Origin of the sequence: Xenorhabdus vietnamensis, assembly GCF_002127535.1 — a bacterium.
Taxonomy (GTDB): domain Bacteria; phylum Pseudomonadota; class Gammaproteobacteria; order Enterobacterales; family Enterobacteriaceae; genus Xenorhabdus; species Xenorhabdus vietnamensis.
Window position 1 is genome coordinate 7933 of record NZ_MUBJ01000006.1, and the last position, 57671, is coordinate 65603.

Annotated in this window: 57 protein-coding genes and 3 pseudogenes (1 of these 60 running past the window's edge); 14 read left to right on the forward strand and 46 right to left on the reverse strand. The window is 48.3% G+C overall.

The genetic code is table 11. From position 1 onward, the window contains the following. The 8 genes from tssI to Xvie_RS07190 all read left to right on the forward strand — a co-directional run. Positions 1–649, forward strand: a 649-nt coding sequence (gene tssI / locus Xvie_RS07170; RefSeq protein WP_244175521.1) for a type VI secretion system tip protein TssI/VgrG, incomplete at its 5' end; no start/stop codon positions are given. Between the two features lie 43 nt (positions 650–692). After that, on the forward strand, positions 693–881 hold the full coding sequence (locus Xvie_RS22695) for a hypothetical protein (protein WP_244175523.1): 189 nt from the start codon (positions 693–695) through the stop codon (positions 879–881). Beyond that, positions 836–1147, forward strand: a complete 312-nt coding sequence (locus Xvie_RS07175) for a DcrB-related protein (protein ID WP_244175525.1) — start codon at positions 836–838, stop codon at positions 1145–1147. The genes Xvie_RS22695 and Xvie_RS07175 overlap by 46 nt, the downstream gene beginning before the upstream one ends. A 14-nt stretch (positions 1148–1161) precedes the next feature. Further along, on the forward strand, positions 1162–5796 hold the full coding sequence (locus Xvie_RS07180; RefSeq protein WP_244175526.1) for an RHS repeat-associated core domain-containing protein: 4635 nt from the start codon (positions 1162–1164) through the stop codon (positions 5794–5796). Beyond that, the gene (locus Xvie_RS07185) at positions 5789–6268 is read left to right on the forward strand and encodes a hypothetical protein (protein WP_086108659.1); all 480 of its coding nucleotides are present in this window, start codon (positions 5789–5791) and stop codon (positions 6266–6268) included. Before Xvie_RS07180 ends, Xvie_RS07185 begins: the two co-directional genes overlap by 8 nt. A gap of 49 nt (positions 6269–6317) precedes the next feature. After that, positions 6318–6461 (forward strand): hypothetical protein, encoded by a 144-nt coding sequence (locus tag Xvie_RS21520; protein WP_167376244.1) that lies wholly within the window; start codon positions 6318–6320, stop codon positions 6459–6461. Further along, positions 6454–6630: a hypothetical protein gene (locus Xvie_RS21525; RefSeq protein WP_167376245.1), complete on the forward strand. Its 177-nt coding sequence runs from the start codon at positions 6454–6456 to the stop codon at positions 6628–6630. Before Xvie_RS21520 ends, Xvie_RS21525 begins: the two co-directional genes overlap by 8 nt. Before the next feature lie 3 nt (positions 6631–6633). Further along, positions 6634–7161 carry an SMI1/KNR4 family protein gene (locus Xvie_RS07190; protein WP_086108660.1) on the forward strand — a complete coding sequence of 176 codons (528 nt, stop codon included), beginning with the start codon at positions 6634–6636 and terminating at the stop codon, positions 7159–7161. Positions 7162–7453: 292 nt separating this feature from the next. Here the strand turns inward: Xvie_RS07190 and Xvie_RS07195 are convergent, their stop codons facing one another. From Xvie_RS07195 to Xvie_RS07220, 6 genes are all read right to left on the reverse strand, one after another. After that, positions 7454–7876: a hypothetical protein gene (locus Xvie_RS07195; protein WP_086108661.1), complete on the reverse strand. Its 423-nt coding sequence runs from the start codon at positions 7874–7876 to the stop codon at positions 7454–7456. Positions 7877–8504: 628 nt separating this feature from the next. Then, positions 8505–10019, reverse strand: coding sequence for a conjugal transfer protein TraG N-terminal domain-containing protein (locus tag Xvie_RS07200; protein ID WP_086108662.1), 1515 nt, complete (start codon positions 10017–10019; stop codon positions 8505–8507). After that, positions 10016–10354: a hypothetical protein gene (locus Xvie_RS07205; RefSeq protein ID WP_244175528.1), complete on the reverse strand. Its 339-nt coding sequence runs from the start codon at positions 10352–10354 to the stop codon at positions 10016–10018. The genes Xvie_RS07200 and Xvie_RS07205 overlap by 4 nt, the downstream gene beginning before the upstream one ends. Before the next feature lie 5 nt (positions 10355–10359). Next, positions 10360–11796: an integrating conjugative element protein gene (locus tag Xvie_RS07210; protein ID WP_086108663.1), complete on the reverse strand. Its 1437-nt coding sequence runs from the start codon at positions 11794–11796 to the stop codon at positions 10360–10362. A gap of 14 nt (positions 11797–11810) precedes the next feature. Continuing rightward, entirely contained in the window at positions 11811–12779 is a 969-nt protein-coding gene (locus Xvie_RS07215; protein ID WP_086108664.1) for a TIGR03756 family integrating conjugative element protein, read from the reverse strand. After that, on the reverse strand, positions 12776–13171 hold the full coding sequence (locus Xvie_RS07220; RefSeq protein ID WP_086108665.1) for a TIGR03757 family integrating conjugative element protein: 396 nt from the start codon (positions 13169–13171) through the stop codon (positions 12776–12778). Before Xvie_RS07220 ends, Xvie_RS07215 begins: the two co-directional genes overlap by 4 nt. Before the next feature lie 312 nt (positions 13172–13483). Between Xvie_RS07220 and Xvie_RS07225 the strand changes: the two genes are divergently transcribed. Continuing rightward, positions 13484–14275 carry a hypothetical protein gene (locus Xvie_RS07225; RefSeq protein ID WP_086108666.1) on the forward strand — a complete coding sequence of 264 codons (792 nt, stop codon included), beginning with the start codon at positions 13484–13486 and terminating at the stop codon, positions 14273–14275. Between the two features lie 23 nt (positions 14276–14298). On the opposite strand, the pseudogene Xvie_RS07230 reads toward Xvie_RS07225, so the two are convergent. From Xvie_RS07230 to Xvie_RS07290, 13 genes and pseudogenes are all read right to left on the reverse strand, one after another. After that, a pseudogene (locus Xvie_RS07230) lies at positions 14299–14640 on the reverse strand (TraU family protein); the annotation flags it as partial. Next, the gene (locus Xvie_RS07235; RefSeq protein WP_086108668.1) at positions 14637–15035 is read right to left on the reverse strand and encodes a TIGR03757 family integrating conjugative element protein; all 399 of its coding nucleotides are present in this window, start codon (positions 15033–15035) and stop codon (positions 14637–14639) included. The gene Xvie_RS07235 and the pseudogene Xvie_RS07230, both read right to left, overlap by 4 nt. A 130-nt stretch (positions 15036–15165) precedes the next feature. Continuing rightward, positions 15166–18414 carry an Ig-like domain-containing protein gene (locus Xvie_RS07240; RefSeq protein WP_086108669.1) on the reverse strand — a complete coding sequence of 1083 codons (3249 nt, stop codon included), beginning with the start codon at positions 18412–18414 and terminating at the stop codon, positions 15166–15168. Between the two features lie 103 nt (positions 18415–18517). Further along, a complete protein-coding gene (locus tag Xvie_RS07245; protein WP_086108670.1) occupies positions 18518–21262 on the reverse strand; it encodes a conjugative transfer ATPase in 2745 nt (914 codons plus the stop codon). After that, complete coding sequence (locus Xvie_RS07250) at positions 21262–21663, reverse strand: TIGR03751 family conjugal transfer lipoprotein (protein WP_086108671.1); 402 nt, start codon at positions 21661–21663, stop codon at positions 21262–21264. Before Xvie_RS07250 ends, Xvie_RS07245 begins: the two co-directional genes overlap by 1 nt. Beyond that, complete coding sequence (locus tag Xvie_RS07255; RefSeq protein WP_086108672.1) at positions 21651–22007, reverse strand: hypothetical protein; 357 nt, start codon at positions 22005–22007, stop codon at positions 21651–21653. Before Xvie_RS07255 ends, Xvie_RS07250 begins: the two co-directional genes overlap by 13 nt. Further along, the gene (locus tag Xvie_RS07260) at positions 22007–23419 is read right to left on the reverse strand and encodes a TIGR03752 family integrating conjugative element protein (protein WP_086108673.1); all 1413 of its coding nucleotides are present in this window, start codon (positions 23417–23419) and stop codon (positions 22007–22009) included. The genes Xvie_RS07255 and Xvie_RS07260 overlap by 1 nt, the downstream gene beginning before the upstream one ends. After that, the gene (locus Xvie_RS07265; RefSeq protein WP_086108674.1) at positions 23409–24242 is read right to left on the reverse strand and encodes a TIGR03749 family integrating conjugative element protein; all 834 of its coding nucleotides are present in this window, start codon (positions 24240–24242) and stop codon (positions 23409–23411) included. Before Xvie_RS07265 ends, Xvie_RS07260 begins: the two co-directional genes overlap by 11 nt. Beyond that, on the reverse strand, positions 24239–24895 hold the full coding sequence (locus tag Xvie_RS07270; protein WP_086108675.1) for a PFL_4703 family integrating conjugative element protein: 657 nt from the start codon (positions 24893–24895) through the stop codon (positions 24239–24241). Before Xvie_RS07270 ends, Xvie_RS07265 begins: the two co-directional genes overlap by 4 nt. Further along, positions 24892–25248 carry a TIGR03750 family conjugal transfer protein gene (locus Xvie_RS07275; protein ID WP_086108676.1) on the reverse strand — a complete coding sequence of 119 codons (357 nt, stop codon included), beginning with the start codon at positions 25246–25248 and terminating at the stop codon, positions 24892–24894. Before Xvie_RS07275 ends, Xvie_RS07270 begins: the two co-directional genes overlap by 4 nt. Before the next feature lie 10 nt (positions 25249–25258). Then, positions 25259–25591, reverse strand: a complete 333-nt coding sequence (locus tag Xvie_RS07280; protein WP_244175543.1) for a TIGR03745 family integrating conjugative element membrane protein — start codon at positions 25589–25591, stop codon at positions 25259–25261. A 79-nt stretch (positions 25592–25670) separates the two neighbouring features. Then, entirely contained in the window at positions 25671–25907 is a 237-nt protein-coding gene (locus Xvie_RS07285) for a TIGR03758 family integrating conjugative element protein (RefSeq protein ID WP_086108678.1), read from the reverse strand. Further along, the gene (locus tag Xvie_RS07290) at positions 25904–26233 is read right to left on the reverse strand and encodes an integrative conjugative element protein, RAQPRD family (RefSeq protein ID WP_086108679.1); all 330 of its coding nucleotides are present in this window, start codon (positions 26231–26233) and stop codon (positions 25904–25906) included. Before Xvie_RS07290 ends, Xvie_RS07285 begins: the two co-directional genes overlap by 4 nt. A 232-nt stretch (positions 26234–26465) precedes the next feature. Here Xvie_RS07290 and Xvie_RS07295 point away from each other — a divergent pair, with 232 nt between their 5' ends. Both Xvie_RS07295 and Xvie_RS07300 read left to right on the forward strand, forming a co-directional pair. Further along, positions 26466–26846 carry a hypothetical protein gene (locus Xvie_RS07295; protein WP_244175530.1) on the forward strand — a complete coding sequence of 127 codons (381 nt, stop codon included), beginning with the start codon at positions 26466–26468 and terminating at the stop codon, positions 26844–26846. 49 nt (positions 26847–26895) lie between these two features. Next, entirely contained in the window at positions 26896–27915 is a 1020-nt protein-coding gene (locus Xvie_RS07300) for a ParA family protein (RefSeq protein WP_086108680.1), read from the forward strand. A 467-nt stretch (positions 27916–28382) separates the two neighbouring features. Here the strand turns inward: Xvie_RS07300 and Xvie_RS07305 are convergent, their stop codons facing one another. From Xvie_RS07305 to Xvie_RS07330, 6 genes are all read right to left on the reverse strand, one after another. Then, entirely contained in the window at positions 28383–29141 is a 759-nt protein-coding gene (locus tag Xvie_RS07305) for a TIGR03747 family integrating conjugative element membrane protein (RefSeq protein WP_086108681.1), read from the reverse strand. 15 nt (positions 29142–29156) lie between these two features. After that, a complete protein-coding gene (gene traD / locus Xvie_RS07310) occupies positions 29157–31214 on the reverse strand; it encodes a type IV conjugative transfer system coupling protein TraD (RefSeq protein WP_086108682.1) in 2058 nt (685 codons plus the stop codon). Then, positions 31211–31750 carry an integrating conjugative element protein gene (locus Xvie_RS07315; protein WP_086108683.1) on the reverse strand — a complete coding sequence of 180 codons (540 nt, stop codon included), beginning with the start codon at positions 31748–31750 and terminating at the stop codon, positions 31211–31213. The genes traD and Xvie_RS07315 overlap by 4 nt, the downstream gene beginning before the upstream one ends. Next, positions 31726–32427, reverse strand: a complete 702-nt coding sequence (locus Xvie_RS07320; protein WP_086108684.1) for a TIGR03759 family integrating conjugative element protein — start codon at positions 32425–32427, stop codon at positions 31726–31728. Before Xvie_RS07320 ends, Xvie_RS07315 begins: the two co-directional genes overlap by 25 nt. Beyond that, positions 32427–32966, reverse strand: a complete 540-nt coding sequence (pilL2, locus tag Xvie_RS07325; protein ID WP_086108685.1) for a PFGI-1 class ICE element type IV pilus protein PilL2 — start codon at positions 32964–32966, stop codon at positions 32427–32429. Before pilL2 ends, Xvie_RS07320 begins: the two co-directional genes overlap by 1 nt. 150 nt (positions 32967–33116) lie before the next feature. Then, complete coding sequence (locus Xvie_RS07330; RefSeq protein WP_086108686.1) at positions 33117–33404, reverse strand: helix-turn-helix domain-containing protein; 288 nt, start codon at positions 33402–33404, stop codon at positions 33117–33119. Positions 33405–34016: 612 nt separating this feature from the next. Here Xvie_RS07330 and Xvie_RS07335 point away from each other — a divergent pair. Continuing rightward, positions 34017–34853, forward strand: coding sequence for an Abi family protein (locus tag Xvie_RS07335; RefSeq protein WP_339373943.1), 837 nt, complete (start codon positions 34017–34019; stop codon positions 34851–34853). 230 nt (positions 34854–35083) lie between these two features. Here the strand turns inward: Xvie_RS07335 and Xvie_RS07340 are convergent, their stop codons facing one another. The 20 genes and pseudogenes from Xvie_RS07340 to Xvie_RS07435 all read right to left on the reverse strand — a co-directional run bounded on the left by Xvie_RS07340 (position 35084) and on the right by Xvie_RS07435 (position 51852). Next, on the reverse strand, positions 35084–36250 hold the full coding sequence (locus Xvie_RS07340; RefSeq protein WP_086108687.1) for a PrpF domain-containing protein: 1167 nt from the start codon (positions 36248–36250) through the stop codon (positions 35084–35086). Positions 36251–36268: 18 nt separating this feature from the next. Further along, positions 36269–37021 carry a sterol desaturase family protein gene (locus tag Xvie_RS07345; RefSeq protein ID WP_086108688.1) on the reverse strand — a complete coding sequence of 251 codons (753 nt, stop codon included), beginning with the start codon at positions 37019–37021 and terminating at the stop codon, positions 36269–36271. A 250-nt stretch (positions 37022–37271) separates the two neighbouring features. Beyond that, positions 37272–37784: a single-stranded DNA-binding protein gene (gene ssb / locus Xvie_RS07350; protein WP_086108689.1), complete on the reverse strand. Its 513-nt coding sequence runs from the start codon at positions 37782–37784 to the stop codon at positions 37272–37274. A gap of 16 nt (positions 37785–37800) precedes the next feature. Beyond that, positions 37801–38010 carry a hypothetical protein gene (locus tag Xvie_RS07355; RefSeq protein WP_086108690.1) on the reverse strand — a complete coding sequence of 70 codons (210 nt, stop codon included), beginning with the start codon at positions 38008–38010 and terminating at the stop codon, positions 37801–37803. 75 nt (positions 38011–38085) lie between these two features. Further along, on the reverse strand, positions 38086–38550 hold the full coding sequence (locus Xvie_RS07360) for an STY4534 family ICE replication protein (RefSeq protein WP_086108691.1): 465 nt from the start codon (positions 38548–38550) through the stop codon (positions 38086–38088). Next, the gene (locus Xvie_RS20905; RefSeq protein ID WP_139838828.1) at positions 38526–38831 is read right to left on the reverse strand and encodes a hypothetical protein; all 306 of its coding nucleotides are present in this window, start codon (positions 38829–38831) and stop codon (positions 38526–38528) included. Before Xvie_RS20905 ends, Xvie_RS07360 begins: the two co-directional genes overlap by 25 nt. A 31-nt stretch (positions 38832–38862) precedes the next feature. Then, positions 38863–40860, reverse strand: coding sequence for a DNA topoisomerase III (locus tag Xvie_RS07365; protein ID WP_086108692.1), 1998 nt, complete (start codon positions 40858–40860; stop codon positions 38863–38865). 13 nt (positions 40861–40873) lie between these two features. Then, positions 40874–41587, reverse strand: coding sequence for a PFL_4669 family integrating conjugative element protein (locus Xvie_RS07370; protein ID WP_086108693.1), 714 nt, complete (start codon positions 41585–41587; stop codon positions 40874–40876). 393 nt (positions 41588–41980) lie between these two features. Continuing rightward, entirely contained in the window at positions 41981–42199 is a 219-nt protein-coding gene (locus Xvie_RS07380; protein ID WP_086108694.1) for a DUF7661 family protein, read from the reverse strand. A gap of 83 nt (positions 42200–42282) precedes the next feature. Beyond that, positions 42283–43003, reverse strand: a pseudogene (gene arsH / locus Xvie_RS07385) (arsenical resistance protein ArsH). Between the two features lie 12 nt (positions 43004–43015). Continuing rightward, positions 43016–43444 (reverse strand): glutaredoxin-dependent arsenate reductase, encoded by a 429-nt coding sequence (gene arsC, locus Xvie_RS07390; protein ID WP_086108695.1) that lies wholly within the window; start codon positions 43442–43444, stop codon positions 43016–43018. A 56-nt stretch (positions 43445–43500) separates the two neighbouring features. Next, positions 43501–44784 carry an arsenic transporter gene (locus tag Xvie_RS07395; protein ID WP_086108696.1) on the reverse strand — a complete coding sequence of 428 codons (1284 nt, stop codon included), beginning with the start codon at positions 44782–44784 and terminating at the stop codon, positions 43501–43503. Positions 44785–44845: 61 nt separating this feature from the next. Beyond that, positions 44846–45199: a metalloregulator ArsR/SmtB family transcription factor gene (locus tag Xvie_RS07400; RefSeq protein WP_086108697.1), complete on the reverse strand. Its 354-nt coding sequence runs from the start codon at positions 45197–45199 to the stop codon at positions 44846–44848. Between the two features lie 196 nt (positions 45200–45395). After that, entirely contained in the window at positions 45396–46619 is a 1224-nt protein-coding gene (locus Xvie_RS07405) for an STY4528 family pathogenicity island replication protein (RefSeq protein ID WP_086108698.1), read from the reverse strand. Between the two features lie 107 nt (positions 46620–46726). Beyond that, positions 46727–46981, reverse strand: coding sequence for a ParE family toxin-like protein (locus tag Xvie_RS07410; RefSeq protein ID WP_086108699.1), 255 nt, complete (start codon positions 46979–46981; stop codon positions 46727–46729). 19 nt (positions 46982–47000) lie between these two features. Then, positions 47001–47576 carry a DUF2857 domain-containing protein gene (locus Xvie_RS07415; protein ID WP_086108700.1) on the reverse strand — a complete coding sequence of 192 codons (576 nt, stop codon included), beginning with the start codon at positions 47574–47576 and terminating at the stop codon, positions 47001–47003. Positions 47577–47656: 80 nt separating this feature from the next. Beyond that, on the reverse strand, positions 47657–49222 hold the full coding sequence (locus Xvie_RS07420) for a ParB family protein (protein WP_086108701.1): 1566 nt from the start codon (positions 49220–49222) through the stop codon (positions 47657–47659). Between the two features lie 2 nt (positions 49223–49224). Continuing rightward, positions 49225–50589: an SPI-7-type island replicative DNA helicase gene (dnaB-PI, locus tag Xvie_RS07425; RefSeq protein WP_086108702.1), complete on the reverse strand. Its 1365-nt coding sequence runs from the start codon at positions 50587–50589 to the stop codon at positions 49225–49227. After that, positions 50573–50968 (reverse strand): hypothetical protein, encoded by a 396-nt coding sequence (locus tag Xvie_RS07430; RefSeq protein WP_086108703.1) that lies wholly within the window; start codon positions 50966–50968, stop codon positions 50573–50575. The genes dnaB-PI and Xvie_RS07430 overlap by 17 nt, the downstream gene beginning before the upstream one ends. Then, complete coding sequence (locus tag Xvie_RS07435) at positions 50965–51852, reverse strand: ParA family protein (protein ID WP_086108704.1); 888 nt, start codon at positions 51850–51852, stop codon at positions 50965–50967. Before Xvie_RS07435 ends, Xvie_RS07430 begins: the two co-directional genes overlap by 4 nt. A gap of 1407 nt (positions 51853–53259) precedes the next feature. Here Xvie_RS07435 and Xvie_RS07450 point away from each other — a divergent pair. Together Xvie_RS07450 and Xvie_RS07455 are read left to right on the forward strand one after the other, a co-directional pair. Beyond that, positions 53260–53424 (forward strand): annotated as a pseudogene (locus Xvie_RS07450) (branched-chain amino acid transport system II carrier protein); the annotation flags it as partial. Between the two features lie 38 nt (positions 53425–53462). Beyond that, a complete protein-coding gene (locus Xvie_RS07455; protein ID WP_086108707.1) occupies positions 53463–54776 on the forward strand; it encodes a sodium-dependent transporter in 1314 nt (437 codons plus the stop codon). Positions 54777–55101: 325 nt separating this feature from the next. Here Xvie_RS07455 and Xvie_RS07460 read toward each other — a convergent pair whose 3' ends face one another. After that, positions 55102–57671, reverse strand: partial view of an autotransporter outer membrane beta-barrel domain-containing protein gene (locus Xvie_RS07460; protein ID WP_086108708.1) — the 3' portion only. It continues 550 nt past the right edge of the window; 2570 of the gene's 3120 nt are visible here — the last part of the coding sequence; the start codon falls outside the window, past its right edge; its stop codon occupies positions 55102–55104.

Below are 57671 nucleotides of genomic sequence, written 5' to 3' on the forward strand. Positions count from 1 at the left end.
TGACCAGAGTTCGTGCTGGATACGGGTCACCCAACCGTGGGCGGGGCAAGGCTGGGGGATGCTGGCGATCCCGCGTATCGGGCAGGAAGTGGTGGTGGACTTCCTGCACGGCGACCCGGATCAGCCGATCGTCACCGGCAGAACCTATCACGCCAGCAACATCCCGCCGGGCGGGCTGCCGGGCAGTAAAACCCAAATGGCTTTCCGCTCCAAAACCCACAAAGGCGAGGGCTACAACGAACTACTGTTTGAGGATGCGAAGGGCAGTGAACGGCTTGCCTTGCATGCGCAGAAGGATATGCACACCACGGTGAAAAATGACCAGAGTCTGGTCGTGGAAGCAGGGAACCGGACGCTGACAATTCAGACAGGAGATGAATTCAAAACCGTGCAGCAAGGCAACCTGACAGAAAAAATCTGCCAGAAACGCAGTACACAAGCCAATGTGGTGCAGGTGAAAGCAAACGCAGGTAAAGCCGGGGCGGGGACCCAATTGTACGAAGCCCAGGATGATATCACGCTGAAAGTCGGCAGCGGCACCATTCAAATGACGAAAGCCAACATTAAAATTTCGTTTGGGGGTGCCAGTATTGAGCTGAATGACAGCGGGGTCACCGTATTAGGTGGCCAGGTTAACATCAACAAATAACGCATAGTCATTTTTAAATTGCGGCAAGCAAGAAGGAACTTCCATGAACAATCAACTTGATCTCGCGCCTTTCCACTTCAATCAAGGCTCTATTATGCTGCCAGCTAGCTGGCAGGATACCAGTATTCTGGTGTTGAACAGCACCGATGAAAAAATGGCACCAGTTTCACCATCTCCCGTGACAATTTGCCATGGGGGCTGGCATTCAGTCAGTTTGCCGAGCGGGAAATGACGTCCATTGCCAGGCAACTGAAAGATTATGAAGCGATAAACCATAAATCCGGGGAACTGAACGGCTTTGAAACCGAAACCTTTGAATTTCGCTGGCGTGCCCCAAGTAGTCCGGTACATCAATTAATGCTGCTGCTTAACACCCCCAATCAAGTGCTGATTTTCACCGGCACCTGTCAGGGAGAGATGACGGCGGCACAGCGGGAACAGATGCAGACCATGATGGCAACGTTCCGGTTGCGCGATGAGCCGAAGGATAATGTCTGACAGGGAGATGTGATATGAGTGTTTCACAGAATGTGATTATGGGCGCAGCAGCGGCAGGGCGACCCTCTCCGTCGCCTGCCACAAATAATCATACATCGCCTTCAAAGGGAGGCAAGCTTGCGCCAGTACCGCCACGGACAGAAAAATCCACGTCTGACCGGGCACTGGAATTTTTACAAAGTGATACCTTCTCCAATGCCACGCTGGCGACCAGTGCCACCTATGCGGTGGCAACGGGCGCTGCGGCCCCTTTTGCGGTGGGATTAGCCGCTGGCGCAGCAGGCGGGGCCGCGGGTATGTATGTCGGGGATAAAGTCGGCCACGCTATCGCCAAAGGCATGGGGATGAGCACCGTGGCAACCGAAGGTGAAAATCCGGCCAGAGAAGGCGATGCCATTGCCCATCAGAATAAAAATGCCGGGCTATGGGGGGCGCTGGGCGGGATTTTACTGGGTGCTGTCGCAGCGGTGGCAGTGGGTGCCCTGGTGGTTGCAACAGGAGGGGCGGCACTGGTTGTGGTTGCTGCGGCCGCTGCGGCCGGCGGGTTTGTCGGTGGCGCCTGTGCCGGGATTGGCGCCGCCATAGGGCAATATGGCAGTAATAAAGGTACCATTGCGAAAGGATCACCCAATGTGTTCTTTGAGGGTAAACCGGTCGCGCGGCAAGGCGATCAGGTGGTGTGCAGTGACCATCCTCCCGGAGTGGTCGCTGAAGGCGCCAAGACCGTGTTTGCCAACGGCAAGCCGATTGCCCGGTTGGGGCACCGCACCACCTGTGACGCCAATATCAACAGTGCCGCGGGTTCTATTTCCATTACCCAGGAAACGGGAGAAGCGCTCCCTATTTTGCAGGAAAGCAATAAAGCCTTACAGTGGGCGGTGGTGATTGCTGGGTTATTACCCTTGCCACGCAATAAAAAAGGGGTCACCCAATCAGATAAGCCGAAAAAATCGACCCAGAAACAAAGTAAAAAACCGAACGAAAACGATAACTGTGGTGACCCGGTGGATATGGCCACAGGCGATTTCCTGCAACAGTGGCCGATGCTTTCCCTGCCGGGCACATTGCCCCTGTCATTAGTGCGTACCTATCGTTCAACTGAAAATTTTGCCGGGCTGTTCGGTCCTAAGTGGTCAGATGACTGGTCCCAACAGTTAAGGCGAGCGGGGGAAGTCACGCATTTCACCGATGCAGATGGTGTTATCTATACATTTCATACGCCGGATGAAAATGTGTTCTCGGTTAACCTGCATGCCGGGCATTATCTGCTGTTTGGCACGTTAACGGGCGGATTACACCTGTTTGATCGTCAGACGCAATTAACGCAGAGTTTTGAACAGCGGGTAGGTGATAAACAGTTATTGTCTGCGATCCGTGACCGTCACAATAACCAAATCACCTTCCATTATGATGATCCCTTTGGAGAGCAACAATACCGGCTGTCACAGGTTATCCATTCCGATGGTTATCACTTATTACTAGATTACGACCAGAACCGGTTGGCTTCTATCGAGTATCTGACTGAAGAACTGCGCCAGACGCTGGTCACCTGTCAGTACAACGCACAAGATTATCTGTCAGAATGCCATTCGTTTCAGTTCAGTCACCTCTGGCACGAATACAATCCCAGTGGTCATATGACCCGCTGGCATGACACGGATTCAACGGATGTGTCGATGGGATATGACAACCGGGGGCGGGTGGTCTCGGTCAGTACCCCACAAGGCTATTGGCAGGATCGTTTTTTATATGATGAGATAAATAAAGTTACCACCTATCTGGATGCAGAGGGCGGGTGTACCCGCTATTGGTACAATGAAGACGGCCAGATTACCCTCAAAGTTGACCCGTTGGGGCGGGAAACGGTGCTGGAATGGGATTTGAGTCATAAACTCTCAGAAACCGATCCCCTGGGCAGAAAAACGCTGTTCGAATACACGCCCTACGGTGAACTGACCCAACTGACACTGCCTTCCGGTGAAATATTTGTCTATGACTATGATGAATACGGTCAACTGTTGCAGGCCAAACTGTCGGATGGCAAAACGTGGCTTTTTCACTACAGTGACCAGGGCGCACTGGATGCCGTAACCGACCCACAGGGGCGATTGGATGAGTACCGTTACAACCAACATGGCGAAATCCTCAGACGGGTACTGCCGGATGGCACCCAGTGGCGTTATGAATATGAACAACACCGGCTTCATGGTGTTCTGGCTCCCAATGGTTACACCACCCGCTATGAACAGGATGGGCTGGGGCGGCTGAGGAGTGTGACGGATGCGCTGGGTCAGCAAACCCGTTATCAGCACTGCGCGTTTCATGCCAGCCCGGAAAGCAGCGTCACGGAAATTGAATTGCCGGACGGGGTGAAACAACATATCGGCTATGATAATGAGCGCCGGGTCACTGCGATCACTGATGGTGAGGGAAATACCACCCGTTATACCTATGGTGCCTTTGACCTTCTGACCCGGCTAACCCGCCCGGATAGGACAGTCCTGCATTTTGGTTATGATCGCTTAATTCGCCTGAACAGCGTAACGATGGCAACCGGTGAAACTTATCGCTATGAGCGGGATTTAGCCGGGCAAATTATCCGTGAAACCGATTTCACGGGACGGACAGTCGAATATACCTACGACCGGGCAGGCCGCCGAACCCTGACACTGTATCCCAACGGTCAGTTGATCCGTTTTTGTTACACTGCCAAAGACCAGATTCAGCGGCAGGAATACTGGCAAACAGGAAAATTATTCTGTGAATTACAGGCTGTCACCGAATATACCTACGATGCTCAGGGCAGGATGATCCGTGTCACCTCAGCAGATGCGGTGGTGGAGTTTGACTATGACGATGCAGGGCGTGTGATTGCTGAACGATTGAATGGTCGGGAAATCAGTCATAAATGGGATGACCTTAACGACCAACCGATAGCAGAAATTCTGGACGAGGATACGCTGCATTTTGGTTATGATCGGATGGGTGCCCTCAATCACTTCCAGTTCAATCAACACAGTCCTCTCTCTTTGCAGCATAACCCGCTGGGACAGGAAACGGTGCGGGAAACTGCCCTAGGTTTTATCCTCGCCAGCCGCTACACCGCGACAGGTTTACTGGCACATCAGTCAGCAGGACGGGCAACCACCCTGTTCCGGGAAACCCTGCAACAGAACGATCCCCACTTTCCGCCGCAAGCAACGGCTGTCAACCGTAGCTGGCAATATGACCGGGCATACAACCTCCGGGTGATTGATGATGGTCGCTGGGGACAAACCCGCTACCGTTACAATGCTAACGGCCAGATAACACAGACACTGTATCAAGGTGCTCGTCCCTATGAAGAGCAGTTTAGTTATGATGCCAATGGAAATCTAAGCCAACACATTCCCGTGGATGCCCAAGGTGCAATCACCCAAATCACGCAGCGTCAGCAGGCGGGGCGAGTGGTGCAGCACGGCAATATCCGCTACCGTTATGACACCAATGGGCGGCTTATCGAAAAAACCGAGCAGCGTGACGGCTTCCGCCCACAGATTTGGCGCTACCGCTGGGATGTGCTAAATCAACTGACTCAATGTGAAACGCCGGACGGCTCGCGCTGGTACTATCGATACGATGCGTTTGGGCGGCGTATCCGCAAGCTGAAAGTACATGATGGTAAATTAACCACAGCCAACCTCCAGCGCTGGCTGGATGGCAAACCGGATTTATCACCCAACCCCTCTAGCATCATGGGGTATGACTACCTATGGAGTGGTGACCGGCTAATAGAGGAAATGCCGTTATATGCCGATGGTACCCCTGTTGAAGAACAGCGTATCCGCTGGTTGTATGAACCAGGGACGTTAACCCCATCTGCTCGCTATGAACGAGGCAAACTGCACTATATCGTTAGCGACCATCAGGGCACCGTGCGGGAAATGCTCAATGAAGACGGTGGCTTAGTGTGGGCCCATCGGTTGACGACTTGGGGTAAAGCCGAACAGTCACAGGTATTAGCCTCGAATGATGACGACTATCACGTTCATTGTCATTTACGCTTTGTCGGGCAGTTTGAAGATGATGAAAGTGGATTATACTATAACCGTTTTCGATATTATGATCGGAAGACTGGGCAGTATTTAGCACCGGACCCGATAGGATTGATGGGGGGGATGAATCCTTACAGTTACGTCGAAAATCCGACGGGTTGGGTTGACCCGTTGGGGCTGTCAGGATGCCCTCTCATTGATCGAATCGTTAATGAGGCGAATAAAGTTGCATCACCGGGAGGGAATATAACGTCCAAGCAAGCACAAATATTGAGAGGTAACTCACCTGTTGTTCAAAGACGTAGTGCTGCTCAAAATAAATTTGCAAGGAAAGAATTTGAGAAAACGCAAAACTATTTAATGCAGCAGTGGGAGGCTAATACAGGTAGGACGTGGCCAGCTGGAGCTACTCCTCACCATATCATTCCGTTAGAAAGTGGCGGAGCAAATAAATGGTGGAATTTAATGCCAACTCATGGAAAATTACCTAATCATTCACTACCCGGTATACCTGGTCCACATGCAGCAGGAGGAGTCCTCCGCACTACGATTCAACAAGGAAGGAAAGCTCTTCCGCCAGGAAGTATAACTGACATGAGACTACCATATGATTAATATTAACGATGAGTTAGAAAAAATAGAGAAGGCCAAATTTTTTTCTAATATGGGATTATTTGATCTTCATGATCAAAATGTAATTTTAATTGAGAATGTCGAAAAAGTGTTTATTAACCCCTCAGATATTGAATTTAAAGGGACTTATAAAAATACTGAATGGCTTCCAACTTCACTAACTCAGGATGATCCATTTTATAAAAAGCAAGACAATCCTAAAGACCTTATAGAAATCAGGATGAAAATAAATAAAGCAGTTATGAATTCAACCAAGGAGCTAGATAAAAGCAAATTTATATCTAGGCCACATGATTTTCATCAAGCAGCAAGGAATGCTATATGCTATGCGTTCAGGCAATATATGTCTGAAAAATATTTCAATCTTGGTAATAAATGGGAAAAAATAGTGGATATATATTATGCGGGACATTGGCCAGTTGGAATTTCTAAAGAAAAAATAATAGTTATTTAATATAAAAGAAGGAAGATCATGGGGATCTTCCTTCTTTATTGTTCTTACCGTGGCGAATACCCGTGATAGGCCAGTGCGGACTGGAGCCACCTTACCACATCCTCAGCTTAATCTCACTGAGCTGGTCTTGCTGGTACTGGCGCTTCATATTGCGGGGGCGTCGCTGTCAGGGATCAGCACTAAGCATGAGTGAAATAGAAAGAAACATAAAGAAAGCCTTAGAACGGGGAGAAATTGTTGAGATGAGTTCTATTCCTAGTTATAAAGGATCTTCCAGAATTCTAGTAGGTATCACAATAAAAGCTGAAGGTTCTGGCGGCTTCTATGAATATGTAACTATTCTTAACCCCCCAGGAATGTAAGTAATGAGCATGAAAAATTCAAATAGTATATTGCCCCTGCCTGAGCATCCAAATGAGTACGGTCAGGATGAAAACTGGCCATTGATAGATGGTCAGCGCTCTTTTCCTAAAGATTATATTGATTTTATAACGCAATATGGCACTGGCAGACTTGCTGATTTCATCACTATATTTAATCCGTTTAGCAAAGATGATAATTTGAATTTTTTCAGGCAGAAAGAATGGATTATAGAAGATTTTCAATCTTTTGTTGATTCTGATCCAGATTATTATCCGTTTATTCTTTATCCTGATACTAATGGGCTACTTCCTATAGGTGTTACTGATAATGGTGATTATATTTTTTGGGTCGCATCATCAGATAATAGTGATTTATGGAATATAGCAGTTATTGCGGCAAGGGCACCAGAAGTGGAGTATAGGAAAGAAAATTTCTCTGATTTTTTAGAAGGTGTTTTGTCAAAAACAATAAAGTGTGTTTCATTCCCTGATAGTTTTCCTTCTAAGAAGATAGAATTTAGTAGTTTTTAAAAATTGACCAGAAGATCCCTGCGATCTTCTGGTTTATTCTTTTTATCGTAACGAAGCTATATTATTGATACTCTTTCTCAACATGATAGTACCGTAAACTGTCTCAGGCATAGCGGGAGGCCAGATTAACCGTCTCTTGTCAAATTTAATAGTTATTCTACTACCCTTGTGAATCCCCTCTAAAAAACATTATTTTATTTCAATGATCTACTACCGTGAAAACAAGCTGCTCTCACGTATAGGAAATAAAGTATATTCCTAAAAATCCATCCAGAAGCATTACACTATTTTATTATTCTTTAATTTCCAAAGGGGTTTTACATTTAATTCCGGTTAGTTCTGATAAATCAACATCTTTTCTTGTCGTGTGAAAAATTTCTTTACGCCTTTGACTAAATAGATGCTGGCAATGCACACACATATCATTAAAATTGCTCGGGTTTTTAATGGCTTTTAATGTCCTGACGGCATATTTACCACACCGACACCTGACGACATAAATCGCATTACTTTTTCCGTCACTCCGTTGAGACAAAGGGCGGACACCTAACACGGTAAAAAATCCATATTCATAGCCTTGAATCTGTATCAGGATGTTGATTAAATTTGTCTCCCTTTTGCTTAAACGTAAATCATACGTCGTTTGGTAAGGAATAAAATAGTTAGGGTGTTTTTTATTTATCCTGTTCTTACCCTTTTCTTTGGTATCGTTCATCACTTCTTTTAATCCATTTTATAGCACATTAAATAGATTCTAATTTAACTATTTTCATTATTAATTCAATAACGAAAAAACTAACCTTAACATTTAAGTTAAATCGGCCAAATCGCTTCTTCTCATTGTTATACATTAAAAATGATGAAAATACATATTCCGCAAAATATGGACATGACCTACAATTTTATAGGATTATGTAAATAAGACATCTAATCAGATAAAAATTTGACCAACTGTTTTTACGCACTATTTATTGCCATGGTAATAAGTAGCGAAGCCTCAACGGTTGCGACCCTTGAGGCTTCTATAATAATTAAATATCGTCTATTACCCTAAAAAGGATATCGATATAAACATGAAAGTATAGCGCTTTATATATAAGGTATATTGACTGAAATGGCATTACATAATTTACTTTTTTGTGATACAGGTCATAAGTGCTGTGTTAGTTATGTGAATATAAGACCTGAATTCAGCAGAGCATGAATTAAAACATTAACGCGACAATATGACTTATTTTAATTATCGAAACAATTATCAATAGATTAAAAAAAGGAAAATATTACATTCAAACTAAACTTAGGGGATAATGTTCTATCCCTTAAGTTTTAAGCACTTCATTTGACTATTTTCCTTTGGACAACACCTTCTGCATCACCATCTGCCCGAACATGCCCGCAGATTGCCTGACCTGCCCCACGCCCTGACTCATCATGCCGGCCATATCCCCCATCCGCACACCGGCCCAGGCCAGTGCACCCAGCCAGACCATCGGCAGCACAATAAACAGCGTACCCATCACCAGCCCCATGATTAAATCGTCTGAGGTATTCTGAATGCCGGCCAGATTAAACAGGCTGTGGGTTTCTGAGCCGTACAGGGCTTCCAGTAAATAGCTGTCCAGCCAGCGGGCAGTTTCCCACCAGAACGTCAGGAAATTCAGCGCGAAAATCACAAAAGTCAGCGTGAATACGGTCTTAAACTCATACGCTGCAAACAGCAGGATCAACGGGATTAAGATATACAGCGCCATCAGGATCACCGCCTGCATCATCGGCAGAGCCTGACGCACCGCGTCGAACATCGGCATGCCGAGTAATCCGCCCAATAGAGCACCAGCCGAAGCACCAATCCGATTAGATCCATCTAACAAGCCGGGATCGGCATTGCCGCCATACCCGGCATAGACATAACCGTCCTGAGAAACCGTCAGATTCACCGGACTGACCAGACGGCGGATCACCGCTTCCTGATATTCCTGCGTATCTTTGCCCAGTATTTTCAAGGTTGCAGACAGGCGCAGCCACAAGCCCGGATCGGCTTGTGCCAGTACCCGGTCTTTCAGTCCGGTTTTGGTGGCTGACCACCAGGCTTTGCAGGTCGGATATCCGCCCTGCCCGGTATAAGGCCGCCCACTGTCCCGGCTCGCCTGCCACGGAAAGTCGGCTCTGGGCGTACGCGATTGCAGGGTTTGGTAATCACCGGCTAAAAACGTGCGGCTGCCCAGCCAGTCGATATCATTCAGGTTAGCCGGATCGGTGGTTTGCCCCTGATCACGTTGTTTCCACTGATAGAGCGCCAGCGCATAACAATCGTGGGTGAAATCCTGTAACTCCGCCGCCAGTGCCGGGTTGCTGATACGGGTATGCTGTACTTCAAAACGCAGTTGCCGTAAATCCGGCCGACAGGGAATAGAGGCCACTGCTGCCTGCGTTACCCCCTTGGACAACCGGTGTACCACCGCCCACCAGAGGGGTACGGCTGCCGTCTGATTATTCAGGCTGGATATCACCGGCGCATAACCACTGCTATCCGGTGCTTTCGGTGTCCAGGTGCCACAACTTTTGGCACGGGACGGGTCGTACTGAAGGGTCGTCAGGCTGACATTGACCAGCGGCACACAACACACCACCATGACGAAAAAAGCGCAGTACAGGGTGTTTTCAATCCGGGCGAGCGACTGTAACCCACCATTGCCCTCTTCTTCGCCACCTTCACGCACTTTCAACCAAATGGCTATTACCTTTATCACTAAAGGCAGCGTAAACAGCCCGGTTGCAATCAGTATTTGCCACAGGCCATTGTTGACGACCCAACCGAGTAAGGTCAGAAAATATTCCAGATAACTGTTGGTGGTCATATTGTGCCCTCAACATGGCCTGACAGGGCATATTCACACAGCAGAATAAACAGCAGGCTGACCACTATCATCCTTATCAGCGTTGCGTGGTGTTCCGTCTGATGTTTTACCCTTTGCCAGATTTTCCGGCAGCCCCAAAGCAGCCATCCGTAAAGGCTTAATCGCCACAACAGCCAAAGTGATTGATGACTTTCCATCCAGCGATTGAAGGCAGAAAGGTTTTCGGGATAGCACATCCCCGCCCAGCCTGTTGCTAACGTCACCATCATCACCAGAGCGATAACCAGTAATAACCCGACACCTTTTCTGACTATTGAACGTTTCTCTGCCATCATACGCCTTACCTGCGCTCACGCTTTGGGGCTTCCAGCTGATAAAAGCGTGCATCGGTGCTGTCCGGGATCTGTTTTTGTGGATGCATTCTGATGCGCTGGGTGTCCCGCTCGATAATGGTCAGGATGGCATTGTGAGCCAGTTCGCGTTTCAGCTGCATCTCATTTTTTAACGCATTGATTTCCCGGTCCAGTGCCTCAATCCGCCGTTCGCCTTCTGCCAGTGCTTCCGATTGTGCCGCCGCATTGGGTTCTGACATGCCGGTGATAAGCATCCGCCGCATCAGCAACGCCGTCTCTGTGGTTTCTGCCATCGCCAATTCGCCCGCCAAACGCGCTGTCAGTGCGGCCCTATCCGGATCACGCTGCAACGCCTGAATAACACCCTGAGTCACAACCAGACTGCCGGTTTTCAGTTTCGCCAGATTTGCAGCCGTCGGTTTTTCCGTGCCGCTGACCAGTTTCACCAATTGTTCTGTATTGGTTTTGGTATGCGCTTCCAGCATCGGGGCAAACCCCGTACCTGCGACTGTTGTGCCCGGCTGGTGTTTTTCACCACCACTGACGCATTCTGCTGCGTGGATACAGGTACGGATTGCCCGGTCGCCCAGCACGCTGACCACCGCTTCGGCCGCTTCACGTGCATTGCTGAATTTGCGGCAGGCACTGCCCTCACAATTTTGGGTGCTGACAGACGACTGGCTCAGTACCGGCAGCTGATTCATCATATTAAACCCGGCGCTGGCTAAATCACGGGTCGGACGAATGGCATTCTGTCCCTTGCCCCCCTGCCGTTGGCCGCCAATCCACGGATGCCCACTGGCACCGGTCATTTTGCTGCCGGCGTTATTGACGCGCACCGCATCACCATCCCCGCCGTTGACCAGGCTTTTGTACTCCTGCAAGGCCGCCGACTGAGTCCATTTGGTGTTCTGCGCAAAATCCATCATTTTATTGGCCATCGCCCGGCAATTGAACTGGGCTTTGTCGAACGCCACATTGGCCTGCAAAACGCCGTTAGTCAGCATGTCATACAGCCCCGGATTGGCCCGCTGGATAATCATCGCCGGCAAGCTGGCTACTGCACCGGTCGCGCCCTGAATCACATCACTCATCAGGTTCTTGAACCCGGCCGTGATACCGTTCAACTGATTGCTGACAGTGGCTTTCAGGTCAAAATTGCCGCACATCAAATCCGAGCGCCAGCCCAGCTCCAATCCGCCAAGGGTGGCTGAACCACTGCGACTGGCAGGTTCAGAAATTACCGAACCGCCCCCCAGAGTATAGAACAGCGTATCGGAAACCGCACCGCTGGCTTCTGCCCCATAGCCCAGTGCGCTGCGGTTCACCTGCGGCAATGTCAGGGACAGCCCGGCTGAGTTGGCCTGTGCAGAAGCGATGGTCAACCCGCTGACTATCAGCAATAAGGCGGTTCTTTTCGTCATTATTTATCCCTTTTTCAGATATCCGTACTGCTGAGAAAACGCTGGCCACGCCGCTGGCAACAACTGTAAGGCTGCCACAGGGCATACGCCTGATTGCCATTGATTGCAGCAGTGTGTTCCCCGTCAGGAAACACAGCGCAGGACGGGCTTAACTTCGGTGATAACCGCTGCCATTGGTGATTTTTGGCACCAGTATTTTCGATGACCGGTTCCGGTGGCCAGTAACCGGCGGTGCGTATGCCTTTCAGTGTTTGATAAACATGGGGTTGCCCGACACGGGTGATGATATCCGCCACCCGCTGTGCCACCACGGCAGACGCCTTATCATCATCGGTCTGATTGACAAACCCTGAGCGCGGATAAATATTGCCCCACATATTGCCAGCCATCTGGCTGCCCAGTTCCCGCTGACCGGGGATCAGGGCTTCCGGATAGAACGATTCCGGCAAACCGGAGCGCCACGCCACAGTATCCAGTGTACTGAGAAAATAAGGCATCAGGAGTGTGGCCGCGCTGCGGCACGAATAACCGGGAATTTGTCCGCCTATCAGGTTAGTCGCGGGATGCCCGATGGCATCAGCATATTTGAAACGCAGGCTAGTACGCCGTTGCCCGGCAATTTGGACATTATGATGACCCCCGCCGGCACTCAGGTGAGATAACGCCCCGGTGACCGTATTTTCCAGTCCGCCGGATAACTGACTGACCTGCGCCATTTCTGACCACGGGTTACCACCGGGCGCATGATAGGTGGACACCACCGCTTCGGGGAGGTAATGGGTCACCTTAACCGACGTTTTCACGGTACAACCGTGCCAGCCACAGAGCAGCCAGTAACAGATGCCACTGACCCGCCACTGAATACAGGCGGGCGAGAGACTGCTGGCGACAATCTGGGCGGTATTGATTGAGGCCTGTGTAACCGGGGAAAATGCCGCTATTAGGGTGATGAGCGCAGGAAAAGTCACACGTTGAATACTCATGGTTGATTTTGTTCCCTAAGCGCGTTGGCTTTTGCCACATCCGCTGTGCCATACACCACATCCCGATCATCAAATACTACTGCCGGATACTTTTGCACGCCTAATTGCCATGCCTGCACCATGGCATAATAAGCCTTGATCAGTTGCTGTTCCTGCTGACGCCATTGGGATGATTGTAGTATTGCCTGTGCTTGCTTTGTGGCCTGTTGCAGATCGGCAGAGAGTTGTGTGAAGATTTGCTGCTGTTGTTCAGCAGTATCCAGCCAGACGACATGACTGTCCGGCGTCAGATTCCCCGATGGGTGCTGACGGTCGGTATACACCACTGTGCCCGCACCTGCACTCCCTGCCACACTCCATCCCAGCAAAAACACTAAATACGGCTTTTTCATCCTCTCCGCCTCTGCTGCAAACCCTCAGACCAGAGTGAAGAAAGCCACAGTAAAAGTCAGCCCGTAACTGATTTTCTGAAAATGAAAATAAACACACCGGCTGACAAAATTTGTGATGAACTCAATGAAAAATATGCCGATAAAACAATCAGCACCCCATCATAATGAGCAAAAAGTACACGCATAAATAACGGGCTTTGCCTGTCCCTTTCCTGCCCAGCTATCGGGTGGAGTAAGTCAACGGAAACCGAGCGGCAGCACCGACTGATACACTCTGACCACCATTATCGATTTTGAAAAAGAAGACAATATATGATAAATCCAATGCAAAATGAAATAACCGTTCCAGAAGGCTGGTTTCTTCTTATTAATGGCGAGATCCCCTTTTATTGCGATTGTGGGTGCACTGTCGCCGATTTTGCGGCAGCGGGAAAACTGATCGGCTATAACAAAAAAAACGGAATTTATTTCAAGTTCGCCTATGAATCCACTGACATAAAAGGGTATGAACCGCAGCCGGGAATATATGTTCTGACTATCAGAAAATACAATTACACACACAATTCCGGTCATTTTAGCCAATGTATTTATGCGGAAGTGAAACAGACGCAATGTCCGAAAGAATTTAAAAATATCATGACTGATATGTTAAAAATGTCGGAAGAACAGTCCACTTTTGAAGAAATAAAACGGCCAAAACCACAAGGAAAGTGCACACCTCAGTTACAGCAGTGCATTAATGATTTTTTTACTCACGTCAAGAAAGACCGCACAGAGGAAATTATGGCCTTAGTCACCTCTTCAATGTATGAAGACGGAGAAGAAAATATTCTTTATTTGCGTAAATTGTACTACGGAGACTATGAAAATCCCTTTCAGAGAAATAATTTTATTAAAAGTGAAATACATAAAAAAGTGGTATCGGAGATCTACAACTACTTTGAAACACTCGATAAGACAAGAAAACTTGAAAATGGCCGGGATCTTTTTCCCTTTCTTTTTAGTTCCCCAAAATATGATATCAGCACCATTGTGCCTAAAAATGTGAGTTTATGCGAAGTGCTTATGAGCATGAGCCATCTTCAGGATGAAAAAATCATGTGATAAAGCGTCAGAAGACTATTATCCCCGGCAGTCAGGTGGGATAACGCCCCGGTGACGGCATTTTCCTGTCCGCCGGATAATCGGCTGACCTGTGCCATTCCTGACCACGGATTACCGCCGGGTGCATGATAGGTGGAAATCGCCGCTTCAGGCAGGTAATACGTGACTTTAACCGAAGTTTTCACCGTCCAGCCATGCCAGGAACAAAACAACCAGTAACAAATGCAGCTGACCCGCCACTGAATACAGGCAGGCGAGAGACTGCTGGCGACAATCTGAGCGGTATTGATTGAGGCCTGCGTAACCGGGGAAAATGCCGCTATTAGGGTGATAAGCGCAGGAAAAGTCACACGTTGAATACTCATGGTTGAGCCTGCTCCCTGAGTGCACTCGCCTTTGCCACATCCGCTGTGCCATACACTACATCACAGTCATCAAATACCACCGCAGGATACTTGCGCACACCTAATTGCCAGGCATCAACAACGGCACGGTAATCATTGAAAATTTGTTGTTCCTGTTCACGCCATTGGGGAGATTGCAGCATAGCCTGTGCTTGAATAGCGGCTTGCTGCGGATCGGCAGAAAGGTGAGAGAAGATTTTTTTCTGATATTGTTCAGCCGTATCCAGCCAGATAATAGGTGTCTCTGGGGAAAAATTGACGGGAGGATGTTGGCTGTCAGTATAGATAACCATTTTCGCATTGGCCGATAATGATGCCAGCAATCCCCCCCAGAATAATAGAGCCGACTTCCACATAGTGCACTTCCCGTTTCATCAAGTACCGGGATAGCCTGAAGAAATACGTTGCAGAAATCAGCCATTAATTAGTTTTCCGAAAAATGAAAAAAAGAATTGATGTGCAAAGCAAAACATCCCCTATCATTCATTAATGGCCACACGCGAATCCCGTCATCGCCCAACCATTTCGCATCCATCTGTCTGTCTCTGCCCAAAACGCCCATTTCGCCTGATGCTCTGCTGAACCTGAGCTGGCTGCCAGATAATCCGTAGAAGTCACATAAAACTCCCGTGCCCAGCCATTGTAGAGATAAAAATTACCCCATTCTTCATAGAGCTGTTCGAGTGCATATTTGGAGGCAATCCGGCTGCCAAGTGATTTGCAAAGTTGTTTTGCCTCAGAATAAAACGCTTTCGTCAGGCCGGAGCGCTCAAACCAGGTGTGAACCGTCAAGGTCAATTCGACCTGCTGCCCGGTCTCATCAGTACCGGTGAATCTTACTCCGTCAGGATTTTGTTGCACCGTCACCACATCACCCGATACCGTGACCGCTGGAGAATCACTCTGCCAGCTTACCCGGCCTGTATTGCCTGCCGTGATAAGGCGAAATTTTGCACCACGCCAGAAAACGGAAGGCCCTCTGGTACCAAATGATTTCTGGTTGGCATTGCCGCCCTGACTATCAACAGCAACAATATCCTCAATACGCAGCGGCGAAAAAAATTCAATCACTGGCGATTCTTGTTGCTGATCACCGATCCGCGCAATAACCTCACCTTTTCCCGGATGGTGGCTGACAACAGTTACAGTTGCATTTCCCCAGTAGTCTGTCTGGGTTTTCACAGAAATCATCTCGCTGAAGTCCCCCGACCACTCAACAGTCTGATCCGAAAGCCCCCAGCCACGACTGTCCATGACCGTGACGGTGAACGTTACCTGCTCAGTGCCATTAGCTACCGCATGGGTTTTATCCACCCGAATAGTTGACAACAGGGCTTCTTCAAACATAATCACGGGTGCAGCCAACAGCTCATCGCCGACTCGGATCTGCACCTGATGCTCGCCTGTCAACGTACTACTCAGCTTAACCTGTGTTTGCCCCTGGCTATCCGTTTCTGTTCGTTCTGAAGACAACACACCGCGATCCGTTTGCCAAATCACCGACTGATTTGCCACGGGTAACCCCAATGAGTCTTTCACCGTGGCGGTCAACACCACCGTGTCCTGGCCATCGCTTTTCGCCCGGTCTTTATCCACTGTGATCACGGGTTTCAGCCAGCGTTCAAACGTCACCGGCGCAGCATGAAGTGTTTTTTCCGCCACCTCTGCTTTCATCGTTGCCGTTCCTGAGGTTTGGCTGACTAACCGGGCTGTCGCTTCTCCCTGGCTGTTTGTCTGCCCCTGCTTATCCAGCAGTTGCCCGTTATCCGCTGACCATTGCACTTTGCTGTTAGCAACGGGTTGATCTGCTGCATCGCGCACGTTCACCGTATAAAGGATGCTGTCCTGACCATCGGCAATAGCCGTTTGTTTGTCCGCCTGAAGCGTATGAGTTAGCGAGGCAATAAAGCTAATTGAAGAATACATCACCATTTCGCTGCCAACCACCACCGTCACTTCCGCATTTCCTGACACCCGGCTGGTTAAATAAGCGGTGGCCTGCCCTTTCGCATTAGTCATTAATGAAAATGAGGAGAACTGTCCAATATTGGTCTGCCAGCCAACGGCTTGATTTGGAACAGGTTGACCGTCGGCGTTTTTAACCGTGACAGTCAAGGACGCCATGGCTTTTCCATTCGCCTTAACGCTCTGTTTATCAACGGTGATTTCGGGTATCAGCACCGCATCAAACTGTACCGAAAGCGCCATGGTAACGTGCTCATCGACAGCAACGCGTACGGTGTGCAGACCCTGCTGACGGCTGCGGAGCACAACCGCTGCCTGCCCCTGTGCATCCGTGTTCTGCCGGGTTTGGGCTAATTCGCCTTTATCACTTGACCAGATAACCGTTTGATTAGGGACGGGAGTCCCCTCCTGATCGGTAACAAGGACGGTATAGATCACATTATCATGGCCATCGGCTTTAGCCTGCGTTTTATTCGCTGTCACCTGCAATCGCTTTTCTGTCGGCAAACTCACCATCATGATTTCTGCCCGGTTGGAACGGTTACCCCGGCTGTCGATGGCTATTCCCGCAAGCCGAACAGGTTTTTCCGTGGCTTTCGGCAACCGTAACGTCACTTTCTCCGGCCGTTGATCAAGCATTTTCCCGCCTGCCTGCTGTAATTCAGCCGTATCCAGCTCTAAACGTGCCAACGGATATTTGGATTGGATAATCGGTACAAAGGTCACTTCCTTGCCTTCATATCCGTTGATTGATGCAGGGAAAGCCAGTGTCAGCAACGTTTGTTTCTGATAATCCAACACCATATCGCTGCGGCGATTTACAACATCAAATTGGCTGGATCTTAAATTGCGCAATGGCGCGACTGCGTTTGGATCAAACTGTTGGCTGAACGGAACGCCCAATTGATAATTGAGGTTCAGAGTAAAACGGTTCTCACTGACACCTTGTTTACCCTGCCGAAAATCTGCGCCCAGTGTCACTAAGGGAACTGGCGTGTAAGTCAGCCCGGTGGTGACGCTATACGGATTTTTCTGGCGTTCTGATTCCCCCAATAATGCAACCTGCTGCCCGTAATAGTGTTCATACTTCAATTGCCCGCCCCAATGAGGAAAAGCAGGCAAATACGCTTCGGCCTGAATATCCCAGCCATTGGCCGGTCTTGCATCAAAATCCGTGAGCCTCGCGGTTTTCCAGTGAGATAAGCGCTGGTAAAGATTGGCGGACAATTTGACGTTATCATGCCAGGCTTCCAGCCCAAGACTGTAACGGTGATGCAGCTCCGGCCACAACGCATCCCAGAAGACATTGGCACCCCATAACCAATTATCGGCGACATAACGATAGCCAAATCCGACTGCCGTTGTTGTCTGACCGTGATGGTTTTTTACCCCTAACTGGCTGAATGCAGTACCCGAAACTGGTTGATAAAAAGGCAGTAACCAATCAAATGAAATGTCTTTTAACGAAAAATGATTGTCGAAAGGGAGTGTGAGGCGGGCATTGCCGTATTGATTTAACCACGGTGTCAGTGTCGACGCCACCGCAGACGTTAACTTCTGGGCGGCCATTGTTTTTGCCGCTTCGCTGGGTGATTGCGATTGAGTAAGTTGACTCCATTGGGCGGTGATTTCGGCCAGTTTTTGTGTCTGCGGGTCTTGGTTTTGATCTTCTGGCATAGCCTGACCGGAAAAACTCAGTGACAGACTTAACAAGCTGATAATCAGAGATTTTGTTCTATTATACCAAGTGGATTGGATTTTTTGCACCACGAGTTGTTACCCTTTTCATTCATGCTGAAAGGGGTAACATGCCGAAAACACAGCTTAAGTACCGCGCTTAATTCTTTTTTCGAACATGAAAATTAAACGACTGTCACCCATTGGATTCAAGATGTAATCCCCGCGCAATATCCATTTTTCTGGCCACCAAAACCGCCGCTTCCAGTTCACTGCACTGATACGCCCGCATTAATGCCCGTCGCTCCGCTTTTTCTTCTTTTTCCGTCATCCCCAGTGCCAGATAAAGGCTCGGTGGCACCACCCGGAACAAGGCTTCGATTTTTTTCGCCAGCACTACGCCTTCGGTATAGCAGCGCGGGAGTTTACTGGCGGAGAGCAACACGGCTTTTTGTTCCTCGGTCAGTTTTTTGAAGCGGGCGATTTGTTCGACTTCATCCGGCGGCATGGTCAGGCACAACCACCATTCAGCCATATTCAGCATTTTTTCAGCGGTATCCGGGTAGTCAGCGAGGTTTTGGGTTGCGAGCCACAGCCAGGCGCCCAGTTTACGCCACATTTTCACTACCTTGGTCATATAGGGGGAGAGCAGCGGGTTGGTGGTTGTGATATGCCCTTCATCGATCACCAATTGCAGTTCTCGATCCTGATATTGATCCCGTTCGGCCAGATTATTCACGGTGTTAATGAGTGAGACCATCGCCAGTGCCATTTGTGCCGAATAGTTTTCCCGCGCCAGTGTACCCAAATCAATCAACGTGACATCCACTTCCGGCCACGGCGTACCGGGACGGTTAAACAGTTCCCCTTCAAAGCCCTGGGTAAACATCGACATGGCACCGGCCATTTCATCCGCCCGTGCCCGGCGATGTGCCGTGATTAACGGCTGACCGTGTTCATCCTGTTGATGGTTTCGGGCGATGGCATACAACGCATTTTGTAAGTCTGAGGCCACCATCTGACGTCCCTCAGCAAAGCTGGTGTGTGCTGCCATCATAATGGCTTCACGGATTAACCCCCGATCCGAGCGGGTCAGGCGCTCTTCCTCTTTTTTCTCACCGCCAGTGATCATCAGCCGGGCGGCAATTTCCATCTCACCCAGAATATCGCGCTGTTCATCATTTTCGTCTTCCTGCGATTCATCAGGAATGTCCTGCCATTTATTGGGACTGAGTTGCAGCAGTTGATGGGCATCGGCAAATAGCGCCAGACTGACGCCACAACCCGGTTTGATACCGATTTTATTGACCGTCAGCCCCAGACTTTCGTAATAATCCGCCAGTAAACCAAAGCTGTTCCCCGCTTCCACAATAAACAGACGCGGTCGGTGGATCGCCATCAATTGCACCAGGGAGGCACACAGAGTCGCAGATTTACCTGCTCCTGTCGGGCCAAACAGCAATAAGTGGGCATTCTGGGTGCGATCCTGTTTGTTCATCGGATCAAAAGTCAACGGTGCCCCACCACGATTAAAAAAGCTGAAACCCGGATGCCCGGTGCCTGTCGAACGGCCTGTCACCGGCAAGAGTCCCGCCAAATGTTGCACCCAGCTCAGGCGGGTAAACCAGTGTTTTTTGTCCTTCTGCGGGTTAAAGCCCATCGGCAGGGCACGCAAATATGTATTCAGCGGGGAAACACTGAATTCCGGTCGCACGGGTTGTAATCCAGCACTCAGTAATGTGGAAGAAAGCTGATGAACCCGCTGATTCAGATTACCCAAATCCTTGCCACGCACCAGAAAGGTCAGCGCACTGCGATACAGTTTATGGCGTCGCCCCAGTAATTCCTTCACTTCCAGCACATCCTGCCGGACACGTGCTGATTCAGTATTTTCCCCCACCGCATTTTTTGCCAGCCGGGTAAAATCTTCTTCCAATGTGTCCTGTGCCTGCGCCACGATGGTCAGCGTGACCACGGTGCCTTCCGGCATCATATCCATCAGGGCATTGATATGATCACCCCGTCTTACTTCCCCTGTCAGCGTGCCCGGCTCCGGCGGGCGGCGCAGGCGTTCGACCGGAATGGCTTTATGCGGCAGGCCGTCAAACCACCAGAGTCCGTTTTCGGGATCAGACACCGGCGGGGTAAACCACAGACTTTCAGCAAAATCATTATTGACGGGAAGATCCGATTGTGTGGATGCCTCGTAACTCACAGTACGGTAAAAATCAGCCTTTTCCATGCCCCAGTCCGGGGCCGGATTAAAATGGCGCAATAGCCAGCTGTGAATCTGACCGCCATTTTGTCGAATGGCAATAATGCCAGCAGAAGCCAGTGATGACACCAGCCGTTCACAGACCTGATTAAGTGCAGCGACGGATGACAGAGAAGGGTTATCAGCACGGGATTTGTGGCCAGAGGAGTGCCAGCGGTAGACCACCATACGCGTCTGACGTTGCTGACCTCGCCAGGGTTGCCCGGTAATCAGAGAGTCCTGAAATATCCCGTCAGGCTGAGCAATCCCCTTCAGGTGGCGTTCCGATTCAGACAGAAAGGTGTCTGTAAAGGCCGTGCCTTGCGCCCACGGTTTCACATAGTCCTGTAATGTGTTGAGATAACTGGCCGGATCATCTTCATCCTGACAAAAAAACTGCACCACCCACGGTGAAATATCGTCTTCTTCCAGACTGTCCTGAATCGCATCTTCCAGCTGATCCCGAATCTCAATCAATCGTTCAAGGGGACGACCTTCCGTTGCCACGGGTTCAATGCGGTAAACCGCCCCCACGGAAATACCGTCGTCCAGCAACAAACATTGCCCGTCTTCCAGATATTCCACCCAAGGGAGATAATCGATGATGGAAGGGTTAGCCCGGTAAACCGCAGCCTCATCTGCCTCACGTAGTTGGCCGGGGCGATTCAATGCTTTAATGTTTTGCATTACAGTACCTCCGTGTGTTCACCCGGCAGGGCATACTGCACCTGCTGATAAAACGGGAACACCGTACTGTATCCCGGTATCGGTGTATTGCCTGCGGCCAGATGCGGATAAACATACATCACCATATCGGGATTGGGTAAGCGGGGAAACTGCTGGCTGATTTCATGCTCAACCGAACGACTGTAATGGTAAGGTTCTTCCAGTGCCCGGTTTCGTTCGGCAGGGGTTAACGCCCGGCGCAAGGTTTGTCTTACCTGTGCTGCGCTATGGCCTGCCTTGTTTCCCTGCCACATCGCCAGCACCGTCTGCTCCCCAGCAGGGAGTAAGGTATCTTTCGAGGTTGCGCAGCCTGCCAGCAGCCCGGCCAGACATAACACGACAGACTGTTTTATTTTCCGCATACTCGGGTCTCCGGGATGTCAATGGCGGTAAATGTGACAAATTCGGGGTGTACCGCCAGTTCTGATAAGGTAAAAGGTAGTCGCTCCCATTGTTCAGGTTCAGCCCCGGCGCTATTCTCAACTACCGCCTGCCACTGGGTTTCCGTCAGGCGAAAGACAGTAAAATCACCCTCACCCAACTCCCGGCATTCTCTGCCGGCTGAAAAATATAATCGGTACTCTTTTTTACGGACAGACCGCCAGTAAAGCTGAACGGGCATGGGTTCAGAATGGGGTGTTATATTGATTTGCAGGCAATAAGGCGGGCTGGCACAAAACAGCCATTGAGAAGAAGTCGTTTCCATTAATCTAAGTCTTCCTGAGTGACAGATTGGGTAGGTTCACTAAAACCGTAACGCACCTTACGTCCTGTCGTTTCATAATCAATCGCCAGCGGTTGTGTGATATGCACTACTAACCGGGCACCGGGTGGAACATAAACCGCATCAAACGTCTGGCTGTAACGTTGTTTGAGCCATTCGGTTATGTCATTCATGCCACCGGCCATGGCTTTTCCTAATGCAGATTGTCCGGCATTGCCCGTTAAGGCTGACATGATGCCGCCAGCACCGTTGGTTTGCGCGGTTCGCTGACTTTCGTTCAATGCGTCCCCGGCTGAATTCATGGCCGAAAGGGCAAACAACGTCGGCAGATAGGTGCTGGCGTTGGATTTACGCTCACCGCTGATACAGGGAATGCCATTTTCATCAGACAGCCAGCCGATGCCCTGTGGATTTTGCCCGGTGCCCGGTAAGGTACGCACCGTACCATCCTGAAAAACAAAGGTGATGGAATTGACCTGCCCCCGCACGCAGGAGAGTGTCCAGTCGCCACTGGCCGAACCGGAGATAACAGCACCTTCCACTTCCGGCAGTTCGATACCGTTGGCGGTCAGGTTGTCTTTGCCGATAAGAATTTTGAACGGATACGGATCAGTGACCGTGCCATTCACCGGAACACGGCCTAATAACGCGGTCATCGCCTGACTGCCCACTAAAGTGGCATTTTCAGACAGGGTATAGACCGGTTTTTCGTTTTCTTCCTTAAGCGAGGAATTTTGGGGTGTATTTTGCCCAGTGGTCGGTTGTTCACTTAAAAAAGAAGTCGAAAATTGTGCCGTGGTTTTTCCATTGCCCATAGCTTGCATATCTGAAGACTTTTCATCAGCAGGTGTCACCCAGATGAGTTCATCCTGCCCTCTGACTGGATTGGCGGCATACTGACTGCTTGTCAGCCCCAGCCCAAGCGGCATCTGATTATCCTGAGCAGGCAAAGGCGTTGAATTTAACCGCTCTGTCAGCAAATCAATCTGTGCCAGCAATCCCCTTTGATCGTCCTGTAACTCGCGCTGGCGCTGTTCATCCTCCTGACGGATGGCGGCAACCGCCGCATCTATCTGGCCGGCGACATCGTGGTTCTGATTTTTTAACTGGTCATTTTCTTTCAAAATATCGGCATTCTGCTGGCCTAAGCGTTTCTGCTCTGCCCGCACTTTATTCAGTGCCCCTATCAGGGTACGCAGGGTATCCTCCGGCGTATCGCCCCCTACCCCCAGCGCCTGCAACTCCTCCGGTGACAGCGTGGCCAACACATTATTCGCCGTCGTGCTGGGCGCTGCACCTTCCGTTGAACGGCAACTTTTGATGCCAATAAACCCGCCGATAAGCAGCACTATGGGCACCAGTATTTTCACCAACGCATTGGATTTAACCTGCATGACGTCCTCCCGGTTTCACCGATGCCGGCTCAGGTATAAGGGCGTTATCCGGCAGCCCTTTGGTGACGAGATACAATACCGTGGTCTCTTCCGGTGTCCCCGCCTCACCCAGCCAACGATGCTGGAACGTTGCCGCTACAAATTTCCCCTGTAAGGCCCGTGGATCAAGGGTGATTTTTCGTTGGATGGGATTGCGCAATTTCAGTGCTACCACAGTATGATTGTGCAGTCTCCAGCCTGCCAGCGGGATAATTTCAATCGGCTCTGACGGATAGAGGGTGGTGATGGATGAGGCCAAATGCAGGTTCATCGGCTGAATGCCGGTAACCGGCTCGACAGTACGTAATGGTGCATAGAGCTGCTGTGCGGCATAGCGGATCAGCGTTACCGGCACGGGCGTGGATAATTGGGATTTGCTCTGGGATTGTGATTTTTTAGTTGAATCAGGTTGTTTTTCATCCGAATAAATAATCCGTACCGGCTCTGTTGGCCCCGCTTTGGCGGCGGTGATATCCAGTAAAATGATTTCGCCATTTTCACTGTCCTGCAATTGCAGGCGGGTTTGCGGGAAAGCATTGTTGGCTTTCAGGTAAATCGCCCCGCCTGCGCTTTGTACCCGCAATTTATCGCTGAGCAACGGCGGAAAACCGACACGGACATTCCGGTCAGCAAAAATAATCCGCTCCTGTCCGACCTTGAGCGCAATGGATAACGGAATGCGTTCCCATTTCATCAGTTCATCGGCCTTTGCGCCGATGCTAAACAGCAAGAGGCTGACCAACCCCAGCCAAAAACAGGTATAGCAAGACTGATATCCTCTCATTGAAACACGCCCTTTTTCTCTTCCAAAGGTTGCGGCATGGCTTCCAGCCGCTGTGGCATTCCGTCGTAACAATCCAGTGCCAGCCCGAAGGGATTACGCTCGGCATCGCCTTCCCAGCGCACCACTTTCAGCGGATAGCGCACTAATGCCCGTTTAACCGGTTCGGCGTGATAATATTCATCGGCCACCAAATCCAGCCGGACCACCCAGTTATTTCGGTCACGCACCGTCACACTGCGCGTCCCATAGCCCCGGCCGGGAATTTCATACACCACGCGCACCCGGTCGAGCAGCTCGCCACTGTCAGCACGGGTTTTGGCATCTTCCCGCAGAAAATCCTGACACGCAGGCGTCAAATAAGGTGATAAAGCGTAAATTTTGGCCGGATAGTCCTGTGCGCCGTTTTTCGGCCAGGCGTTTAGTTGCTGGAAAATATAAAAGGCAAAACTGTAGACACTCGGCGCAGGTACTTCCCACCACGGGCGGGTACTGCCGGTGCGTAAGTCCGGCGGATTATGGATGGTAAGATTACGCGGTGAAGCCATCCAGCCGCTCAGGGTCAGCAGCAATACCAACACCAAAATGCTGCACACCATTCTCAGAGTCAGAATATGCTGATCCCGATTTTTGATCGCATGACGAAACCGGCTCATCGCAGGCTCCTGCTGCGGCGCAACGACCAGCCCTGAGCGGTAATAATCCATGCCGGATCACCGATACCCAGCCGGCGTTTTTTCTCTTCCAGCTTCAGCCAGATATAATTTTCCGGCTTGCCACGTTTAACATGCGCAAGCCAGCGCCCGCCAAAGCTTACCAGTAACAAGGGCATGACCAACATGCCGGTCGGGAGCATGACCCAACCGGCTAACGGGATCAGGGGAATACTGACTGCCAGTCCGAGCGCGATCCCAGTCAGTGCAGCCAGTCCCATCTCAGGCGTAGTAAACCCGCGAAATACCACCGGTTCGGCGTTTAAACGGTCAGGTAAAAAAGCGATCGTTTGCATGGTAACTACCTTAAAAGATAATGCTGGCCGATTTCGACAGCAACCAAATCACGGCAACCAACAGCACCACGCCAACCACGACGATGGCGCCAAATTGGGTCCAGGTCGATTTGCCATCCCGCACTTCGGAAAAAGTTTCGACGGCGGCCGAGGCGACCTTAAAGAACGCCACTGCCGAGAGGATCAACCCACCAATCACAATGCCATCCTGCGCGTACCCTTTCGCCTGTCCCAGCAATCCGCCTCCGCCACCACTTTTGGGCGGTTCAATAGCGGGCAAATCGGCCCAGGCTGATTCACAGGAAAATCCGAATAACAGCATGAATGTACTGAGCCGTGTCATCAGGTTTGTGCTGATACGTCGGCAGACGGTAAAAATGTGCTTCATGTTCTATCTATTCCTTTTCATCATGTTCGCTGCATTAACTGGCAAACATCCAAATAGCCACGACCAGCAATACCGCGGTTCGAAGGGCAAACTGGCTGAGGGTCTGATTACGCACTTTTTCATTTGCCCAGCCATTCCAGACATCTACCGCCGCCCAGGCCGCCCAGAAAAACAAGGTGGCTAAGAAAAATCCGACACACACCAGATACAAAAAAGTGATATCAAAGTGCCCGGATGCCACTTCAAAGGCATTGCGTTGCGCCTGCGTCATTGCGGGTTTTCCTGACGGTAATAGCCGGATAAGGTGCCTGACTCACGAGGTTGGGCACGGGACGGAGTAAGGTAGTGATCGATACCGGCTTTGATGGTATTGAGATCGGCTTTGATGCGCGGATAATCAAAGTCATAACGAGGGCGTTTTGCTGTGTCAGACTGATTTTCTGCGATGCTTGCGCGTTCCAGTGCCATTTGCACCTGCTCAATCAGACGCTTTGCACTCGCCAGTTCGTCTTTTTCGGCCGCATGAGCCCGTGGCATACATAACACAGCCAGCCCCAGCAGGCCGACAGAACAAGATAGCGAAAAGCCACCGCGCATAAATATTCACCTCGTCATGGATTTCAAAATGCCGAGGATGCGGTGTTTTTTAAATCCGATCAGCAATAAACTCTTTATGCTTTGATGAAAATTAGCTAAATAGTCTGACTAATTTATTGGGTTAACGGTTTAATAATGAAGGAAGATACATGCTGCGAAGCTACTGGAAGCCAATAGCGACGATGAATCCGGCACGGAAATAGCTTATACCGAACAGGACGGCCCAGCGTTTTTGTTTTATATCGCCGATATTCCCACTCTCGTGCGTAGCGTGCTGCCTAGTTTTCATCACACGCTACGTAAAGCAGTCAGCCAACGGCTGGGCAGGCAGTACTGGATAAATCACTGCGAACACTGTGGCGCACAGCAGAATGATACCGACATGTTTGCGGAAGTCGGTGGCGCATTTTTCCCGGCCTCCAAAGAGCAGGCGGCGGCTATTCAGCTTCACCGTATTGATCAGCCGTTTGTGGGATATTGTGAAGATATCTCATATCATCACTACCATTTTGATCCGAAGCTGGATAACCGAATCTGTAAATCCTGTGACTGGATTGAATCCATGACGCTCATTGAAGTTAACACCAGCGACGTATTGTGTTTATTGCATTAATCTAATTATCCCTTTACATTAATGATAAATAACTAAAAGGAAAATATTTATGTCTATATATTCATTTTGGAATAACAAGGGTGGCACAGGAAAAACAAGTTTAGCATTTCAGTCTATCTGTAGTTTTGCAAAAAAGCATCCAGACAAAAAAATATTGGCCGTTGACTTATGTCCACAAGCAAATATCTCTGAATTATTTCTTGGCGGACAAGAAAACAATGGAAATAATCAACTACTGATCGCTCATGAAAACATACCAAGAAAAAGTATTGGTGGATACTTCGATAATCGACTTTCATCGCCATATTCTCCATCCAATTTTATACCACAGGATTACATCCTAACACCATCATCAGTAAATAGTAACATTCCTGACAATGTTGATTTAATTTGCGGTGATCCATTAGTTGAACTACAAGCAATAGCAATGAATACATTAGCTAATGCTAATTTGCCAGGAATAAATTCATGGTTAGCAGTCATTGACTGGCTAAAAGATCTATTAGTCAAGACTAATGATTATTATGACGATGTATTTATTGATACCAACCCAAGCTTTGCTATGTATACACAAATAGCATTAGCCGCATCAGAATATATTATTGTTCCAGTAATGGCAGATGACTCATCACGTAGAGCTCTACAGAATGCCTTATCACTCATATACGGTATAAGCCTTCCATCCCCTATTTATTCAAAATTTACATTTTCTTTTCTCATGAATGAAGCAGGTAGAACTTTACCTAAAATTCATTTAGTCGTAAGAAACAGAATTACTCAATATATGGGTGATGCATCAGCATACCAAGCAGTACTAACAGGAATTAACGATGATTTAAATACAGCCATCCAAAATCATAAAAAATATTTTTCCTTTAAAAAATCCAAGGATGGAATTATTAGTGTCAGAGATTTCCAAACAACAGGAGTTGTTGCATTTGCTAGGGGCTGCCCTTTTTCAGAAATGAAACCAGGAAGACTTTCAGTTAATGGAAAATCAATTCAGGTAAACAAAGAAAATCTTGATAAAGTTCGAAATGCCATTAGTGAGTTGGTTGAAAAAATCTAGTCTAAATGCATTTTTACTAAACAGAATGGCTCACATATAAATCAATTCATAGTGAGCTAACTATATTTTGTCTATCACTTCCTTTAATTATTTTAACAGGGTGAGAGCATGAATGTTATTAAAATGAGATAACTGATTGAAAATGACTTTTTGACACAGACAGATATATTTATTTTTGTGAAAAATAAATATATTATTGCTAACAAATATTATTTATTCAGAGTAAAAAACGTTCATGCTCTTACCCTGCTTATTTTAATAATAGGTGATCCTGATTGATATCAATAAGAATCATATAATAGATCTTGATTTAAAAAATAAACGCGAAAAATAGAACTGTCCACAATATTCAACTAGATCAAATTCAGTACAATAATCATTTCTGACGCGCCGCTGAGCGGCTTGTCTGCTGACGATGAAATACAAAACCAAAACCCGTTTTGCATTTCATCGTCCAGCACCAATTCTCATATATACTTCTTAAACATCGACGTTGTGATCACTACCGCCATCCCCAGTATTATCGCCGCTGGCAACAATATCACCGTGGGATACACCACATCCGGCCAGGATAAATACAGCACACAAGGAATGGTGCAGGCCGGTTTAATCCCTCGCTTGGCATGATGATAAACAAAACTGGATTCATACCCCGCGCCATAACGGCGTAAATCCCGCCGTCCCAATCCGTCAACCAGTGCGACTAAAATCACCATCACAAACAGGGGGACGGATAACAGCAGGATCGCCAGCCGGATCAACGTCACCATCGTGATAAACACCGTGGCCAGCCCATATTCCCGCAAATAATCCGATACCCCCTGCAATACTGCATTGAATTCACGCATAAAATCATTGCGGCTATTGACCTGATATTGCCGTTGCCCCTGTATCCAGTGCATAAAACCACTGTCGACAAAAATCCATTGATACGCCTGTGCCAGCCAGTCAGAAACCGTTTGTGAGGGGTTTAACAACAACAGGCTTTGGGTAAACTCCGTCGATAAAAATTGCAGTTCAGTGTTCATCATCGTCTGGCTGTGAGCAAAGCCCTCGTCCGGCCAGAAAAAAGTCATACCAAGATATTCCAGTAACAAACTGAATAGCCACGACATCACAATAAAGCCAGTGAGTTGCCACGGCCATTCCCATAACAGGCGATACAACAGCCCATGCTTACGAGGTGGTTGGGAAGCGGGGCGGGATTGATTTTCTGACTGTGCCATGACGTGAAATTACCCCTACTCTTCCCACCAGTTTTCACGGGTGCGGTAGTGCCGTCGCATACGCTCGGCGATTTTCTGCAAACTTGCCGGCATCAGGGCATCATCGTCATCGCCGGTTGGCAAAGGCATGCGAATCTTCCACAACTGTCCGCCTTCCAGTAGGGCAAACGCCTGTCCTTTCGGCAGGTTAATCATCTCAGCAGGCGTCACCAGCGGTGTTTTGACTGTGCCGACCCTGTCCTGCGTGGACGAGGTGAAATCCTGCCCCTGTTCAACATCGGCGATATCAGAATGCCCTGAGACCAGGGTCTTACTGTAGATTTCCACTTCGGGCAGCTGGCTGGTAAGTAACTCCGCCGTCCGATTATCCCGCACCCGCAACATAACCAAGGTATTGAAGTTACCAATCACTTGTGCGGTTTTAGCCGGGCTACCGATGCGGGCTTCAATATCCGATGAGGTCTGGGTATAGGCCGTCACCTGCATGCCCGCACCGCCACCTTTGTTGATTAGCGGGATAAACTCATCGCCCATCAGTTCATTGAATTCGTCACAATGCAGGTTAATCGCGAGCTTCCCGTCATGGCGCACTGGCAAGCCCGCATTCATGCCATATTTATAAATCTGCCCGGCTACACTGACCAAATCCGCAAACATGCTATTGCCCACCGCCGAGGCCACATCGCTGTCAGACAGCGCATCCAACCCGATATAGACAATGCCGTTCTTGCGGATCACCTGTTCCCAGTCGAAGATGGGGCGCAAATCTGCCATATTGAGATAATCCGGTGATAACAGCTCAGCAATTTTACCCGTGGTCAGCTTTTCCAGCAGGGGCAGCAAAGAGGCGACAATTTTATCAAAATAGGTACGGTCATAACGCACGGCAGTACGTAATCCGTCCAGAATCGGGTCATAGAGTTGCTTACCCGCTTCTGAACTCAGCGTGACTTCCATTGCCCAGAGCCGGAACGCATCAGGCTGCCCCTGCATATTGCGCGGGATATCTTTTTCTTTCAGTTTACCGAGGTAATGGTTAATTTGTTCCAACAGAGCTGGTTGCCTGTCTTCCATCACTTTAGTGGCATACAGCTGATACAGTTCGCTGATATTATTGACGTAACGCGTGATAAGCGTGTAATCCGGCCGGTGCCCCAGTGCAACTAACGCGCGGGCGACAATATTGACAAACCGCCAGGCAAACTCACGAAATGCCGCACTGTTCCCTTCACCACTCAATTGTCCCGCCAGACGGGAAGCGACTTCCGAAACCCGGCCAAACCGCCCGACGGCATTATAACGCGCCGAAATTTCCGGCCAGCCCAGATGAAAGAGAGAAAGCTCATTGCCACGCCCAGCCCGGTGCGCTTCCGCCCAGATACGCCTTAACAAATCAGCATCACCTTTGGGATCAAAAACAATCACTACCTCACCGCGCCGAATATCCTGCATAATGAGCAATTCAGCCAGCCGGGTTTTTCCCACCCGGGTAGTACCCATCACTAAGGTATGCCCGACCCGTTCGCGCAGATCCATAAACACCTCGGCTTCCTGTGGTTCAATACCGTGGATCACAGGATTGCCGCCCACCGGAGGCAGTGGTCGCACCGGATTTAACGGCGAATCTTTGCGTAACAACGCTGATAACCTAGGCCAGCGGTATTCGGTACGGCGTTCCAGTACCCGGACAAGCTGATAGAACCGGGATGGCTGCACAAATCGTTCGACCTCTGGTCGCCGCGTATCCTGCAAACGCTGGGTATGCTTCTGCTGCCAGCGAAATCCCCTGCCCAGAAACAAGCGCTGATGACTGACGGGAATTTGCTTTGTGCTCATCAGGTAGCGTGGCAGACGGCGCAGGTTTCGGCGATAGCGGATAACCTGAATGCCCTGCCACGTGCGGATCATCGACAATATTGCAAAACCACCGGCCATCACATAACTGATTGACGGTGCCAGTGCAATCGCCCACGGTGCCCGGATGCAGATAAATGCCGCCACAGCTGAAACGACAGCAGTATTCAGTTCTACCGCCGGACGCAGCAAGGCTTCAACCACATAACGACGGCTCATAGTGAGGGTTGCTGTGTGAGTGTGCTTTCAGTGATCAGCACCGGATAATGTTGCAGTTGCAAACGACGCGCCAATTCTGAACCGGAAGCCGGCGATAACAGGATATCCGGTGCTAAGGTGCGCAATGACTGTAATCCTGCTATTGTACTGACATTAACAACCAGCCCCACCGCGTGCAATTGCGCAAGCCGTGCTGCATGCTGGCTTAGCCACTGACGTGAATCGGGATCATCGCCAATCAGAAATAACGCCCCAATGCCTGGTAGTTGCAGTGATCGGCTTGTTACCTTTCCCGGTGTCAGTTCCGGTGTTTTGACCGGCAACATGACCGCTTCACCCGATACTTCTGGCGAGAAATGTTGTGGTTGTACAGAACGATAACTCGGCTGGGCATTAATGCTTTCATAAAAGGGCGAAGCATCTTTGCCGCCTAAATCGGCAATCACGTTAAGTTCAGCCTGGCAAGTATGAATCCATAACAGACCGATGATAGGCAACAGGTTCAGCCGTTTCATTGTAATGACGTGATATGCCATCCCTGCTCCCCCTGTCGTAATAATACTGGCATCAGACCCTTGCCAAACCGGAACCAATACCCCGCATCATGATTCAGTGTAATTTGTCGATTATGTACCCGTTCCACAGGAATATGATGATCTTTGGCCCATTGCCGTAAAGTGTCATCATTACTTTGGCTGTCTACCAGATAGATATCAACGGGTTGCTTTGCAGCCAGGACTTCGGCCAAACGGGTTTCACATTGCGGGCAATCTTTGGCTCTGACAAACAATGCCAGCCGACCATTGGTCGCACTCGATTTTTCCATATTGACCGGCAATACATCCGGAAACAGCCGCTGCCAGGCGGCATCCACTTCCCGCTGGAAACGCAGCTCTTTTTCGGTACGGGCAAACTCTGACTTAACCCACTGTTCAGCATAACGGCGGCGCTCGGTATCGCTTTCGGCTTCAATACCTAATGTCGTTAACGGATCAAGCCCTGGCGACTGGATACCCCGTGGCCCACTCATCAGGTGCTGATAACGCTGATATTCATCGGCACTTAACTTCCACTGTTCAGGCTGACTTTTCAGGGATTGCTGCTGGCTTTCTGTCGTGTGCGTCTGCTGCGAAGCTAACGGTGTGGGTGTTGCTGCCCACACAGAATGGCTCAGCAGCAACCACGTCAATAGGCCTGTTCGGTGTAATTTCATCAACGCTCTCCCGACTGAGTGGGTTTAGCCGTAACCGGGAGTTTATAGCCCTGTCGTAAATGGTGGCAAACCACACGCTGTACCTCATCCACTTCCAGTTGCCAGGCCGGACCAGCCATCACCTGCAATGCCGTACGCAACCGAACGGGGCCTAACTGTGCGTGTACTGACGGCAGCGGCTGGCGATATAAGATTTCATTGGTGTTTTCAGGCGCACACAATGTGTAGCCGGATTGACGCAGTACATAACGCATGGCATCAGCCACCGTGGGGTTCAGAGAAGCAGGAATATGAACTTCAATCAATTGGGAAAGCGGATCACGCTGCACCGCTGTCGGGTTGGTACTGACCAGTACATAGCGGCCATAGCGGACGACTTCCTGCGCTGGTCCGTAAATATCCAGTGAAACAGTTTGAATGTTTTGTGTCCGCGTAACGGAAGGAAAAATTTCTTCTGTTGGTTGAGGCGAAGGGGTTACACAAGTCGTGCATCCGGTCAGCATGAGCGCGATCAGGCTCATTAACGCATTTATTTTCATTCCGGTCAGGTTCCTGCTCAGTCATCAATAGCATCGACTATGCAGGGAACCCGGTAATTTATTCAATGAACAACTCAATTGTATTTGCTGAAAATTAATATGCCGAAACAGACGTTATTAAGTGTCAATGTGATGGTTTTTATCAGTGGGTTATTCAACCGCTGGCGGGTTTTCATTAACCGACTGACGTATTTTTCGTTCAATAAAATTGCCGTAGTCATCGAAATAACGGCTGGGCCAGATTTCAGCGGGTTCCATTCCCAAACGGGTCGCGATGATCAGTTCCCCTTTAGGCCATGAACGGGACAGGGTATTTGCCAGAGTGGAAGAACTGAGTCCCGATTCGCGGGATAAAGCGGCGAGTGTCGTACCACGTTTGCGTAATGCACAAATAATTTCGGCTGGGTGCCAGTCTTTCTGAGTGTGAATCATCGTCATACCTGCTTCCCCTTCTGTAGATTATTGGTGGTAGCTCAGACAGGGTTTGCGATACCGGAGTTATCAGCCGGCGAGACATGAGTCTCCCCTGCCTGAACCACCATAGAAAGGATGATAGCAGGCGCACTGGTAGAAACTACCTACCAGTGGATAACAAACGAGGTCGCAAATCCCCGACTATCGGATTTTGCCGATAGCTTTTTCACTTTAACGAATTCCGTTATCTAATTCAATAATCGAACAGGTAAGTCCAATAAGTAAATAGGGTAAATAAAATAACCAATATTGGAAAATGAACTTAAATATCAACACAATAAATTCAATATATTGCCATGATATTCAGGATAGTAAACGAAAAAATATCTATTAATGGTTATTCACATGTTACTCATCAGGATCAAAAAAGGCCCCTTTAGGAGCCTTTTTTGAAAGATATTCTTCACACACCGACCATCACAAGGAGTAGGGGCGGGTGCTTACACAAGTAGAGTTTCCCCTGGTTGCAGATTATATAACACGCAATAAAATACGTCAATGTATGTGATCGGTCCTGTGAATCTGAACAAAACAAACGGTATACTGTGCCAAATTCATAAAGGACGCCGTAAGATAATGACTATTGAAGCAATTACCCAATCACTTTCCGCCTCCAGATTTGCCACTTATCAGTCACCTATTCTTGGCGGGAAATCCCCTGAACAATGTTTAGGTGTTTATTTATGGAATAAACAACTGGCCAGTGCTTTCTTACCTGCGTTACAAGTCATTGAAGTTTCATTACGCAACGCCCTCTATCAGTCTTATATTCACTATGAAGAAGAACGGATTGAACGCAATTTTGCCAGCCATGTTTGGGCAGAGAAAAAATCCCAAATAGACCGCCATTGGTTCGTCAATGCGTTCACACAACGGAATAATCCCGGTGCTTATAAAGGCATTCAGGCAGCCATAAACCAGTTAGAGAAAGAGAAAAAACCTCATACGCCTGAAAACATTATCGCCAAACTGACCTTTGGTTTCTGGGTTTCTATGGTCAGAAATGATTTTGATATTCAAAAAAAACCTTACTTGGTACTTTGGCCCCATTTGAGAGGTTCAGTTTTCCCAAACGCATTAAATACACAAACAGGCCGCCCATTATCGATTAACAGCATTGGTAATGAGCTAAAAGAAATTAACAAAATTCGTAACCGGCTCTCTCATCATGAACCTCTGTGGCGTGATCAAAAAGCGTATCAGGTTGAAGATATTGTCAATAAAGTGATTGAGCATTACGAACGTTGTTTAAAAGTTATTGATTGGATCAACCCTTCCAATCTCAAACTATTAGATATTATTGAAAATAATCAAAAAATGGCAGAGTTATGCAGCCTTCATTCACTCTGGAAAAATAAACAGCTTCCGGAAGGAATATCATCACTGCACATCAATAAAGATTGGAGAAAATGAGTCATTTTAGACGCTTCTCATACCGGGGAAATTGTTCATATTTCGGATAATCACATTTTAATAAAAAGCAGAAAAGATAAGGCGATATTTTTTGGAAGAAAAGAAGAACTTCATGATGAAATTGATACATATCAGCAATATGATTTAGTGAAATATTACCCAGAATCAAGCACTGGACGTTATTCCAATGCAAAAAAGATTATCAAAGTGTAATTTGTCATTTAATGACTTCAATTTTGACTTACCGGAGATGTGAAATTTCTCATGACGCTATCAAGCTCAAGACTGGGATTATAAATAAAGAATTCTCCTTTCATCAGAATCTGAGCATTTCGCTGTGCACCGGTATATTCTATATGATTACCATTACGGGTGATGCTAAATTCAGATATCCCAGATAAGTGTTCAATATTGACTATAGAATTATCGTTATAAGAATGATATATGTGACTTGCAACAGTGCCAGAAAAACAACAGGCGGCCGCTAAACAACAACCACCGGATACAGCAATAGATGAATGTACACTTTTGGGAGTAAGATATCTGATGTTAATGTCGCCTCTATCTAGGGGAGGCGAAATAATGGCAACTTTAGGCTGTGTTATAGACTGTTTTAGATCCGTTTCACTCATCACTGTTCCGTCTTTCTTAGTAATTCCCATCTTAGCACCCATGCCAACCCTTACTTCCATAATCTTGTCTTGTAGTGCCTTATTATTTTCAATTTCATCGGCATTTTCGTAACCAGTGATCCCTAAACTTTCTGCGTTGATAATGATCATCGGCACAACAACGTCTATGCAGGTAAGTAGAATATTATTAAATGAATCAATTAAATTCCCGGTAGGAAAAATAGATTTTGTCTTTGAACATGCTGGGTCTTTAAAGGAGACGTTAACTTCGGGGAAATCGCCAATAACACCCGGTATATCTGTTAATTGGTATTTAGGAGATACATCAGGCATTGTGCATACAATATTTTTATGCGTATTTGTGTTATAAATATTCAACTTACCATCCGGCATTAGCAATTTTTCTTCGGGTAAATCTCTTATAACCAATGGGATAGATGAGGTCATATTCCCACAATTAATATCCCACGACACGGTATTACTGTCTTTTTCAAGCTGTGCAAAAGTGCTAATCACCTTTTTAGACTGATAATCTATATCAATGATAAAAGCTTTATTGCTTGTTGTTTTTTCTCTACCTAATCCATGCAATTGTTTATTATTTTTAATTTCTCCATCTAAAGGCACTCCCATTATATGCCTAATAATTTCTTCTTTTACCTTTTTCTCTTCTGGTAAATGTTTCTGTAGCAAAACTATACCAGTGGAAGTTCCACCTCTGACATAATAGAGTGGTATCTTAATTGGGCGGGATATATTTTTCATAAAATCACCATTGTGAAATCAATATTTTTTTAAAGGTCTTAATATGGATTCGACCGTATCCACATCTCTTTGATAGGCTAAACCATAATCCCAATTTTTCTGAAAAGTTTTATTGTGATAAGTATCAAACAATCTATCCCAGACAGTAAATATAAATGAATAATTTGTATTGCTATTTTTGTACCCTTTATCATGATGAACTTCATGAAATCTCGGCGTTGTAATTAAATAAGATAATAATTTTTCTGCTTTAATGGGGAACCTAATTCTTGAGTGGTGAAAAATGGCAATAATGTATCCAAAAACAGAATGAACCAAAATGGTTTCTAACGATATTCCTAATAGGGAAATTATTACTAAATTAAAGAACATGTGTAAGATTAACTCTACAAAATGTACCCTCAGCCCTGTTGTGGCATCTAAAATCTCATCAAGATGATGAATTTCATGAAATCTCCACATAAATTTATATTTATGACTCATGCGATGAAATATGTAACCTGACAGATCAAGGATGATAACACCTATGAATATATCTAATAAAGATGAAATATTCCCAGTATAAGATAATACATGTGTTAAAGGATGGTGGCTTGCATAAAAAACAACAGGAGCTATGAATAAAATAGATACCACTCTTGTCAAGAAAAAATTAAAAAAGTTATTTTTCCAATGACGATTATATTTATCAGGTGTGTAATCTATTCTTATGTAAACAATAATGTCAGTGATGAAAATAAATAAAAACCAAAAAAAAAAGAATATAATCAATCATCATACACCTTTCACTTTATTAAAAAACCTCGAAAGTGTACTTAATGACAAATCAACAAGACATAAATAAAAAACAAATAAATGCAAGGTATTAATAATACATTAAAATCCTATCAATGTCTTAAATGAGTCAGGTCGGGATCTCACCTTTTTTATATAGTTATTATGGATAAAAAAATCTATTGGCTTAATAAATAAACAAGCCCTGTTAAAACAGGGCAATATGTTGATAATAATAAAAAAACACTCAGAACGGGATCTCATCCCACTCCATTTCCTCCGTTCCTTCCGGCAACGCTGAACACTGCGCCATCTGAGTGGGTGCACTTTCCTTTTTAGCCGGTTGAAAGGGCTGGGGCTTCTGAACTGGTTTCCGTGCGCTCTGCGGCGCAGCCACTGGTTTTGCATCGCAACGGCTGCCCAGCATCTGCATGGTGCCGTTCACATTGACCACCACTTCCGTTGAATAGCGATCCTGCCCTTGTTGGTCTTGCCACTTGCGTGTCTGCAACTGGCCTTCAATGTAGACCTGAGCCCCTTTTTTCAGGTACTCCGCTGCAATTTCTGCTAATTTGCCGAAGATCACCACCCGGCGCCATTCGGTTCTTTCCCGGATGTCGCCGGTTTGTTTATCCCGCCAGTTGTCTGACGTGGCCAGTGACAGCGTTGTCACCGTGCCACCCGTTGGCAGGTAACGGATTTCCGGATCCTGCCCCAGATTACCCACTAAAATAACCTTATTGATTCCGCGCGAAGACATGCTGATTTCCTCCCTGTTACGCTGACTGACGTTGTGTCCAGCGCCCTTGTTTCAGCGCCAGTTCTGCCTGCGCACGGCTGGCAAAATATTCGGTTGATTCACGGGAGCACGGAACGCCCGCCTCCATTGTGCCGATATAAAACCCCGCACGGCTTTGTAACACAGCTAACGGTAACTGCTTATGGCAATATTGCAGTGCCAGCACACCAATCGGTGCAATATTCATGGCGATATCCTGTTGTCTTTAATAATCAAGGGACTGCCCTGAAACATCAGAGCAGTCGGTGGGGTAGACGGAATATCAGAATGAATTTTCTGCATATTCGGTTTGCGCAACACCGTTCTGGGGGGGTGCCGAATCAGACTGCTCGGCCTGATAGACTTTGTCCTGACCGATTTTGATCCAGTCCACTTTAATCAGACGGGCTTTCAGGCTGACGCGCTGTTCACCGGCATGGTCACCGCGTTTCAGGGTAAAAATATCAGTGGACGGGTTGCTTAAAGTGAAGCCCAGCAACACTTTTTTATCCTCGTCTACCGATTTCTGGCAACGGCCAATCAGACTGGTCGCTTCTTTACCAACCACCGTGATATCAAAACGCACATAGACCGGATTATCACTGGGACCATTTAACGCATTGATCACACAGCTCAGGAACGTGCCACTGGTGGTGCTGACATGACGGATATTATTCAGATAACCCAGTCCTTTGATATTCAGGTTGAAATAGTCGTTTTTGGTTAAGGCTGTGGTGTTCTCAGACATACGATGTTCTCCATGGAGGTAAAAATACGGTGTGACGGAGAAAACCCTATCCCTGACGGGAAGAGTTTTTCCCGCCGGGTGTCAGACATAGACGTTGCTGACGTTCTGATAAAGAATAAAAAAACCTTCATTGCCGTTGAACCGGCAATATCTGCTTCCAAAGGGGTGCAGATGTACCACGTTAATGCGCTCCCTTTCAGGCTACGGGAGTTTGGCAGCCACCCAGAGGCGATCGTTGCAGGCTCATCGATCTTCAGGAAACAGGCTGATTCTTCAGGCATCTCGTCAGCGCGTCAAACAACAACCAGATCTTCATGCGTTCTGATTTTTCCGCCGGGCTTTACGCGATTGGGCTACCGCTTTGTCATTCAGCATCCCCTTGCAGGCCGGATAGTTTACACAGCCCCAGAATGGCGAGGTTTTCCCCTGCCGCTGCCGCATCCGGCGGCCACAGTTCGGGCAGTCCGGGGTTTTCGGTAACGTCAGATGAAAGGGTTGGACTTTACCCCGTTCCACTAAATGCAACAGCCATTGCACCTGTTTCTGCATAAACACAGCCAGCGATGCTTTACCCTGCGCGATATCATCCAACGACTGCTCCCATAACGCGGTCATACCGGGACTAGTCAGCACCTCCGGCAGGCCGGCAATCAGCTCCTGCGCCAGCGAGGTTGCATGGACCGCTTTCTTTTTCCGCTCAATCAGCCGGCGTTTAAACAAGGTGTCCAGAATGCCGGCACGGGTCGCTTCCGTGCCTAGCCCGGCACTCTCACGCAGGACCTGCTTTAATTGCGGATCACTGACCAGACTGGCGGCATTTTTCATCGCAGCAATCAGCGTGCCTTCGGTAAACGGTGCCGGTGGCTTGGTCTGCAATGACCGGATGTTGGCTTCAATAATCTGACACCGGTCACCCTGATGCAGCACCGGTAAGGGCAAATCCGCTTCCTGTTCTGCTTGCTCTCCAGTTTCATCGGTAAACAGTGCTTTCCAGCCTGTCACAACATTCACCCGCCCTTTTACCCGGAAGCGTTGCCCGCCGATATCCAGTATCACATCAGTCACATCCGTTTCCTGCTCAGGCAGAAACTGCGCCAGATAATGCTGACGAATAAGCTGATAAACCCTGAATTCATCGGCCGTTAAACGGGTCATATCAAAGGGATGGCGTGTGGGAATAATCGCATGGTGGGCCGTAATTTTTTTATCATTCCAGATGCGGGAAACCCGTTGTCTGTCCAGCTTGCTGATCATATCGGCCATAGCCGGGTCCGTTCGCGCCAGAGCCGTCAGTACCACCGGAATATCCGCCTGCATGGGCACGGGCAGATATCCGCAATCCGTACGCGGATAAGTCGTCGCTTTATGGGTTTCATACAGAGACTGGGCAATGGCCAGTACCTGACTGGCACCCATGCCCCAGAGACGGGACGCCGTCTGCTGCAATGTCCCCAAATCAAAGCAGAGTGGTGGCGGGGTTTTCTCCCGTTTTTTGCTGACTGCCATCACCGTGGCTTGCATTGCCTGCTGACAACGTTGTTGTACTGCCTGCGCCACAGCCTCCCGGAGACAGCGGTTTTCGGCATCGCCATCCTCCGCGGCGGGCAGCCATTTCGCCTGAAAGTGGGTGTTGTCTTTTTCCAGCTTCACCATCACCTGCCAGTAAGGTTTCGGCACAAAGTGACTGATTTCTTTATCTCGGTTCACCACCAGAGCCAGCGCCGGGGTCTGTACCCGACCGATGGATAACACGTCCCCGAACCCCAGCGCCTGGGCTTTCAGGGTATACAAACGGGTCAGATTGATACCCGTTAACCAATCGGCGCGTGCCCGCCCCAGCCCTGCCTGATAGAGTGCTTCCGTCTGCTCACCCGGCAAAATTGACGCCAGTGCCTGCCGGATACTGGTTTCATCCAATGCCGACAACCACAACCGCCTGACCGAACCAGTGAAACGGCAATATTCCAGCAACTCACGGGCGATGATTTCCCCTTCACGGTCGGCATCGGTGGCGATAATCACTTCCTCCGCCTGTTTCAACAGTTGTTCGATGACGGCAAACTGTCCCGCTGTCGCTTCCTTCACCGACCACTGCCACTGCACCGGCAGCACCGGCAGCACCTCCAGCCGCCACGGCGGACCAAACTGCTCACCATAATGTTCGGGGGCGGCCACTTCCAGCAAATGCCCGATGGCCCAGGTCACCGTGATACCGACACCAAAGAGAAATCCCTGCCCACGTTGTTTTACGCCCAGAACGTTGGCAATGTCTTTGGCCTGAGAGGGCTTTTCACATAAATAAAGCTGCATCTGTTCACCTCCATTAACCTTGCACTGTGGAACGTAACGGGGAGGAGAACGCGGAACGCTGCTTGCCTGACAGAATATCGGGATGCGGCTCTCCCAGCAGTTTAATGGCATCCAGCCCTGCCTGAGTTTTCTCTGCAATATCCTGTCGGGTGACCGCCAGTGAACGGTAAGAGCGCACAAGACCGTAAATCTGGCGAATGGCACGGCTGCCGTTGTGCAGAAAGGCATCCCGCTCTGCACGTGAAATCAGCCCGTAATGAAAAACCTGAAACGTTTTCATCGCCAACTGGTCGTAACCAACCAGCAGCCAGACACAGCGATAACCTAATGGCGAATGACTGTAGACCCCAATATTCAGGGGTTCGACAGAGGAAACTGAGGATAAGGTGATCTGCTTTGGTACAGCATTCAGAGTATCCTGCAAGGTGGCAAGACTCTGTTGGAGATTGGTGGACGCAGCTTCCAGCTTCTGCTCCAGTTTCACCAGCCAGGCATCGGCATACGGATTATCGGCAGCGACATCCACACTAATGTTACCGGCCCGTTTGATCACCTGAGGCATCCCAAGGATCTCCGCAACCTGATGCATCTTGCTGATCTCTTCCCGCCGGCGCCCTGCCCACAGCCGGATAGCATAGTGAGTATGTAATTCAATCGTTAATGAAGAGGTTAAGACTCCGGCGCGCCGCTGCGGCTGGGATGCGGGTTTTTCTTCCAAATCTGACATGCACAAAGACTCCCATTTAGCCTTGATAAGTCAGTCAAACTATCAGGGCAAAGGAGGCTGAAATTCAATGGATAACCAATTATGGAGACAAAAAGAAAAACCGGCAGAATTAACCTGATGTTAAAAATTGATTCTTTTTCAATCAATGCTGGCAGTACCAGCAGTGTGTGATATTTATACAACAGAAACGCTAAAGTTCCAGCACAAAGATTGAATCTCTGAGTGTACCGGATTGTTGATGCCTGTTATCAAAAGGAGATAGCTATTCGGTTTCCGGAAAATGGTCTCAGCACCGAAGGAAAATGGTGATTCAGCTCCTCGCAGTTGTCGCTGAGGCTGAGCGTGAACGCATTCTTAAGCGTGCCAATAACGGCTGCCCTAAGGCAGAATTTCTTATTCGACGCGTTTTACATCAGGATGACGCTCTGTTGCTGCCTCATGGAAAATGTCTCCCAGCCAGCCCGGAATTTCGTCCTCAGTCATGTCGTCCGGAATAGCGATCTCGTAAACCCGGGAAAATTTGCGCTCTGTCAGATCTGCGCGGAACACCAGCCAGCGTTCGCCCTCTCGTTTGACCCCGATGTGTCGTCCAAACACGTTGTAGATCAGCATTATTAACCTCGCTCAAAGCAGACTGTCCGATTTGATTGTGTGCGGCCTGAAAAAACTGTCAGGTCAAATTTGAGCTAATACACCTAAATCTCCTGCTGATTCACTCTGGCTGAAAGCTGTGCCGCACTTTCTTTGCGTTCACTGTAACGATCAGCGAGATAATCACTGTGACCCCGGATAAGCAAAGTGAACTTCATCATTTCTTCCATAACATCCACAATGCGGTCGTAATAGGAAGAAGGTTTCATTCGCCCTGTATCATCAAATTGCTGCCATGCTTTGGCGATGGATGATTGATTCGGAATGGTAAACATACGCATCCAACGCCCCAAAATACGCATTTGGTTGAGTGCATTGAAGGATTGTGAGCCGCCACTGACCTGCATAATTGCGAGTGTTTTCCCCTGTGAAGGCCGTATCGCCCCTTCAGAGAGGGGTATCCAGTCTATCTGCGCTTTCATAATCCCCGTCATGGCACCGTGGCGTTCGGGAGAACACCATACCATCCCCTCAGCCCAGCGTACCCATTCTCTGAGTTCCTGCACTTTAGGATGGGTGTGGTGCATCGTCAGGCAATGGCAATCCTGAGGGATTGAAGATATGTACCTCTGCCCCCATCGTCTCCAGCAAACGAGCCGCTTCTTCTGTTGCCAGTCGGCTGTATGAACGTTCTCGCACTGAGCCATAGAGCATCAGAATTCTTGGTGGATGCTTAAGTTCAATAACACTAAATCGTTGTGCTGAAATTTCCGTATCAAATATCTCTGGTTTAATATTGTTTAACTTATTTTTAAATATGTTCATTGTTCCTCACGATCATTTTGCTATTCGGTAGCCCTGCTTATCAATAATTTTTTCACCGTCTTCTTTGGTGAATGCGCCTTTTTGCGGTTTCGGTAAAATATCCAATACAACCTCAGACGGGCGGCACAGTCGGGTATGGTTTGGCGTGATAACAATCGGCCGATTAATCAGGATAGGGTGTGCCAGCATGGCATCAATCAACTGGTCATCGCTGAATTTATCTTCCGTCAGACCCAGCGCTTCATACGGTTCTACATTTTTACGCAGCAGCGCACGGGCAGTCATGCCCATATCTGCTATCAGTCTGATCAGTGTCTCACGGGAAGGCGGGGTTTCCAGGTACAAAATAACTTCGGGTTCGACGCCACTGTTACGGATCAGTTCCAGTGTATTGCGCGAAGTACCGCAGGCCGGATTATGATAAATGGTGATATCTGTCATCACTTGTTCTCTTTTAGTTTACCGGGTAGCCCGGACCACAATTAATTAAAGGTTGATTAAAACGACAGGCGCAGTGCCAGTGCGGCCAGCGTCACGAACAGGACCGGAATGGTCATCACGATCCCGACGCGGAAATAATAACCCCATGAAATAATGATGTTCTTCTGCGCAAGAACATGCAGCCAAAGCAACGTCGCCAGACTCCCAATGGGCGTGATTTTAGGTCCCAGATCACTGCCAATAATATTGGCGTAAATCATGGCCTCTTTGATAACACCCGTCGCCGTGCTGGCTTCAACAGAAAGTGCACCCACCAGGACGGTAGGCATGTTGTTCATCACCGATGACAGGATTGCCGTCAGAAAACCGGTGCCCAGCGTGGCTCCCCAAAGACCATAATCAGTCAGGGTATTCAGCATGCCTGACAGGACATCGGTGAGACCGACATTACGCAGGCCATACACCACCAGATACATCCCAAGTGAGAAAATAACGATTTGCCAGGGCGCTTTTTTCAGTACGTTGCCCGTATTGATCACATGGCTCCGGCGAGCAACCAGCCATAGGACAAGAGCGGCGACAGCAGCAACCAAACTGACGGGTACGCCTAAAGGTTCAAGAGCAAAAAAACCTGTCAACAACAGGGCAAGCACAATCCAGCCGGTTTTAAATGTTCGCACATCACGGATAGCCTCACGCGGTAATTTCAATTTCGCAACGTCATAGGTCTTCGGAATATCTTTGCGGAAAAACCCGTGCAACATGGCAAGCGTAGCAATGATGGCGGCGATATCGACCGGCACCATCACTGAGGCATAGTTATGAAACCCCAGTTTGAAAAAGTCAGCCGAGACGATATTCACCAGATTGGAAACGATCAACGGTAAACTGGCGGTATCGGCAATAAATCCCGCCGCCATGACGAACGCCAGCGTGGCTCCCCGGCTGAAACCGAGCGCCAGAAGCATCGCAATCACTATCGGGGTCAGAATCAACGCCGCGCCATCGTTTGCGAACAGCGCGGCGACACTGGCCCCGAGCAAGATAATGTAGGTGAAAAGCCAACGGCCTTTCCCTTTTCCCCAACGTGCAACATGCAGGGCTGCCCATTCAAAAAAACCTGATTCATCAAGCAGCAGACTGATGATAATGACGGTGATAAAGGTTGCCGTAGCGTTCCAGACAATTTGCCACACCACTTGAATATCACTGACATGGACAACACCGGTGATCAAGGCAAGTGTGGCACCGATGACGGCGCTCCAGCCAATGCCAAGCCCTTTTGGTTGCCATATCACCAGGATCAGAGTCAGAATAAAAATTGCCCCTGCAAGCCACATAGTTTTCTCCTAAATATACATATGTGAAAAATCGAATATGTTTGAATAAATTTTTTTCTTGTTACTGACAGACGGATTTACCGCTTGTTGTCGGGTTAATCTTCTGAAATCGCGTACTCAACTGAGCTATCTCAGCCTGCTGACATTGAAAAGCCTGTTCAAGGACATTGGCTGCCCAGACAGGGATATGTGGAGACAGACGATAGTAAATCCATTTACCTTCCCGTCGATCTAAAAGCAACCCGGCTTCGCGAAGCATGGCCAGATGGCGCGAAGTTTTAGACTGCGGCTCCTGAAGTGCCGTTGAGATGTCGCAAACACACAGCTCGCCAGTCTCACGCAGCAGCAACATGACGCGGAGGCGTGTCTCATCGGAGAGGTATTTGAAAAAATGAAGCGGGGTAAGCTGAGTCATAAACACTCCTATTGCTGAACTGAATATCATACTCAGGAGTAATGGCTCGTCAATAATACATTTGTTTAAGTAAATATGTTTTTGAGGAAAGAGTTAAAAACCCGATTGCTCAATATGATGTATTTCACGGGAAATCAGCTGATCATAAACAGGCGATTTTTTAGTCACTGCTGGCAGTGCCAGCAGTGCTCATTTTTCAATCAATGACATTACAATGATATTTCGCCTGTGTCAGTCGCTGGCGAATCTCTTCCACCATACTGCGGACATGGGTTTGTGAGGAGGGTGACGCAGGGTGTTCAGTTTCCTGTGTGCATCTCACTGGCATCTTTGCAGGAACAGGAATTGCAACAGTAGTTTCAGCCTGTGCATACAGTTGCCCGTTCCGTGCCCGTTTCATTATTGTCAGCAGCCAGCCGACCGGATTGCCGATTTTTCCTGCCCGCAACGCCTTGTCCAGACAGCTCAGTATGGTCTGCGCTTGTTCAGCAGGCAAGGCCTGCAACTGGCTGTTCAGCATCGTCACATCTTCCGGTTCCAGTTGTCGGCAAAGCCCTTCTGGCAGAAAAACAGCGGATTGCGGATCGACGTATGTTTTTTTATTCACACTCTGTGTGAAAGAACGTACATAACGGTTCGGTTTAGTTGATTCACTGTAAGGCATTGATTTCAGACTGAGTTCGGAGTCCGAATTCAGCTTAACCTGCCCCTCTTTTTGACTCAGTCCGGTTTCCGAACCCGGCTTGATTTCCCTGAGTTCGGTTTGATTATCCCCTTGTTGAAGAGATTGACACATCACCCTTTGCTGCGGCGTCTGAACGGCACTTAACCTCTCTTCCAGCAAGCGAATATGACTATGGCGATGGCGCATCAGTGGGTCTTCTTTGATGTCAGTCATGACCTCCCAAGCCGTCTGGCTGATAGTGCGGTTTTTACTGCGACAAGCTTCCGCCACGGTATCCAGCCAGTGGGGATCGAGAATTTCAGCATCACGGCAGGTCAGGGGTTCATCGTGTTGGGCGTAAATATTACCCCGCACCCGCCCGTGTTCATCGCGGATACGCTTGCATAAACTCAGCCAGCCAGTGATTCGTAACATCAGCAATACCCGGCTAACGGTTTCACGCGATGCCTTGCCTTTATAGGGGGACGCCAGCAATACTTGTAATTCGTCATAACTGGGGAAAACTGCACCTTCATTTTGCTGGGCGTACAGGCGGATCATCATCCAGCCCGTTTTATCCAGCGGCGACAACCGATCATCCAGTAATAGACGGCGGGGATAGGCATCCTGAATATTCCCCATAAACAGCAGACCACTGCGCAATTGTGAGACGTCATCGTCGGCACGTTGTTCCAGACGCATTTTCATCCTGGCGATGGTATGAGCAATTATGCTGTCTGCTGACAGGTTTTTCATGATCCCGTTCTCCGGCTTTCGCCTTTAACTATTTGTCTGTAAAAATAATGTCAGGGATGCACCCTGTAGCAAAAACAAGGTGCAGAATGACACGACTTCAATACTGGTTATTTACGAATTTCATTGTTGTAACGTTCATGGAGCATCAGCTCCCACGATTGCCCGTTATCACGGCTCAACAACCGCCAGAACAACCCCACATTGATTTTCAGATACCCAGTACCTTTTTCTTTCAGCCGGATATAATTACGCTCTCCCCGCTGGTAACACCTCACCTGATACTGTGCCTTGCGACGAAATGACAGCGGGCTCATCAAGGGCACATGCAGGCCGGGCATAATTTCCGTTAATTTTCCTGACATCGTTTCCTTCATATTCCTTTCATGCCTGTTTTTTCACTGGTGTTGATGATCTACTCTGTTGCCAGTCTTTGACGGCATTCCAGACAGATGTCAGCGAGATACCATGGTGCTCAGCCACATCCATCATGATATCCAGCCCTTCGACGCTGTCCGCATCGGCAATCTTTGCCGCCTGCCAGCGTTGCCACAGGTCCCTGTTTTCCATTTCGGTCAGCACCGAAACCCGCCCTGATTTCGCTGTGATGCCAGCAATACGCCGACGGGCCGCAACTTCCAGGCTGGACAGGCCAAAAAAATAGTGCATCAGGTCAATCGATCCACTGAGTTCCAGCGCCCGGTCAATACGTTGCATCCGTAGCTGTTCGATACGCGCCTGATGTAAGATGCGCGCCAGATTGGCATGGTGAATTTGCACGCTCAGCACCGATACCGGGCTGTTGCCCAGATAATGCAGATCCTCAATCGTCAGGCTCTGTAACATCAGCATCTCCGAGGGTGCCGGCCCCAATGCCTCGCAACGGCGGATATAGCCGTTTTTCAAATCCATCACCAACTGCAATAACAGACTGTTGGTTGCTTGCGATAAATGATTCATACACTTCCTCCACTATCAGGCCAGTCAAAACACAATGAATGAACAACACACTGAGAAGCAGGCACCCCGTACCGATATCGCTACATCGTTAACGTCTCCAGTGCAACCCCCCGCTGAAGCTCACGCAGACGACGGATAACCCGAATGAGGCGTAAGAACTTCACGGTCTGGGTATCGTCCAGTAAAGGCACTTCTTCCCGTCCGGCCGTCCCCAGCAAAACGGCTGTCAATGTCAGTTCATTGCCATCATTAGCAATTTCTCCGGTCAGGGAGTGCAATAAAGACGAAAAAGGATGAGCATCCTGCCCGTCAATCAGGCAAAATCCCGCCGCTCCCGCATCCGATACAGGCAGCAAATCGCCGTCACAACCCATCACTTCCGCCAGTTCAAACGCCAGCCGGAAGGCCATACTTTGCAGATGATCGATATCGTCCTGCATCGGGGAAATGTCCCAGACGGAACTGACCGGCTCCAGCCCGGTCTGGGCAAAGTGCAGGCATTCGGTTTCAGAAACAGATATTACCGTTTCTGGCGGGTTATCCGCACAATCCGGCTGATAAGGTGGTATCACCGGATTTTTGCAGGGAGAAATGGCAGGCGTTTGTACTTTATCGACCGGAGCGCGTGCTGCCTCAGTGTCAGGCGAAATTATTCGCGGATTCGATTCCTTGTTTTGTATTCGAACCCGATCCGCTTTATTCGTCTCAGGCTCTTCCGGTATAGAGCCAAACGCTGTAGCCTGTTCGCCAAAAAGTTGCCGACGGTTACTTTCTTTCGGATCTAACTCCAGTATCCAGCGGTCATAATTCAATAATGGATGCGGCAATGCCTGTAATAAATCGCCGATCAGTTCATCGCGGAACATCTCCGGTGACCAGTCTTCCAGTGCATCAAACTTACGGCAACAGAGACCAAAAACTTCATCAAAGGTTACAGTAGGTTCCGGGTTTATACTGAAAACATGTTGTTGCCAGAAGTTATCGGCATTCTGACGCAACGCCAATAAAGGACGTATTTGTGGTGTTCCCAACCCGGACGCCAACAGATTAGGCATCCACGGGTAAAGGTACTTCACGGTATGTTCCATCCGGCTGATGTGACCGTCGCTAACGGGAAAACCGGCTTCACTGAGCAACGCTGAAAATTCACGCAAACTGATTTTTTTCTTTTTCTGCGCTTCATAAATCGCTCTGGCCTTGCAGATCCCTAATGCTTTTTCAATAAAGCTGAGGTCACCCCGCAGTTCATTTTCAGCTAAGTGCCCGATAACACACTGTAGACGCCCCGGCCACGGTTTAAACAGGCAATGCACACGGTAAAAACGTTCATCGCCGGTTTCCCGCCACAGCTCGGATAGAATTTGATAGCGCGTATTCCCGCCATCACTGAAGATATAAACCTCGTCACCGTCCGGATCGCGGGTGACTTTCGGCACCGTATCCAGCCCACGGGCTTTGATCGAGGCTTTAATATCGTCATAACGGGGATTGCGGCTGGTGCGGGGGTTATCCGGATTCGGGCGAAGTTGATCCAGCGTTAATACCATTGGCATTTCCGCCATCGGCTGGCCATCATCGAGCGTGACGACTGCCTGCCGCCCCTGCTGTAACAAGGCATTGCCTAAATTCAGTGTATTGCGTCCCATCTTTACCTCCCGCTGCCATCGAAATCAGAAAAACGGGTATATTGCGCCTCAAACCGCACACGTACCGTGCCTGTCGGTCCCTGACGCTGCTTACCGATAATAATTTCGGCGATCCCAACATCTGGAGTGGCCTCGTGATAGACTTCATCGCGGTAAAGATGCAATATCAAATCAGCGTCCTGCTCCAGCGAGCCGGAATCACGCAGATCCCCATTATTGGGGCGTTTCTCAGGGCGGGCTTCGACTTGTCGGTTAAGCTGGGACAGTGCCAGCACCGGGCAATCCAGCTCTTTGCCTAACGCTTTCAGGCTGCGGGAGATATCGGCTATTTCCTGTGTACGGTTTTCCTGTCCGGGGGCACACATCAGCTGAAGGTAATCCACCATAATCAGGGCAGGCTTGCCATATTTACGGGTATAGCGGCGGGCACGGGCACGCAATAAGGCCGGTGTCTGGTGGCTGCAATCATCAATAATCAGCCGCTTATCCCATTGGGTAAACTGATCCAGACTCTGGCTGATGCGTCCCCACTGTTCATCATCCAGTAGACCGCTGCGCAGAGCACTTAATGCTACGCTGCCTTCCATCGCCGACAAACGCAGCATCAGTTGGGCGATCGGCATTTCCAGACTGAAAATCTGCACTACCGCATCCTCACAGCTTCGTAATGCACCGAGGCAAAACGCCAGTGCCAGTGCGGTTTTGCCCATTGAGGGGCGGGCAGCCAGCAGGATCAGATCCCCCGGCTGTAAGCCACAGGTCATTCCATCCAGCACCTGAAACCCGGTCGGCGTGCCGGTGATCCCGTTGCTGCCCTGAATGCGTTCCAGGTGAGCAATCAACGCCTCCGCCCCTTGCAGCAGGGTGACTTCCTGCTGCTGTCTGGCCGCCCCTTTTTCTGCCAGGCTGAACAGCTGGCTTTCCGCCTGTTCGGCCAGGGTAGCGGCCTGAACATGGGGTTGAAAAACATCCACGCTGAGGGATTTGCCCAGCACCAGCAACTGACGCAACTGACTTTTTTCTGCCACCATGCGGGCATATTCCACAATATTGGCGGCACTGGGCGTGTTTTTACACACTTCCGCGACGTAGGCAAAGCCCCCAACGCTGTCCAGACACCCCTGATGAGCCAGTAAATCAGTCAGGGTGAGCAAATCATACGGCGTGTTTTTTTCCGTCAGCTCCGCGATGGCCAGGTAAATGTGCCGATGTGCCGGAAAATGAAAATCTTCCGGCGTCAGCAGTTGAACAAGGTCATCCCAGCGATCATTATCCAGCACCAGTCCGCCAATCACGGCAACTTCCGCATAATAATTGCAGGGCTGGTCTTCGCTGACGGTCTGTATAAAATCATGCGGAAAGTCCATCTTTGGCCTCCTGACTGACAGTATTCAGCGCAGCCACTAACCGCTGTTGCAGACAGGGTGACGAGACCCAGAACAGCACTTCGTTGGCAGTTAAATACTGCGGTTTACCGTGCTCCCAGCCACATTCCAGCAGGGCCAAATCATTTGGTGTCCCGTGCATCAGTGACAGTGCACGTAACTCTTCTTCACCGCGGGGACTGAAATGTTCAACGATGTCAGACGAAACGTTCCAGACAACCGATAATAACGCCTGAAATTTTGCCAGCGCCGTTTTACGATCCGGCGCATCAACAAACACAAACCACTCATCCTGCGTATCCGTGAACGGCAATTCGGCATTGTCGTAACAAAAGCAGACAGCACGCCAGATAACATTCATTGCACGTCTCCCGTGGGTTGGTAAACCAATACCGCATCAAACTTCGCCGCCCATTCGGGGAACAGTTCACAAGCCAGACTGTGCATGGTCCGCGCCGCCGCCGGACTTTTGCGTGAAGTTTTGTATTCCAGACGATGGACAGGCTGGGCACGGACATGCCCCAGTTTGTAGATATCCAGCAGATCAATACGGGTGTTCAGCAACTGATAAACCCTTCTGCCACCCAACGCTGACGTGTCGTACCGTTGCTGTTCGATAATATCGGTCAGCTCATTGAGCGTATCCCGATCCAGATTGGTGCCTTCAATCCCGTTCGCCAGTATCTGAATGACGGGTAGTTGAATGCCGTAATTTTCAAATGGTTTGAGGCGGGTCAACATCCGCAACGTGCCGCGCAGAAACTCACGTACATCCGGCAGAATAGGTTTAATTATCCCCAGCACAAACTGAGTGGCGGTCAGTACCACCAGTTCAGTCATCACGCCGGTAGCGCCTTTGGAGTCAATGATAATGACATCATATTGATGAAAACGTGGATGTTGCAGGATATTGCGCAGGCGCAGGCGGCCATCCGGGGCATGCAGCATGGCCGTCGGCAGAAGCTCATCAGGATCATTGGAGACAATAATATCGAGATTGCAGATCGCCGAGCGGGAAATGATCGCATCTGCCTGACTCAGATCCACCGTCTGCATCAGCAGTTCATACAGCCCGGCAGGCGCTTCATAGTCCAGGATAAAAATACTGCTGGACGTGGGTTGGGAATAATCGGCGTCAATCAGGAGAGTTTGTAGACCGGCATCAGCAAAAAATCCGGCCAGATTCGCGGCATGGGTGGATTTACCTTCGCCGCCTTTGGGGGAAATGATGGGAAGTATTTTCATTAGTACACTCAATAAGTTAAGTGTACAAATTGTCAAATTAGGGAATTTTACATTAAATTAACTTACGATGGGATTGAAAATCCCCGTGTCGGTGGTTCGATTCCGCCTCCGGCACCACTTCAACTTCCAGTGAAGTCCAGCCCAGTCAAACAATTCTTAGCAAATCCTGCAAAATCAATACTATTTCCTATTTCTACGTCTAGTTTCGTCTGTTGCAATCAATATGCAGCGAAAGACATAATTCGGGGCACTTACCGTTCGATTACAAGGATGTCCTTAATAATGAAACTTAACGCCCGGGGAATTTGAAATGGCCTTCGTAAAAATGTCCAATTTTTCTTGAGCAGAACAGGCTCCCGCCAGAAGGCTATTTGGACATTCATGAGGCAATGAGGGATATCACCTACTATTTGGACGGGTATTACAACGACATCCGTCTTCATCGCTTTAATGGGGGAATGCCCTCCCCTCAGAAGACGAAAGACAATGGGAAGAGGCAAGAAATGTGTCCGAAACTTCTTGACTGCTACACACATCCACTATTCAAGATATTACTTCAGGGCGAGTGTCACGTATTCAAAGTGTGTATTGTGAATTTCATTGTATTGCATCTAATTCTGTTGAGAGCATATAAATTGCTTTACAACCTTAATCGTAAAGTTGTGCTGCAATCAAAGCTTTCAATACATTAAATACACAACCAAAAAAAATTAATAAATACATTAATAATGATATAGATGTTTTAGAAGAAACTGTAAATGATGTTAGATTTATTATTTTTGAAGGTATTGGCATATACCCATATGGGGGAACTCACGTCAAAAAACTAAAATAAATAAAAGAAATAAAGATAGAAGGAAGGAATAAAAATCAAAAAGAGATCAAGGCACTATAAAATATAATATTTTATAAAAAATAAATTTTATGATGGAAAAATCCATTCGTTAAAGTTAAAAAGGCAGGAAAAAGTAAATTTAAGGATGGTTTATAACATATTCTATTCTTTTTATAATCTTCTCTCCTATCAGACAATTTCAAATAATAGGGCGGTATTTTACTTTGTAGAAAAAACAATCATTACACAAATGTTGATAATTTCGCGCATTCAATACGATTTTATTGATAGGTTTCGATATCTGTTATGTGTGATTTTTATGCAAAATGAACGACACCTCACAAGGCGTTGGTGCATGCCTTTTAGCACTTAAAAGTTTTACTTGGGAGCAATTATTGGCGATTCTAGCTGTTATTACCACTATCATTCTGTATCTTGTGAATATCAGTGAATATGATGCTTATCATTGACTGTTAAATCAGAATCCAGTTTCGCCAGTGGAAACTCAATTAGTTACAATAGTTACTACCACATGTACAATTATTTTTTACAACAATAAGTTAACAATCATTATGACATACAGTTTATTATCTAAAGATATTTGGGCCTTGGGTTTTATGACCTTTGCCTTATTCGTCGGGGTAGGAAATATCATTTCCCCGCCTATAGTTGGCTTGCAGGCGAATGAGCATGTTTGGAGCTCTACTGCTGGCTTTTTGCTCATAGCTGTGGGCCTAGGTACATATGCTGACACTGTATCTATTCGGGGGTTAGCATGAGTCAACAATGGACATCCCGTCTGGGGCACGTATTAGCAGCAACTGGCTCTGCCGTTGGCATTGGTGCCATCTGGAAATTCTCGTATGTTTCAGCAACAAATGGTGGCGGTGCATTTCTGATTGTATTTTTATTATTTAGCTTTGTGATTGGATTAGCGGTTCTGTTAGCTGAAAACATACTGGGAAGCAGTACGGGTGAAGTGGCCGTTGATGCATTTAAAAAATTACTTGGTAAACACTGGGGGTGGGTTGGCTTTACAGGTATATTTAGTTCATGGTGTATCTATAGCTTCTACAGTGTTGTCGGTGGTTGGACCATAGGTTACACGGTAATGGCGAGTACAGGAGAGTTGAATATTACAGACATCTCTCAGCTGACATCCATTTTCACTAATTTCATCAGCAATCCATGGTGGCCAATACTTGCACATCTGGCATTTTCAGGACTAACCTGTTTCGTGGTATTATCTGGTGTGCAAAAAGGTTTGGAAAAATCAGTTAAAGTCATGATGCCACTGTTATTCTTGATCATGATAGTGTTAATTATTATCGGCATCCGCTTACCTGGTTCATCAGAAGGACTAAAATTATTCTTATACCCAGACTTCAGTAGCTTAACCGGAAAAGGTGTTTTAGATGCACTAGGGTTGGCATTTTTTTCACTGTCTATCGGTTTGGGTATCCACATTACGTACAGCTCCTATTTGCCTAATAACAAAGGTATTGGTAAATCGAGTATCTGGGTTGTCATCCTCTCCTGTTTGGTCTGTGTATTGGCTGGCCTGATGATTTTTCCAGCTTTGGCCGCTGCGGGCTTAAAACCAAATGCGGGGCCCGGATTAACGTTTATGACGATGCCAATTTATTTCGCCAGTCTGCCTGGTGGCTCAATCTTAGCAGTCACTTTCTTTTTATTGTTGTTAATGGCCGCGCTGACCTCATCAATTTCATTACTTGAGCACATTGTTGCTTATGTTCAGAAGCGTTTTAAATGGTCGCGTCGTAAAACAAGCTTAATAGTCACCGCATCGATTATGTTAATGGGGATACCTGTTTCCCTATCTTTTGGTCCTCTAAGTCACGTCACATTAGGTGGAAAATCCATCTTCGACATGCTGGACTTTATTACTTCCAATGTTCTAATGCCTTTGTTCGGGATTATCATTTGCCTCGTATTTGGCTGGTCACGTAAGGTCAATGCACTAATACCGGATAATATGTCATCGAGGAACCGTCAGTGTTTACTGTTTATATGGAGATATGTCGGACCTTTATGTATCGGAGTAATTTTGGTACACGGGCTTATTTGATTGTGTTAGGCGTTGATGCTAAATCTTCAGGCATGCCAGACTCTTCAAGTAGTGGATACGGTGGATCAACTTTTGAAGGTTCATCTGGGTAGGCTTATTCTCCGAAAGGAAAATAATCACAAATAATAATGGGTAACTCATCACCTGTATGAAAGCGTCTGAATGGACGCTTTGTTATTTCAGGAAACATTCATTTTAGTCAGGTGTTCAAGTTATAGACGTTTGATAGTCACATAACGAAAACGACCAAATTCAAAAGAAAAATAGACATCTGTCGATGTCTATTTTTTGCAAAAAAAATCAGACAATTACACCATACTCATCATCAGAATTGCCATCTAAAACCGACATTCATACTATTGTCCTGGTGACTGCTGGACAGCAATCCACTATAACCAAGAGTGAATGAAATGTTGTTACTTGTGTTCATCTCTGCATTAGCTTTCAACACTACGCCATCACGGGAAATCGGAACACTGCGGGTCACAAACGTCGTGTTGCTGCCACGGAATGACAAGCCAGTTGCTCGTTCAGACTCACCGTATTGATGCTGCCAACCCAGCTCTCCATTCAGAGCAATCGAAGAGCCCCATGAAGTCTGCCAGTTGTGATTGGCTCGTAATCCCAGAGTGGAGAGTGTCGCTTCAGTGTGTTGGCTGTCAGCATGGAAGGCGGCGGCGGCACCGTTTTCGTTAACTCCCTCATTGCGGAAATTGACATAAGCCAGATTAGCGAATGGTTCCAAATTCACAGCCCCTGCCGATAGAGGGTAAGCAAGTTCCGCAGATAATTGCGATGTACGCCCACTGTATTTCGCATTCTCATTGTCACGCTGGCTGCCATAGCTGATAGAGCGGGTGGTATCAATACGATGCCACGTGAATCCGCCATTGGTGCGCAAAACAAAATCACCAAACTGACGGTCACCATAAAGAGCAAGATGATAGTTATTGCTGTCAGCAGTCGCGCTGTTACCACCATCAAGAGATGTGCGGGTGTAGCCAGTAGCTATACCGAGACGGCTGTATTCATCTATAAGGGCATCCGCGCCTAGGAATACTCCGTAGTTGGAAGCCTGATAGCCGCTCGCATTTTCTGTACCAGAAGCGTGGCTCCATGCACTAAGCAGTCGAACCCATACACCATTATCATCTCCATGAATATCAGGTGAAGATGAACGGCCTTCGGCCTGACTCAAACGAGAATTTAAGGTATCGCGTAAATAGCGACTGTCATTCACCAACAAGGAAGCAACATCGGCGTGGATCTGCCCATCAAGCTGGCGGATCGCATATCGGGCTTGTTCCGCAGAGCTGCTGGTCAGGATACTTTCGTAGACTGGATTACCGATGCCAAGGGTATCAGCAGCAGTTGCCACAGAACGCTCATTTTGTGTCTTAGCTACATCTGCAAAAGCGGTCTCATTGCGTCCGACATGGAGAATGACGTTACTAGGCTGATAAGACAATTTAGTGCCAAGGAAGAGATAATTCGGAACGACGTTATCAAAGTGGCCGTTGATATTCTGCTTCGTATTAAGAATATCGTATTGCTGACCAGTCAGGCTTCGTACTTCTTTAAAGGAAAGCAAATTTCCTGTATTTTCAAGGGAAACGCTAACCTTTCCGCCATTGAGCTGAGCACTTTTTTCAACCTGAATGTTGTCACTGCGCCCATCAGCGGCAATTTCAACAGCGTAATGAGAACCCGGTTCAAAGGTAAGTTGTTCAGCGACTTTAAGTGTACCAATAGAGTTCCCCGGTGCAACAGTTCCGCCACTCTGTACATTGAGTGTACCAACCGCACCATTCCCACCAAGAACACCACTTTCCATTACCGAAACGGTGGAAGAGACGCTGCCACTGACATTCAGCAACCCCTGCTTGACCAGCGTTGGGCCAGAATAGGTATTCTGACCACTGAGGACCAGCGCACCTCTGCCTTGTTTAGTCAGCCCGCCATGACCGTTAATATCATTGCTCCACAAATCCAGAGCACACTGACCAGTCTCACAGACACGTTCAGTCGGCTTGCCTTTATCTAGCACAGCGCCGACACCCGGAATATCAGCAATAAACTGACCGTTGCCGTAGGCCACACCATCAGGATCTGGAGTACGGAATTTTTCAGGAATATCTTCTGCGGTATAGAACATACCGGGGCCATTTATCGCTTTACCGAGGTTAATCAATCCCCAACCGTAAATTTCATCAATCCCCTTATCTCCCATATCAGTCGCCGTAGTAAGCAACACGGAAGACACTTGAGCTCCGGTCATATACGGGAAACGCTCCATCAATACCGCAAGACTACCACCAGCATGTGGTGCGGCCATAGAAGTACCACTGTAACGAGCATATCCAGTAGTAACGTCATCCACTTTTCCGCCAATGATTGAGCTATAAATTTTACTACCGGGCGCACTGACACAAAAACTGGCAGTATAGCCACAGCGCGAGGAAAAGCTACTGATGGAATAAGGCACGCTATTGGTACTATTCGGATCTTGCTGCAAGCTAGCGACTGTTAGCCAGTTTGGTACAATATCTGGCACAAACCAGGCCAGACCAGCAATGGCATCCGGATTACTGTAATTCTTACTATTACCCGCGGCAAAAATCGTCACAATGCCACTGCGTGCAGCATCAATTGCCCCCTGATATGCACCACCGGGTTTTGTACCCAAAATTGGTTTTATTTCATCGAACTGCTTTTGCGCCTCAGCTAAGGTAAAGTGAGCTGCTTTCGGATCGCTACCGCCATCCTCAAGTTTCTTATCAATACCGATCCCCCAGCTATTGTTAATAATACGGGCACCGCTGTCTATCAGTGCATTCCAACCAGCTTGGTAAACGCCACCATCATTGCCTAAGATGATGCCATCTTCGGGGCCGG

What these genes read in the sequence shown, in the direction of transcription:
- Xvie_RS07285 (WP_086108678.1), bottom strand. Translation starts at nt 25,907, where the DNA reads ATGACGCAGGCGCAACGCAATGCCTTTGAAGTGGCATCCGGGCACTTT.
- Xvie_RS07275 (WP_086108676.1), bottom strand. Translation starts at nt 25,248, where the DNA reads ATGCAAACGATCGCTTTTTTACCTGACCGTTTAAACGCCGAACCGGTG.
- Xvie_RS21525 (WP_167376245.1), top strand. Translation starts at nt 6,454, where the DNA reads ATGAGTGAAATAGAAAGAAACATAAAGAAAGCCTTAGAACGGGGAGAA.
- Xvie_RS07365 (WP_086108692.1), bottom strand. Translation starts at nt 40,860, where the DNA reads ATGCAGCTTTATTTATGTGAAAAGCCCTCTCAGGCCAAAGACATTGCC.
- Xvie_RS07305 (WP_086108681.1), bottom strand. Translation starts at nt 29,141, where the DNA reads ATGGCACAGTCAGAAAATCAATCCCGCCCCGCTTCCCAACCACCTCGT.
- Xvie_RS07245 (WP_086108670.1), bottom strand. Translation starts at nt 21,262, where the DNA reads ATGCAAAACATTAAAGCATTGAATCGCCCCGGCCAACTACGTGAGGCA.
- Xvie_RS07270 (WP_086108675.1), bottom strand. Translation starts at nt 24,895, where the DNA reads ATGAGCCGGTTTCGTCATGCGATCAAAAATCGGGATCAGCATATTCTG.
- Xvie_RS07210 (WP_086108663.1), bottom strand. Translation starts at nt 11,796, where the DNA reads ATGACGAAAAGAACCGCCTTATTGCTGATAGTCAGCGGGTTGACCATC.
- Xvie_RS07290 (WP_086108679.1), bottom strand. Translation starts at nt 26,233, where the DNA reads ATGCGCGGTGGCTTTTCGCTATCTTGTTCTGTCGGCCTGCTGGGGCTG.
- Xvie_RS07405 (WP_086108698.1), bottom strand. Translation starts at nt 46,619, where the DNA reads ATGAAAAACCTGTCAGCAGACAGCATAATTGCTCATACCATCGCCAGG.
- Xvie_RS07260 (WP_086108673.1), bottom strand. Translation starts at nt 23,419, where the DNA reads ATGCAGGTTAAATCCAATGCGTTGGTGAAAATACTGGTGCCCATAGTG.
- Xvie_RS07395 (WP_086108696.1), bottom strand. Translation starts at nt 44,784, where the DNA reads ATGTGGCTTGCAGGGGCAATTTTTATTCTGACTCTGATCCTGGTGATA.
- Xvie_RS07415 (WP_086108700.1), bottom strand. Translation starts at nt 47,576, where the DNA reads ATGAATCATTTATCGCAAGCAACCAACAGTCTGTTATTGCAGTTGGTG.
- Xvie_RS07220 (WP_086108665.1), bottom strand. Translation starts at nt 13,171, where the DNA reads ATGAAAAAGCCGTATTTAGTGTTTTTGCTGGGATGGAGTGTGGCAGGG.
- Xvie_RS07250 (WP_086108671.1), bottom strand. Translation starts at nt 21,663, where the DNA reads ATGCGGAAAATAAAACAGTCTGTCGTGTTATGTCTGGCCGGGCTGCTG.
- Xvie_RS07225 (WP_086108666.1), top strand. Translation starts at nt 13,484, where the DNA reads ATGATAAATCCAATGCAAAATGAAATAACCGTTCCAGAAGGCTGGTTT.
- Xvie_RS07195 (WP_086108661.1), bottom strand. Translation starts at nt 7,876, where the DNA reads ATGAACGATACCAAAGAAAAGGGTAAGAACAGGATAAATAAAAAACAC.
- Xvie_RS07280 (WP_244175543.1), bottom strand. Translation starts at nt 25,591, where the DNA reads ATGACACGGCTCAGTACATTCATGCTGTTATTCGGATTTTCCTGTGAA.
- Xvie_RS07355 (WP_086108690.1), bottom strand. Translation starts at nt 38,010, where the DNA reads ATGAATATTGCACCGATTGGTGTGCTGGCACTGCAATATTGCCATAAG.
- Xvie_RS07360 (WP_086108691.1), bottom strand. Translation starts at nt 38,550, where the DNA reads ATGTCTGAGAACACCACAGCCTTAACCAAAAACGACTATTTCAACCTG.
- Xvie_RS07320 (WP_086108684.1), bottom strand. Translation starts at nt 32,427, where the DNA reads ATGAAATTACACCGAACAGGCCTATTGACGTGGTTGCTGCTGAGCCAT.
- Xvie_RS07455 (WP_086108707.1), top strand. Translation starts at nt 53,463, where the DNA reads ATGAGTCAACAATGGACATCCCGTCTGGGGCACGTATTAGCAGCAACT.
- Xvie_RS07420 (WP_086108701.1), bottom strand. Translation starts at nt 49,222, where the DNA reads ATGGGACGCAATACACTGAATTTAGGCAATGCCTTGTTACAGCAGGGG.
- Xvie_RS07185 (WP_086108659.1), top strand. Translation starts at nt 5,789, where the DNA reads ATGATTAATATTAACGATGAGTTAGAAAAAATAGAGAAGGCCAAATTT.
- Xvie_RS07300 (WP_086108680.1), top strand. Translation starts at nt 26,896, where the DNA reads ATGTCTATATATTCATTTTGGAATAACAAGGGTGGCACAGGAAAAACA.
- Xvie_RS07410 (WP_086108699.1), bottom strand. Translation starts at nt 46,981, where the DNA reads ATGTCAGGAAAATTAACGGAAATTATGCCCGGCCTGCATGTGCCCTTG.
- Xvie_RS07215 (WP_086108664.1), bottom strand. Translation starts at nt 12,779, where the DNA reads ATGAGTATTCAACGTGTGACTTTTCCTGCGCTCATCACCCTAATAGCG.
- Xvie_RS07335 (WP_339373943.1), top strand. Translation starts at nt 34,017, where the DNA reads ATGACTATTGAAGCAATTACCCAATCACTTTCCGCCTCCAGATTTGCC.
- ssb (WP_086108689.1), bottom strand. Translation starts at nt 37,784, where the DNA reads ATGTCTTCGCGCGGAATCAATAAGGTTATTTTAGTGGGTAATCTGGGG.
- Xvie_RS07180 (WP_244175526.1), top strand. Translation starts at nt 1,162, where the DNA reads ATGAGTGTTTCACAGAATGTGATTATGGGCGCAGCAGCGGCAGGGCGA.
- Xvie_RS07190 (WP_086108660.1), top strand. Translation starts at nt 6,634, where the DNA reads ATGAGCATGAAAAATTCAAATAGTATATTGCCCCTGCCTGAGCATCCA.
- Xvie_RS07235 (WP_086108668.1), bottom strand. Translation starts at nt 15,035, where the DNA reads ATGTGGAAGTCGGCTCTATTATTCTGGGGGGGATTGCTGGCATCATTA.
- Xvie_RS07255 (WP_086108672.1), bottom strand. Translation starts at nt 22,007, where the DNA reads ATGGAAACGACTTCTTCTCAATGGCTGTTTTGTGCCAGCCCGCCTTAT.
- Xvie_RS07265 (WP_086108674.1), bottom strand. Translation starts at nt 24,242, where the DNA reads ATGAGAGGATATCAGTCTTGCTATACCTGTTTTTGGCTGGGGTTGGTC.
- Xvie_RS20905 (WP_139838828.1), bottom strand. Translation starts at nt 38,831, where the DNA reads ATGCCTGAAGAATCAGCCTGTTTCCTGAAGATCGATGAGCCTGCAACG.
- Xvie_RS07200 (WP_086108662.1), bottom strand. Translation starts at nt 10,019, where the DNA reads ATGACCACCAACAGTTATCTGGAATATTTTCTGACCTTACTCGGTTGG.
- Xvie_RS07400 (WP_086108697.1), bottom strand. Translation starts at nt 45,199, where the DNA reads ATGACTCAGCTTACCCCGCTTCATTTTTTCAAATACCTCTCCGATGAG.
- Xvie_RS07370 (WP_086108693.1), bottom strand. Translation starts at nt 41,587, where the DNA reads ATGTCAGATTTGGAAGAAAAACCCGCATCCCAGCCGCAGCGGCGCGCC.
- Xvie_RS07430 (WP_086108703.1), bottom strand. Translation starts at nt 50,968, where the DNA reads ATGAATGTTATCTGGCGTGCTGTCTGCTTTTGTTACGACAATGCCGAA.
- Xvie_RS07330 (WP_086108686.1), bottom strand. Translation starts at nt 33,404, where the DNA reads ATGACGATGATTCACACTCAGAAAGACTGGCACCCAGCCGAAATTATT.
- arsC (WP_086108695.1), bottom strand. Translation starts at nt 43,444, where the DNA reads ATGACAGATATCACCATTTATCATAATCCGGCCTGCGGTACTTCGCGC.
- Xvie_RS07315 (WP_086108683.1), bottom strand. Translation starts at nt 31,750, where the DNA reads ATGGCATATCACGTCATTACAATGAAACGGCTGAACCTGTTGCCTATC.
- dnaB-PI (WP_086108702.1), bottom strand. Translation starts at nt 50,589, where the DNA reads ATGGACTTTCCGCATGATTTTATACAGACCGTCAGCGAAGACCAGCCC.
- Xvie_RS07380 (WP_086108694.1), bottom strand. Translation starts at nt 42,199, where the DNA reads ATGCTGATCTACAACGTGTTTGGACGACACATCGGGGTCAAACGAGAG.
- pilL2 (WP_086108685.1), bottom strand. Translation starts at nt 32,966, where the DNA reads ATGAAAATAAATGCGTTAATGAGCCTGATCGCGCTCATGCTGACCGGA.
- traD (WP_086108682.1), bottom strand. Translation starts at nt 31,214, where the DNA reads ATGAGCCGTCGTTATGTGGTTGAAGCCTTGCTGCGTCCGGCGGTAGAA.
- Xvie_RS07205 (WP_244175528.1), bottom strand. Translation starts at nt 10,354, where the DNA reads ATGATGGCAGAGAAACGTTCAATAGTCAGAAAAGGTGTCGGGTTATTA.
- Xvie_RS07340 (WP_086108687.1), bottom strand. Translation starts at nt 36,250, where the DNA reads ATGAAAAATATATCCCGCCCAATTAAGATACCACTCTATTATGTCAGA.
- Xvie_RS22695 (WP_244175523.1), top strand. Translation starts at nt 693, where the DNA reads ATGAACAATCAACTTGATCTCGCGCCTTTCCACTTCAATCAAGGCTCT.
- Xvie_RS07435 (WP_086108704.1), bottom strand. Translation starts at nt 51,852, where the DNA reads ATGAAAATACTTCCCATCATTTCCCCCAAAGGCGGCGAAGGTAAATCC.